We start from the raw sequence: 49,807 nt of genomic DNA on the forward strand, positions 1-49,807 counted from the left end.
AGATTTTTATCTGCAGGCGATGCAGGAGCTGGTCGACAGTGCGCTGGCATACCGCATTCCACGGATTATTTTTACCAGCTCGACGTCGGTGTATGGTGACGTACAGGGAGCCGTGAAGGAAGGCTCGCCGCGCAATCCGGTGACGGCAAGCGGTCGTGTGCTGAAAGAACTTGAGGACTGGTTGCATAACCTGCCGGGGACCTCGGTAGACATTGTGCGCCTCGCCGGGTTGGTTGGACCGGGCAGACACCCAGGGCGTTTTTTCGCCGGTAAAACGGCACCGGATGGACAGCATGGCGTCAATCTGGTGCATCTGGACGATGTGGTGTCGGCGATCGCTTTGCTGCTCCAGGCACCGAAAGGAGGACACATCTATAATATATGTGCGCCTATGCATCCGGCGCGTAATGTGTTCTATCCCCAGATGGCGCGTTTGCTGGGGCTGGAACCGCCGGAATTCCGGGACGGTGTGGATAACGGTAAAGGTAAAGTCATTGACGGCAACCGAATTTGCAATGAACTTGGGTTTGAGTACCAGTATCCCGACCCGCTGGTGATGCCGATGGAGTGACAGACCAGCAGCGTGCCGTCATATACCGCCAGGGGGTGAGTATGAAACCACTGCTGGACGTTCTGATCATCCTCGACGCGTTAGATAAAGAGGGAAGTTTCGCGGCGGCGTCGGCAAAATTGTTTAAGACGCCGTCCGCGCTGAGTTATACCGTCCATAAGCTGGAAAGCGATCTGAATATTCAATTGTTGGATCGCAGCGGGCATCGGGCGAAGTTTACCCGCACTGGGCAGATGCTGCTGGAAAAGGGGCGGGAGGTACTGCATACCGTCCGCGAACTCGAAAAACAGGCCATCAAACTGCACGAAGGTTGGGAGAACCAGCTGGTTATTGGCGTGGATGACACCTTTCCTTTTTCACTGCTGGCCCCGCTTATCGAATCCTTCTACCAGCACCACAGCGTCACGCGGCTTAAATTTATCAACGGTGTACTGGGCGGTTCCTGGGAGGCGCTCACCCAAGGGCGGGCCGATATTATCGTCGGGGCGATGCATGAACCGCCTTCCGCGAGTAATTTTGGTTTTGCGCGTTTAGGTGACCTCGAACAGGTGTTTGTGATCGCACCTCATCATCCGCTGGCGCAGGAAGACGAACCACTGCAACGGCGTACCATTAAACGTTTCCGTGCCATTGTGGTGGGGGACAGTCCTCATCTGGCGAGCTTGTCGGGTTCTCAACTGCTTGACGATCAGGATGCAATCACCGTTTTTGACTTTAAAACCAAGCTGGAACTGCAGATCAGTGGGCTGGGATGCGGGTATTTACCGCGCTATCTGGCACAACGTTTTTTGGACAGCGGTGCCCTGATAGAGAAGAAAGTGGTCGCACAAATTATGTTTGAACCGGTGTGGATTGGCTGGAATGAACAGACGTCAGGATTAGCCAGCGCCTGGTGGCGAGATCAGATTTTAGCAAATAGTGCTATCGCAGGCGTTTATGTAAAATCGAGTGTCGATAAATCAGGCGGTTAGATAAAAATATTTATTTTTGGCTATCTCATTCTCTTGTTATTTCTCTCCAATTTAGTGCAAAATACGCCGCTTGCAAAAAATGACATTAGCCGACGTTTTAATACGCGTCGGTTATTTTTTTGCATCAAACCAATCATTCATAAAAGAGGCCGGGCTTCGTACCGGATAGATACTTACTAAAAACCGACAGTTGTTGTCGCTGAGGAATTCGTAAAAATGGGGCAATTTTTTGCTTACGCGACGGTATTCACCGTAAAGGGGAATGACCATGTCGCATAACGTTACTCCAAACACCTCTCGCGTGGAATTACGTAAAACGCTTACGTTGGTTCCGGTTGTCATGATGGGCCTTGCCTATATGCAGCCGATGACGCTGTTCGATACATTTGGTATCGTTTCGGGCTTGACCGATGGTCATGTCGCGACGGCTTATGCTTTTGCGTTGGTTGCCATTCTCTTTACTGCGTTGAGCTACGGTAAACTGGTTCGCCGTTTCCCGTCTGCTGGCTCTGCGTACACCTATGCTCAGAAATCCATTAGCCCGACCGTAGGCTTTATGGTGGGCTGGTCATCACTGCTGGACTATCTGTTCATGCCGATGATCAACATCCTGTTGGCTAAAATCTACTTTGAAGCGCTGGTGCCGTCGGTACCGTCGTGGATCTTTGTTGTCGCGCTGGTGGGCTTTATGACCATCTCGAATCTGCGCAGCATCAAGGCCGTCGCGAACTTCAATACCCTGATTGTTATTTTGCAGATGGGTATTGTGGCAGTGATTGTTGGCCTGATCATTTACGGCATTATGCACGGCGAAGGCGCAGGCACGCTGACCAGCACCCGTCCATTCTGGTCTGAAGGCGCGCATGTGGTGCCGATGATTACCGGTGCAACTATCCTGTGCTTCTCGTTCCTTGGTTTTGACGGCATCTCTTCGCTGTCAGAAGAAACCAAAGACGCAGAGCGCGTTATTCCGAAGGCTATCTTCCTGACCGCGCTGATTGGTGGCCTGATCTTTATTGGTGCCTCCTACTTCCTGCAATTGTACTTCCCGGATATCTCTCGCTTTAAAGATCCGGACGCGTCACAGCCGGAAATCATGCTGTACGTTGCGGGTAAAACCTTCCAGTGGGGCGTGCTGGTGTTCTCCAGCGTCACCGTACTGGCATCCGGTATGGCGGCACATGCGGGCGTTTCTCGTCTGATGTACGTGATGGGGCGCGATGGCGTATTCCCGACCCGTTTCTTCGGTTATATTCACCCGAAATGGCGTACTCCTGCATGGAACGTGCTGCTGGTGGGTGCGATTGCGCTGCTGGCAATCAAATTTGACCTGGTGACGGCGACGGCGCTGATCAACTTCGGTGCGCTGGTGGCGTTTACCTTCGTGAACCTGTCTGTGATTTCACAGTTCTGGATCCGCGAAAAACGCAACAAGACGCTGAAAGACCACTTCAACTACCTGGTCATGCCGGTGTGTGGTGCTCTGACCGTCGGCGCACTGTGGGTTAACCTGGAAGAAAGCTCGATGGTTCTGGGTCTGATCTGGGCGGGTATTGGTCTGGTTTACCTGGCTTGCGTGACCAAAAGCTTCCGCAATCCGGTTCCACAGTACGAAGATATCGCGCAGTAATTGATGTTTGCCGGACTGGGGGCCTTGCGCCACCATCCGGCAAATTGCCTAACCGGAGACATGTTCTCCGGTTTTTTTATACCTGCGTGTCAGTTTCTCTTCTTACACAATCTCTTCGGCGTATTGCCAGAGTGATTTCAGCAGCACCAGCTTCTCTTTATTATCCGCATACTGTTGACTCAGCATCTGCAATTCATTGGCATATTGCTGTAAAAACTCTGCGGTAAACACCTGACGGCGATGTTCCAGCCAGCGCTGCTGTTCAGACTCATCCAGCGTGCCGGGGAAGTTACGCGCGCGGTAATTAAACAGCAGCTTTTCAATACGCTTATCAACAAAGGTAATATCCAGTGCCGGTAAATTGCGTGGGTCGGTTTCCAGCACGATTTTCATCGCAGCGCGGTCGGCATCGCTGAAAAAACCGTTATACAGTTGGGCATCCACGTTGTCTGACGGTGTGAAGGGTTCTGCCTCGGAAAAAATAGCCACCACTTTATCGCGAACCTGCGGGTTTTCACGCAGGATTTTGAGGTTATCCAGACAATGCTGACGGTTAATTCCCAGTCGGTCGGCATCTTCAGGGCGTAGTGTGTTGGCCTGTGCCAGAACCGGGCATTTGTTGATGTGCACCAGTTTCACGGGTACCGCTACGTTATCGCCCAGGTCGGCTTTGGCGGTGTAAAGGCGCTCACGCAGCGTGTCGCTGTCCAGCTCAAGCAGGGGAGAAATATCACCGGCTAAGTCAACCATGATGACCGCGTTGCGATTGTCCGGGTGCCAGGCGAGCGGCGCAACCCAACTGGTATTGCCGCGCCATGCGCCGAACATGCCAGAGACATGAACCAACGGTTTCATTTGTGGGACATCGATCAGGGCGGCCAGCTTGTGTTTGTTCCGGTGGCTATAGAGATAGTCGAACAGACGAGGCTGACGCGACTTAACCAACTGCGCCATCGCAATGGTGGCGTACACGTCGGCCATCGCATCGTGGGCGTTGGCGTGTTCAATGCCGTTGGCTTTGGTCAAATGCTCAAGGCGGAAACTGGGTAACCCGTCGTCGTTTTCTGGCCAGTTAATGCCTTCCGGACGCAGGGCATAACAGGCGCGCATGACATCCAGTAAATCCCAACGTGAATTATCGTGCTGCCAGCTCCAGGCGTAGGGGTCGTAGAAATTGCGGTACAGGATATTGCGCGTCACTTCGTCGTCGAAGCGCACATTGTTATAGCCCACAATACAGGTTTTAGGCACGGTAAACAGGGCGTGAATGCGGGCAGCAAACGTTGCTTCGTTCTCTCCTTTTTCACGCGCTTCCTGCGGGGTAATACCGGTGATAAGTACCGCTTCCGGGTGCGGCAGATAGTCGTCCGCAGGCTTGCAATAAAAAACCTCTAGATCGCCGATAATGTTGAAATCGTTATCCGTGCGGATGGCCGCAAATTGTGCGGGCCTGTCCAGCGCCGGATGGGTACCAAAGGTTTCGTAATCGTGGAAGAGAAACGTAGGGTGCTGCTTGCCGTCATTCATTGTTCAGTTATGTCCGGGATCAATTTAGCGCTTTTATAAGAGTACCAAAAAATAGCGAGGTAATCAGCAATGCGATTATCTGTTCGGGGAATCAGGTCGCAATAAAATTGAGATGAACGGTGCTTTTATATATTTCTTGAATTAATTAAACGATCGAAACTGTATTTGTTGGCATGATTATCATCAAGGATAATTTCATTTTAATAATTTGATTGATAACCATTATTGTTATTTTTACGGTTAATTGTTGAGTTTTGGAAGTTTTAAAAGTCTTTGTAAACAATAGGTTCTGATTCGTCAGGATGTTCTTGCTTCATTGTAAGGAAATGTGAGTGAGGTTAAAAATTAATAATATAAACTCCATATAATAATTGGATATATCTAATAACAGGAGGTTATATGAGCATTAGTCGGCGTAACTTTTTGCGCGGCGTGGGTATTGGCTGCTCCGCTTGCGCAATAGGAACTTTTCCACCGGGTGCACTGGCGCGTAATGCACCAGAGAGTATCAAGGGGAAAACCTCACTCACGCCAAGTCTGTGCGAAATGTGTTCATTTCGATGTCCCATTCAAGCTCAGGTCATTAATAATAAAACCGTTTTCATCCAGGGGAATCCTAATGCGCCGCAGCAGGGTACCCGGGTCTGTGCCCGAGGGGGCAGCGGCGTGAGCCTGGTTAACGATCCGCACCGTATTGTTAAACCGATGAAGCGCACTGGCCCGCGTGGCGCTGGAGAATGGCAGGTCATTAGCTGGCAGCAAGCCTATCAAGAAATTGCCGAAAAGATGAGTGCCATAAAAGCGCAATATGGTCCTCAGGGCGTTGTCTTCTCTTCTAAATCCGGCTCGCTTTCCGGTCATTTATTTCACCTGGCGACGGCCTTCGGTTCGCCGAACACCTTTACCCATGCCTCGACATGTCCCGCCGGGAAATCCATTGCCGCTAAAGTGATGATGGGCGGCGATCTGTCCATGGACATCGCCAACACCCGTTATATGGTCTCTTTTGGCCATAACCTCTATGAAGGTATTGAGGTTGCCGACACGCACGAACTGATGACCGCGCAGGAGAGAGGCGCGAAGATGGTCAGCTTCGACCCTCGCTTGTCCGTATTTTCCAGTAAAGCGGATGAATGGCATGCCATCAGGCCTGGCGGCGACTTGCCGGTACTGATGGCAATGTGCCACGTCATGATTAAAGAAAAACTGTATGACGCGCAGTTTGTGGAGCGTTATACCACGGGGTTTGCACAGCTGGCAGAGGCCGTACAAGAGACAACGCCTGAATGGGCGCAAAAGCTGGCTGATGTTCCTGCTGAAGTTATTACCCGCGTAACCCGAGAAATGGCGGCCAGCGCGCCTCGTGTCATCGTCAGCCCAGGCCACCGCGCGACGTTTTCTCAGGAAGAGATCGACATGCGGCGGATGATCTTCACCCTCAACGTGCTGCTGGGCAATATCGAACGTGAAGGTGGCATGTACCAGAAAAAGGCGGCGGCAACCTATAACAAGCTGGCAGGCGAAAAGGTCGCGCCGGTGCTGGCAAAACCGGATGTGAAATTACCGAAGCCAACCGCGCAGCGCATTGATCTGGTGGCACCGCAGTTTAAATACATCGCCGCGGGTGGCGGGGTCGTGCAAAGCATTATTGATGCCGTGTTAAAGCAGACTCCTTACCCGGTGAAGGGATGGATCATGTCCCGACATAATCCTTTCCAGACCGTGACCTGCCGGCCCGATCTGGTCAAAACCGTGGAACAACTGGATCTGGTGGTCAGCTGCGACGTCTATTTAAGTGAAAGCGCGGCCTATGCTGACTATCTGTTACCGGAATGCACCTACCTTGAGCGTGATGAAGAAGTCTCTGATATGTCAGGGCTGAATCCAGCTTATGCATTACGCCAACAGGTAGTTGAGCCCATTGGCGATGCTCGTCCGAGCTGGCAAATCTGGAAAGAACTGGGTGAACAGTTGGGTCTCGGGCAATTTTACCCGTGGCAGGATATGCAGACGCGCCAGCTGTACCAGCTCAATGGCGATCACGCCTTATCCGCAGAACTGCGTCAGAAGGGATACCGGGAGTGGGGCGTACCGCTGTTATTTCGTGAACCTGAGACCGTGCGCCAGTTTGTCGCGCGCTATCCTGGCGCAGTGCCCGCGGACAGCGATGGTACCTACGGGGAGCAACTGCGATTCAAATCCCCGTCAGGCAAAATCGAGCTTTATTCCGCAGAGCTGGAATCGTTACTTCCCGGCTACGGTATTCCACGCGCCCGCAATTTTGCCCTGAAGGGTGAAAATGAACTCTATTTCATCCAGGGCAAGGTAGCGGTTCACACCAACGGAGCGACGCAATATGTGCCTTTACTCAGTGAACTGATGTGGGACAACGCGGTGTGGATCCACCCGACGACCGCACGTGAAAAAGGGATTAAAAGCGGTGACGACATCTGGTTGGAAAACGCCACCGGCAAAGAAAAAGGTAAGGCGCTGGTCACGGCCGGTATTCGACCCGATACGCTGTTCGTTTATATGGGGTTTGGCGCCAAGGCCGGGGCTAAAACGGCGGCAACAACGCACGGTATTCACTGCGGTAATTTACTTCCGCACGTGACCAGTCCGGTTTCCGGAACGGTGGTGCACACCGCTGGCGTGACGCTGCGTCGGGCATGAACAAGGAGAACATCATGAATCAATCCACAAACCCCTATGTCATGCTGCATGACGAAAAACGCTGCATTGGCTGCCAGGCATGTACGGTTGCCTGCAAGGTTCTGAACGATGTGCCGGAGGGGTATAGCCGCCTGCAGGTGCAGATCCGCACCCCGGAAAAAGAGTCAGACGTCCTGTCTCATTTTCAGTTTGTGCGGGTTTCTTGCCAGCACTGTGAAGATGCGCCCTGCGTGAGCGTTTGCCCGACCGGTGCTTCATTTCGTGACGAAAACGGTATTGTGCAGGTGGACAAGTCGCGCTGTATTGGTTGCGACTATTGTGTTGCTGCCTGCCCGTTCCATGTGCGTTATCTGAATCCGCAAACGAGTATCGCTGACAAATGCAATTTTTGTGCAGATACCCGCCTCGATGCCGGGCAAGCGCCGGCCTGTGTTTCTGTTTGTCCAACCGATGCGCTGAAGTTTGGCCGCCGCGACGACCCGGAGATCCAGCACTGGATAAGTCAAAAAGAGGTATATCGCCAGCAGGATACGCGCAGTGGTGAGGTGAGTCTTTATCGGCGTAAAGAGTATCATCAGGAGGGGAAAGTATGAATACTATCTGGGGAGCAGAGCTTAACTATGCGCCGGACTACTGGCCGCTGTGGCTCATTTACGCAGGTGTGGTCATCCTGCTGATGATTGTGGGTCTGGTAGCGCACGCGCTGCTGCGACGGATGCTGGCACCTAAAACCGCAACCGGTGAAGAGCATCGTGACTACCTTTACTCGTTAGCGGTCCGCCGCTGGCACTGGGGAAATGCGCTGTTGTTCGTTCTGCTGCTGGTAAGCGGGTTGTTTGGTCACTTTTCGATAGGGCCGGTGGCGCTCATGGTGCAGGTACACACCTGGTGTGGCTTTGCATTACTGGCCTTCTGGGTGGGTTTCTTGCTGATAAATGCCACTACCGGCAACGGTTGCCACTATCGGGTGAAATGTAGCGGACTGATTTCGCGCTGCCTGCAGCAAACGCGCTTTTACCTGTATGGGATAATGAAGGGGGAAGCGCATCCGTTTGCCGCGACGGCAGAGAGTAAATTTAACCCGCTACAACAACTGGCCTATCTGGCCATCATGTATGCGCTGGTACCGTTGTTGATCATCACCGGTTTGCTGTGTCTTTACCCACAAGTTATCGGCGCAGGTCCGGTTATGCTGGTGTTGCATATGGCGTTGGCGATTATTGGCATTCTGTTTATTTGTGCGCATATCTACCTGTGCACACTGGGCGACACGCCGGGGCAAATCTTTCGCAGCATGATCGACGGCTATCACCGGCATCGCAGCCATCACGCAGATGTATCACCGCGTAAAGGGTAATGTAGTGCGAATTTATCACTACCCGTTTATCTGATACCTGCATTCCATTGCAAGAAAATGTGCCTTAAGTCACATTTTCTTGCAATTTATCCCTGTTTGTTCTTCAGAATTTCCGTAAAAAGAACGGCTATTTTTCCTTTTCCTGAGGACATGCTGTTGAAACGCCGTTTGTTTATTACCGCTTCCCTTTTCGCGATGAGTTTTTCCTCCGCTTTTGCGGCGGATGTCGCCAGTTTTGCTCCCCAACCTCCGGCTATCAATGCGGGTGCGTGGGTGCTGATGGATTACACCACAGGCCAAATTCTTACCGCAGGTAATGAGCACCAGCAGCGCAACCCCGCCAGTCTGACCAAGCTGATGACCGGCTATGTTGTTGACCGCGCCATCGACAGCCAGCGTATTAGCCCGTCAGATATTGTCACCGTTGGGCGTGACGCGTGGGCGAAAGACAATCCGGTATTTGTCGGTTCATCGTTAATGTTTTTAAAACAAGGTGACCGCGTTTCAGTACGTGATTTAAGTCGCGGCTTAATTGTCGATTCCGGCAACGATGCCTGCGTTGCGCTGGCGGATTATATCGCCGGTGGGCAGCCACAGTTTGTCGCGATGATGAACAGTTATGTGCAAAAGCTGAAGTTGCAGGACACCCATTTTGAAACGGTGCACGGACTGGATGCCCCAGGCCAGCACAGTTCGGCTTACGATCTGGCTGTGTTATCGAGGGCTATCATTCACGGCGAGCCTGATTTCTATCATATGTACAGCGAGAAAAGCCTCACCTGGAACGGCATCACCCAGCAGAACCGTAACGGTTTATTGTGGGATAAAACCCTGAACGTGGATGGGCTAAAGACGGGACATACCTCTGGTGCCGGGTTTAACCTGATTGCATCTGCGGTAGACGGACAGCGTCGATTAATCGCCGTTGTTATGGGGGCCGAGAGTGCGAAAGGGCGTGAAGATCAGGCGCGTAAGCTGCTGCAATGGGGACAGCATAACTTTGACACAGTGCAGGTTCTGCGTAGTGGTAAGCAGGTCGGCGTTGAGCGGATCTGGTATGGCGATAAAGAAAAAATCAGTCTCGGTACCGAGCAGGATTTTTGGATGGCGCTGCCTAAAGCCGAAGTGGCGAATATTAAAGCAAAGTATGTGCTTGATAAGAAAGAGCTGGTCGCCCCCATTGCCGCACATCAGCGCGTGGGCGAAATTGAACTCTACGACCGGGATCAGCTGGTGGCGCATTGGCCGCTGATGACGCTGGAGTCAGTCGGTGAGGGGGGCGTGTTTTCGCGCCTGAGCGATTATTTTCACCATAAGGTGTAGATTTCTGTTTGTGCACCAAACTGGCAAGACTGCGAATCTGCTCACATAATAATCACTATTTCCTTGAGGCCGTAATACGCAGAAATTATACTGTATTTTTATACAGTACCATGCGGGAGGTTATATGGAGTATGAGATAAAGCAGGTAGAAAGACGCAGGATTGCCGGGTTTCACATGGTTGGACCGTGGGAACACACGGTAAAGCAGGGGTTTGAACAGCTGGTTATGTGGGTCGACGGTAACCAGATTGTGCCGCTGGAATGGATAGCCGTCTATTATGACAACCCAGACGTGGTTCCGGCAGATAAACTGCGCTGCGATACCGTAGTTTCAGTGCCTGAAGGTTTTGAGATCCCCGAAAACAGCGAAGGGGTGATCCTGACTGAACTGGCGGGCGGCGACTATGCCGTGGCCGTTGCCCGTGTTGAAAACCATGACTTTGCCACACCCTGGTATCAGTTTTTTGACCGTCTGTTGCAGGATTCGTCCTGGCAGTTATCGGCCAAACCGTGTTTTGAAATTTACCGAAATAATGGTGTGGAGGACGGATACTGGGATATTGAAATGTACGTGCCGGTGCAGGTGAAGTAACGGTTTTGGGTGTGAATCAGGATAAAAGGCCTGTTGATAACGGTGATGTTTTCACTGAAAAAACAGGTACAATTCTGTTCTTTGCTATTCCCTGACGGAGTGCATGAGTGCGTGCAGATAAGTCACTGAGTCCTTTTGAAATTCGCTTGTATCGTCATTATCGTGTGGTGCATGGTATTCGCATCTCGCTGGCGTTTCTTCTCACTTTTCTGCTGGTTCGCCTGCTGGACATCCCTGAAGGTACCTGGCCTCTGATCACGCTGGTGGTGATCATGGGGCCGATTTCCTTTTGGGGCAATGTCGTCCCCCGAGCTTTTGAGCGTATTGGTGGCACGATTCTGGGTTCGGTCCTTGGGCTGGTGGCGCTCCGGCTGGAGCTCTTTTCATTGCCGCTGATGCTGATATGGTGTGCGGTGGCTATGTTCCTGTGCGGTTGGCTGGCATTGGGTAAAAAACCGTATCAGGCGCTGCTGATCGGCATCACGCTGGCCGTCGTGGTTGGCGCACCTGCGGGCGATATGAACACGGCACTCTGGCGCGGGGGGGATGTGATTCTCGGCTCGCTACTGGCAATGCTGTTTACCTGGATCTGGCCGCAACGCGCATTTATACACTGGCGTATCCAGCTGGCGCACTGCATTACCGGCTATAACCGTGTATATCAGGCCGCGCTATCACCCAACTTACTCGAACAACCCCGGCTGGATAAGCACTTACAGCAGTTGCTGAGTGACGTCGTTAAAATGCGCGGCTTAATCATTCCGGCCAGCAAAGAAACGCGCATTCAAAAATCAGTTTTTGAAGCCATTCAAACGATTAATCGAAATCTGGTGTGCATGCTTGAACTGCAAATCAACGCGCTGTGGGCAACGCGGTCCAGTCATTTTGTGATGTTGAATGCGCATACGCTGCGTGAAACTCAGCTCAGAATGCAACAGGCACTGCTGACGATAACGCACGCTCTCTATGAAGGTAATCCGCAACCGGTGCTTGCCAACACCGAAAAACTCAATGATACGGTGACGGAGATGCGTCAGCTGATTGATGAACATAAGGGCGACAACGTTGCAGAAACACCTATTCATGGTTATGTCTGGCTGAATATGGAGATGGCTCGACAGCTGGAACTCCTCTCACATTTAATCTGTCGTGCTTTGCGCAAATAAAGCGCAGATGAGGGGATTGGTTCTACTGCTGCTTCGATTCAGCAACGATTAAGGGTATGATACTGAAAAAGGCTAAAACCATTGGTAACTGCAATGGCTTTACCCTCGATAATTCAGGTTTCAACCGTGTATTGTCAATGCAGATGCAACTTGAAGTATGGCGGGCATGAAAGTAATGTTGACCCACTTTAGCCGTTGTTTAAACGAATCCGAATCTCACATTATCAGGGGTGTAAAAATGGAAACTACCAAGCCTTCTTTCCAGGACGTGCTGGAATTTGTTCGTCTGTTCCGTCGTAAGAACAAACTGCAACGTGAAATCCAGGACGTTGAGAAAAAGATCCGTGACAACCAGAAACGTGTCCTGCTGCTGGACAACCTGAGCGACTACATTAAGCCAGGTATGAGCGTTGAAGCGATCCAGGGCATTATTGCCAGCATGAAAAGCGACTATGAAGATCGCGTGGATGATTACATCATCAAAAATGCCGAGATCTCTAAAGAGCGTCGCGACATTTCTAAAAAGCTCAAAGCCATGGGCGAAGTGAAAAACGGCGAAGCGAAAGCAGAGTAATTGTTGCAAACGATAGGGGCGTAATGCGGCCCCTATCGTCCCTACTGTAATTCAACCCCGCCCGTTACCATCCGTAGCAAATGCTGTTCCGGCCAGTGTGTAGTCAGTTTTTTCTGCACTAGCATCCATTTGATGTAGTCAATGTCATGACGCGTTCTGTCCAGCATCAGGCCAACCACGCTGCCGCTGTGGGCAACGTTCACACCGTATAAATCACATTCTTCAACCAGCGATAATAACGAATCGAAATCCGGTTTTGGCAACAACATCTGGCTGGCAATGGCGCTTAGCGTGGCCGCTTCGCCCATCCGGTACGGGTTTTGACTTGAGCAAGCTTCCTGCACTTTTTCCCAAGCTCGTTTGAGGGCAGGTGCGCCTGCCTGTAACCCAGCCTGGCGCGGGATCCGGTGATAGTCTGCCGTGCGTAACGTTTCCGGGCTTTCGAGAACCAGCAGGTCGAGGTGGGGCTGCGCTTCGCAGGCGATCTGAGTGGATGCGTCGTTATGATCAAAAAGCGTTAACTGGCGAAAAACGGTGCTGTCGGTAGGTTCGAGCGAAACGCAAAGCTGCGCTAACGTGGCTTCATCTAACTGATGGCCCAGATGGTGGGCGGTAGCGATGGCGGTGGCGGCAATATCTGCCGTACTGCTGGCCATCCCTTTGGCGATGGGGATCGTGGAGTGGATATCAATACGAATATCCTGACTGACATGTGCCGGATATTGCCAGTGCTGCAACAAGCGGTCAACCATCGACCGTGAAAGAGGCCGCTCATCGGCAAGCGGCGATCCGGAGCTGACTTCAACGGTGCTGTACCATTCAACCGGGCAGGAGACCAATTTCTCGCTGCCTAGAATCCAGCCCTGGATAAGTTCTCCGCATGATGCGGGGCATTGCGCAACAGCCACGTCTTTTCACCTTTGTGATTAGCAATCTTCGGCGCATAGTGTCATGGCGATCGCGCTATTACCATGATGTGCCGCAATCTGCGGCACAGCAGTGTTAAGCGGGAATGCTCAGCGTCACAGTTTCTGCAATCGCTATACGCATTACGTCTTGCGCGATCATCAGCTCTTCGTTGGTATTGATGACGGCCACTTTGACCATCGCGTTTTCTGTTTGAATAAAGGTCGCATTACGTTGGTTTTTGTCTTCATCTACCGCCAGCCCTAAGAAATTGAGGTTGTGGCAAATTGCTGCCCGGGCACGAGCAGAGTTTTCGCCGATACCACCGGTAAACACCAGCGCATCCAGACCGCCCATTTGCATAATGTAGCTGCCAATGGTGGCACGAATTCGTTCGGCAAACAGCGTCAGCGCCAGCGCTGCCTGACGGTTTCCGCTATCAGCCGCCTGTTCCACGTCACGGTAGTCAGGAGATATGCCGGATACGCCAAGTAACCCCGACTCGTTGTTGAGTAGCTGATTTAGCTGCTGTGGTGTTTTACCTTCTCGTTGGGCAATCCACGGTAAAATGGACGGATCGATGTCGCCGCTACGGGTGCCCATCATCACACCAGACTGTGGGGTAAAGCCCATTGACGTATTAACGGATTGTCCGCCCTTGATGGCGCAGATGCTGCTGCCGTTGCCCAGATGGCAACACACAACTCGCAGAGCGCTGAGCGGCACACCCAGCTTTTCAGCCAGCGTATGGCTGACGTACTTGTGGCTGGTACCATGGAAGCCGTAGCGACGAATACCCAGCTCCGAATAATAACGCCAGGGCAGGGGATAAATAAAAGAAGGCTCGTCGAGCGTCTGATGGAAGGCCGTATCGAAAACTGCTACAGCAGGTGTCGCCGGTAACAGTTGGCGAAAAACAACAATACCCAGCGCATTAACCGGGTTATGCAACGGAGCCAGTTCTGCCAGACGTTCTATTTCTGCCAGCGATTCATCGGTGACTAAAACTGAATCTTTAAAGGATTCTCCGCCGTGTGCGACGCGATGCCCAACACCGTCGATGTCTTGTAAGCTATTAATGATGCTGTGACTGAGCAGTTTTTCCAGTAACAGCGTTACCGCTTCACGGTGATCGGCAATCGGCAGTGTTTCCTGCCATTTTTGCACCGGGGTTTTTATCGTGACCTTTGCATCAGGCATCCCGATGCGCTCGAGCAGCCCCTGACAGAGCATCTCGCCCTGCGGCATCGCCAGTAACTGAAACTTCAGAGAAGAGCTGCCTGCATTAATGGCCATTATTTTGTGAGACATGACGGTTCCTTTGCGTGCAGAAAATTGAACATCTCATCAACGCCGGTATTGTTCACCGCGCTGGTAATAAAAACGTTTTGCGCCCCGGCCTGCCTCAACCAACCCTCGACGAGGGCAATCTGCTGCGGGTTAGCTAAATCGGCTTTGGTCACCAGACCGATAACGGGCCGGTTCATGGGGCCGGTAAATCCAGGAGAAAAAGGTGACCAGGGCGCGTCAGCGTTGAGCACCAGCGCGATAACGTCGGCTTCACAGGCGCTGACCAGCAGCGCACTGTACAGGCAGCGGTTCTCCAGATATTCCCCAGGTGTGTCTATCGCCGTGGGAGACCAGACGATAGCCTGGGTTTTCTGATAATGAAGCGCTTCGCCACGCATACACTGGGTGAGCGATGTTTTCCCACTTTGGCTGGGTCCAATGAACATGATGCGTTTCATTACGTCATGTCCGCGTAATCGGGCAGGCGGTAAAACGCATCATTTCGCCCAGCGTGCGGGTAACTTGTTTCAGCGCGTACTCAACGGCCGAAACATCACCGGTTAATACGACTGCGCCGGTAAAGCGGTCCAGAAAACCAATCTCTACTGCACCCGATTTAGTGGCGATATCACAGGCGATAATGGAGGCTTCGCTGGGCGTAATAGTTAAAATGCCAATCGCCGAGACTGAATCCTGCAAGCCAAGTTTCTTGAACAAATCTTTACCAGGATTAGCAATAAGATGCGCCAGTGTGACCTGTTTTCCGGGCACATATTCCTGAATCATACGATCCGTCGTCGGCTGCATTTCCATCACCCCTCCACCATTTGGCGCCACATGCTTTCATGCGGACGTGGGATCACCGAGCGATAGACCAGCAGACCTTTTTCACCAGCACTTTCGCTGGCGACCGTCACGGCGTTATTCACATCGGAAACATCGCCCGCGACAACCATGTAGCACTTACCGCCAATACCAAACGCCATATGCACTCTTACCAGCGTGACATTGGAGGCTTTTACCGCGCGGTCGGCGGCACAAATACAAGCCGCAACGCTCCAGGTTTCAACAATCCCTACCGCCTGACGTTTATCTACACTATTGAGTCCACTGATCGCCGGCAGAACGCTGGCATGAATGTTAGGCAGGACCAGGCTGTCGACGAGCATATCTCCAGCAAGTGAGGTTCCTGTGGCAATGGCCTGCTGTATTGCGCCAACGTCACCACCCAGCATCAGCAAAAATTTTCCCGGGCAGATGGTTTTACTGACCAGCAAATTCACATTAGCGCTTTTCAGCATCGCATCGCCGGCTTCCATTCCTTTGGCAATGCTGGTGAGTTCTAAAATCCCTATAGCCTGAGACATGGTTAACCTCTTATTACCGTGATGGACTGATCTGTGATTTCGCTGACAATACCGTCAATACTGGCGTGAACCTGCGCACCTAATGCGCCCTCGGGGATCTCTGCAACACATTGGCCGCGCACAACGCGCTCCCCTTTTTGCACACAAGGAATGGCACTGGCACCAATATGCTGGCGTAACAACAACGTTGTTTTTTCAGTGGGATGATCTGTCTGGTCTAATGGCGCATCGTGATACCAGTCACTGAGACCCAGTTTGGTAATAAGCCGTTTCACCGGAACCAGACGGTACTTCGCCATTTCATCTTCAGGGTTTAACGGGCCTTCATAACGATGATTGAGCGCACGTAGCTCGCGTTTGAGCATGCGGTTAATGCGCATCGGAGAAATCCCCACCGGACAGGCCACGCTTTCACAGACGTTGCATTCTGAGCAAGTCAGGGCGGTGAGCAGTAATTGCGGTGTGGCGGCCTGCTGATAGTTGACCGCGCGAACCAGCAAATGTGGTGAGAGTTCATGACCAATCAAGTGTCGTGGACACAGATCCGTGCACAAGCGGCACTGCTCGCAGACGGTTTTGGCAACTGAGAGCACGGTCCGTTCATCCTGCATTCGTCGCTGGATCAGCGCATGGGATTTCGGTAGTACCAGCAGGCCACCGGTCGTTTTACTGACTGGCGTATCCAGAGAAGTAATCAGACCGCCCATCATCGGACCGCCGTTAATAAATCCGGGGTCATCGACGGTAGCGCCGCCAGCCAGTGCCAGCACTTCACGCAGCGACATACCGACAGGCACGGTCAGGGTAACCGGCCGGGCAACTGCGCCATTGACGGTTAATGTACGACGCGTAACGGGGAACTGCTGTTCAACGGCTCGTGCAATGTTAAGCACGGTCTGGACGTTATTGACCACCACGCCCACACTAACCGGGAGAGCAGCAGGAGGCACCCGCCGTCCGGTTGCCATCCAGATTGTCAGCACTTCATCGCCAGCCGGGTAGACATCAGGCAAAATGTGTAACCTGATATCGGCGGGCAGGAGAGGTGTTAACGCACTGATGGCTTTCTGATATTTTTCTTTAAGGGCGATAATGCCGGCGCTGGCGCCAGTGGTCTTCATGGCATACTGCACGCCGCGTATCAGTCGGGCCGCCTGCACGGCCATTAATTGCTGATCAACCTTCAGCATCGGCTCGCATTCTGCAGCATTGACCAGAAACGTATCGACCTGCGCCTGCAGTTTGACATGGGCAGGAAAGCCGGCACCACCGGCTCCCACTACACCTGCAGCGCGCACGCGATCGCGTATTGTCTGAGCATCATAACAAATGGGTTCAGCCGTCATGGCTGTATTCATAATAATTCCTCAAGCAGTTCCTGGATGGCAGCGGCATCAGCATCGCGGGGATTCGTTTGCAGCGTGGCATCCGCCAGAGCCGCCTGAACCATCGAGGGAATACGCTGTGACCAGGTTTGCTTTCCGTCTTTGAGCGCGTCTGTGAAAGAGGGTAACGCACACTGTTTTTTGAGTTGCTCAATATGATGAATTAGCGCATTGAGTGCCGCCGTATCGTTTGCGTTATCAGGGCATAAGTGGCAGGCCTTCGCGAAGCGGGCATACCGTTTTGTGGCCCTGGGATCGCGGGCATTAAAGTGAATCACAGAGGTCAGGAGTAGTGCGTTAGCAAGGCCGTGCGGCAGATGAAACTGACCGCCAAGCTGATGCGCTATGGCATGGTTAATTCCAAGACCAGCCTGGCTAAACGCCATCCCCGCGAGGGTTGAGGCGTTGTGCATTTTTCCTCGGGTAGCCAGGCAATCGCCTTTGCTGACGGCGATGGGCAGATACTGGAAGACAATTTGCGCTGCTTTTTCAGCCAGGGCGTCAGTGAAGTCGCTGGCCTTGGTGGAGACGTACGCTTCAAGCGCATGCGTCAGCACGTCCATTCCGGTATTGGCGGTGATGGCAGGCGGTACGCTGACCACCAGCATTGGGTCAAGGATCGCCATATCCGGGTAGAGGGCATTATTAAATAACGGATATTTAATGCCTTTCTCCGGATCGCCGATCACGCAGGCGCTGGTCACTTCAGAGCCTGTGCCGCTGGTGGTGGGGATGGCTACACAGGTTTCGATTTCGATGCCAAACTGACGGCTGAACCAGACAATCGCTTTCGCTGCATCAAGCGCCGACCCTCCACCAAAGCCAATCACCACATCCGGTCGCAGGGACTGCATTTGCGCAATCCCTTGTACTACCGTATTGATGGTGGGATCGGGTGTGATATCACTGAACACGCTAATGCGATTATCCGCAGGTAACGCATCGCGCAGCGTTGCAATCAGCGGCGAACGCGCAAGAAAACCATCGCAAATAATCCAGATATGCTTATTCGTGAAGCGTTTGAGCACGCTCAAACTGCCCTGGCCGCTGTACAATCGAGTTTGCAGTGAAAAGCTATTCATTACGGCCTCATTAGCGGATAGAAAAACCGTTGGTCAGCACGCAACGACGAGAACGTGCAAACGTTCGCGCAGACGTTGTCCCTTCACCGGTTGGAGTGGCGATGGTAAAGGTGGTGAAACCTTCGCCGCCGACGCCAATACCGGCGTAAGAGGGGCCATTTTTCACAAAAATAGACGTTTGCAACGTGCGAGCAGCAAGATTCAAACGCGACACATTTTGCGAGTGCATAATGGCAGTATGGTGCAGTCCCTCTTCAACCTTCAGCGCCAACGTTAGCGCACTGTCAAAATCGTTAACCGTCACGACAGGGAGCATGGGCATCAACTGTTCGCTGGTAACCCACGCATCGTCAGCCTTGACGACGCCTATCAACAGACGAGGCGCTTTTGTTGGAACGGGTATACCTGCCGCTTCCAGTAACGTTGCCGGGCTTTTTCCGACAAGTTTCTTATTCGCCATTCCCTCTGGCAGACAGGTGGCGCGTAGTTTGTCCACTTCTTCGCTGTTTAGCAGCAACGCCCCAAAAGACTGCATTTGTTGAATCAGTCGTTCGGCAACCGCTTCGACAACAATTAGGCTTTTCTCTGCAATGCAGGGCAGATTGTAATCAAACGATGCGCCGTTGATGATGTCTTCCGCGGCCTTAACCAGATCGGCGGTTTCATCAACGATGCAGGGGGGGTTCCCGGCACCGGCACCAATGACTTTTTTCCCGCTTTTCATACCCATAGCCACAATGCCCGGGCCACCGGTAATCGCCAGAACTGCGATTTTAGGGTGCGCCATCATCTGCTGGGTAGCTTCAAAAGTGGGTTCTGTGACTGTGACAACAAGATTTCGGATCCCGCAGCAGCGGAAGGCAATATCTTCAATCATGGCAATCAGCTTGAGTGAAACCACTTTAGCGCCCGGGTGCGGGCTGAAGTAAACGCTATTCCCCGCAGCTAACATACTGATGCTGTTGTTAATAATGGTTTCCGTTGGGTTGGTGCTAGGAGCAACGGAACCCATTACGCCAAAGGGGGAATATTCAAATAGCACCATGCCGCCATCACCGGTGAGGGCGGTTGTGGTTAGATCTTCAATACCGGGGGTGTTATCCAGCGCGGCTTTATTTTTGAGAAATTTATCTTCTTTGTTGCCCATTCCCGTTTCGGTTGCGCTTTCTGCCGCCAACGAGGCCAGATGAGGTGTCAGTTCTTCCCGCAGAGCGCTAATAATGGCACTACGGGTTTTCAGTGGGCATTGCTGATAACGTAAAAAGGCCTGATGCGCGGCATCGATTGCTTCACCGACGGATGGAAAAATACCGCCACCCTTTATCTCTGCTTTTGCCGGTTCGAGCTGTTCAGTCAAAATAGTGCGGATAAGGGTTTCAAGTTCTGACGTATTCATTGATGTGTTCTCACGTTAATCGCCGCAATGGCGGTTTCTGCAATGTCCATATCCTGCTCAACGCTTCCTCCGCTGATGCCAAGACCCCCAAGGAGTAAACCTTCTCGCCATAGTGCGTATCCGCCACCAAACGTGACGACTTTTCCCTGCATATGGCTTTCCAGACCGTAAAGTGCAGCGCCCGGTTGCACCGCTGAGCTCAGTTCATGGGTGGCGGTTTTCATCGCCACGGCGGTCCACGCTTTTTTCGGTGCCAGCTCGCTACTGACGAGCAGGGCATCGGGCATGCGCCAGGTCACTGTTTGTGTGCCGTTTGCATCCACAATGCTGATGACAACCGGAACTTTGAGTGCTTGTGCACGCGCTACCGCCGTACGCGTAAGCTGATGGAGTTCCTGAAATGACAATGACATAGCAGACTCCTGAACTGCCGATGTCTGGGTCGCTGCCACGTAACGCTCAGCCACCTTCTGAATGAGCGTGTTTTGGTGCGCGTCATAATCTTCAGACCTGGCGAGCGCATATAAGCAATCGGACAGGCGGTTGATATAGCGCATCAGTACCTGTCGGATGGAGGCATCTGTGGAGAGTTCGACAAGCCGTCTTTCAGCGCGACGGGCAAGCGTGCGGGCGAAGTGCAGACGGCTGGCGGCTTCACAGCGTCCGGGCAAAATAAAACTGTGCAGGGGAGGCACTCGCGCCATCGCGGTATCGATGGCAGCCTCAAGTGCTGCAATGTCCTCCGAGCTGATGTAGCGTTGGGAGGGCGTGGGCTGTTCGCTTTCACTGGCCAGTTCGGCACTGAACCAAAACAGCTGTAACTGAATTTCTTCAAGTAACACACGGTGTTGCAGGCTTTGTGCCGCGCAGACGCATAGGCTCAGCGCCGCGTTGAGTTCATCCAGCGTGCCGTAAGCCTCAACGCGCGGGTGTGTTTTACTGACGCGCTGTCCGCTAAAGAGCGCTGTCGTACCGGCATCGCCTGTTCGGGTATAAATCGCCATAGTTCCTCCTAGCGAGAAAGCGTGTCGACAATGCCAACGATGGCCAGATCGATAGCCTCATTGGGGCCGCTAAAAACGTGTCTGGCGCTGGAGCCGCTGCTGAGTAAAACCAGCTCACCGGTACCGGCACCTACTGAGTCAACTGCGACCTCGTCACCCGCTGTTGGCGATTGCGGTAGTTCGCCGTCGGCTGTTACCCGACGTACCAGTAACAGTTTTTTTCCAACCAGTGACGGTGATTTTTGCGTGGATACCACGACGCCTGTAACGCGTGCCAGATGCATGGTTCACTCCTGCTTAATTAATTGGATATTGCGCATACTGACGGTTTCTTTTGCCAGTGCGGTCACAACACATCGACGGCGTAACACCAGAAACCCACCTTGTAATCGGGCTACATCGGCATAACTTAAAAGCGTCTCGGGATGCAGAATGATGGTTTGCCCGCGTTCATCACTGAACTCCAGCGGCAGTCGCGCGAGTTTTCGTACGGGGATCGCCGGTAGCAATTGATGCTGCAGCGATATCTTCACGCGAACGCCACAGGCCAGGGCCTCGTGGAGAGTGATCGCTGAAACATCGGATGAATCGTGTTGCGCAATATGCGCCAGCAGCGGTAAATCAGCGTGCTCGATAATCAGAGCGGAGTACTGACAAACCAGCGCCCGGGGATCGGCTTCCCGTAACTGCGCGACGCTCAGAGAGAGCGAACTGTCCGCGCGTTTTTGTAATCGGGAGACGACCTCCCCGATGATGCGTTGCAGCAGTTCATTGTTCATCGTGAGCTCACCAGCGTGGCGAATGCCTGTGGGCTATCCGCCCCTGCAGCATTGGCTTCGTCAGTGTCGATATGCATTTCAAGACGCATATCCGGCGATACGCGAACGGCAACGTTATCGAAGATCAGTCTGCGTTCATCTCCATTGATGGCGACGGAGACTTTATCGCCATGTGACACGCGTAGGATCAGCGCATCAAGCGGTGACATATGAATGTGCCGCTGGGCGACAATCACTCCGCATGAGATATCCAGTTCAGCAAAAGGACTCACCAGGCGAATGCCCGGCGTTCCCTGAATATTGCCGGACATACGCAACGGCGCAGCGATACCCAGCGTGCGGGCGTCGGTGCGGGAGATTTCTACCTGGCTGGTGCTACGCAGCGGTCCCAGCAAACGCACATTTTTTAGCTGGCCTTTTGGACCCACCAGCGTAACGGTCTGATCTGCGGCATATTGTCCAGGCTGCAGCAGACCTTTTTTCTCGCTGATGGGCTGATTGGGAAACAAACGAGCGTAATCTTCAGCACAAAGATGGATATGACGATTAGAGATCCCCAGTGGAATAGGGCGCTCGCGCATTTCATCCAGTACTTTACTGACCGTAGTCTCCAGTTGCTGTTTATCCATTACGCTTCACCTCGTTTACCAGAATGCAGGCAGAGTGAGCGAGGCTCTCCCTTCTGGCGCGGACAGGCAGGGTCGAGACACAGATTGCAGCTAATCAGGTCTGTATCTTGTGGTGCTTCGGGTAATTCACTTTCCACAACCACCTGTACTTCCACCTCGACAGGTGTGGGTTCAGGGATGGGCTCAGGCGTCGAAACGACGCTGTGCAAAAGGATGCCTTCCCCGGGTCTGGAAATGACTTTGTGCGCAACCAGACCTTCCCGCTGGTCTGCAAAGCTCGCACCGGTGGAAATGGCCGCCTGCACGGAGGCCACATCCCCGATGATTTTGATCACCGTCCAGCCTGAGCCGTTGGTTTTTTCGAGGCCCACCAGCGTGATGGAGGCGGCTTTCGCCATGACATCCGCGCAACTGATGGCTAATGCCAGACCACTAACTTCAAGTAATCCCAGTGATTGCTTCACGCTGTGCTCCTTGTTGCAACGGTTTAAGCGGATTTAGGTAAAATGGCTTCGACGTCGCTGTGTGGACGCGGGATGACGTGGCAGGATTTCACCTCGCCAACGGCGCTGGCGGCAGCGCTGCCAGCGTCTACAGCAGCTTTAACCGCGCCGACATCCCCACGAACCATGACGGTGATAAGGCCCGAGCCAATTTTTTCGTAACCAACCAACTGCACGTTAGCGGATTTCACCATGGCATCAGCGGCTTCAATAGCGCCGACAAGCCCTTTTGTTTCAACCAGTCCCAGTGCGTTATTCATACTGCTTTTCTCCTGTGGATTATGAGTGGCATTCCCGGAAGGGGATGCCTTTAACCAGCCGCGCAGCGTTATTGCCGATGCGCCGACGAGCGTGGCTATCTTGTTGATACGTCAGCGTAAAAAGTGGCGCTGAGGTCGGTAAATTTTTGTAGTGCACAACCAGTTGTTCCCGGTTACATCCAATGCCGACGAGCAGCGGTGACTGACATGCCGCCAGCCATGCGCTGTGGATGATGTCGGCGGAATGGCTCTCCTGAACCACAAAGGGGATCCCTTCTTCTTCAATACCCAGCAGGACGTCATTCCAGAGTGACATGTCCTCTCCCAGGGTGAAGATCACGATAGCCGGTGCGCTGAGGTTACTTTCCATGAGCAAATGCCTTGTACCAGGAGAGGATAAGCCCAGTTGCGACAGCATTTCGTGGGCCTTCGGTACCGCGAATATTGCCGCGCCCCGCAACCAGGCGGTAGTGCGCCAGCGCATCCGTTACCAGCTGTGGAACTTCGAAGTCCAGAGAAGAGCCACCAACCAGAACCACAAACGGGATGTCGCGAATATTTCCTGTGGGGCTAACCTGACGAAGCGCTCTCAGCGCATTGGTGACAAAAACGCGTTCCTTGGCGCTGCGGCGAATGACGCGAACTTTCTCCAGAGCCAGGTCCCCAGGTAATGGCACCAGTTCATCGGGTTTCACCACACAGACCCGGGCGAATACCGTTGGCGGCAGGGGAGAAGGAAAGAACTGAACGCTGCCATCTTCGTGGCGAAGGTGGAACAGGCTTTCTACTTTCGCCAGCGGATATTTTTTGATCTCCTCGGCGAGGTAGCGATCTTCCAGTCCCAGTTCACGGGCAATAATCATCGTGACCATATCGCCCGCACCCGCCAGGTGTGTGGCAATAATTTCGCCTTTTGGATTAATGATAGAGGCGTCAGTGGAACCTGCGCCGAGATCCAGAATGGCCAGCGGACGCGTCGTGCCCGGCGTAGTGAGGGCACCCATGATGGCCGCTTCGGCTTCAGCGCCGCCTACCTGAACGTCGATGTTGAGCTTTTGCGTGATCTCCTGGGCTATCATCGCCATTTGCAGGCGATCTGATTTCACCATTGAGGCAATACCCACCGCCTGTTCCAGCGAGAACTCTCCGGCGAGTCCCCCCGTCACGCTGACGGGAACGGAGGTATCAACTGCCAATAAATCCTGGATGAAGATTTCATGGCTGGGCTTGTTGGTTAACTCCGCCATGGTCTGGCGTACATGTTCCAGCATGCCGCCAATATTGGTTCCTGCTTCGCCGATAACGTTATCAAGCCGTGGGCATTCGCCTACCGCCTTCATAATGGCTTCCGCGCCTGCGGCAACGTCGACGCGAACAGTACGTCCTTGCGACTGGAGTTCGAGGTTTCCGGCAGGAATGGCTCGCGCTTTTACATCGCCCGACGGTGTTTTCACGACGACCGCTGAGCGGTTACCAATCAGGGCACGTGCCATAGGGACAATATTTTTGGTCTCGTCCGCATTCAGGTTAAAAACAGTCGCAATCCCGTAAGGATTAGAGAGCGTTTCAATCACCTTTCCGGGGATGGCGACCTCAATGGCCGCCAGCATCCCTAACGGGATCCGATCGATATAGCGCACTTCGTCGACGATGGGCAGCGGCGTAGTAAGACGGTTGCTGACCAGCACGCCATCGTCCTGTTGCAAAATAACGCCGGTTAGCTGATATCCGGCGCGAACGGAGGCATTAATCATGGTGGCGACATCGGCAAAATCGAATGCCGATGACACCACCAGGATATAAGGCATATCCGCCGGACGGGTCAACAACTCTTCCGGCGTAATTGTGACGCCAACACCTAACCCGACCCCACCAGGCGTTTTAGGGTTGTGGCCGATCATGGTTGACTCGGTGATGATGGTTTCGGTGATCGTCTCCATCGCCACATCACCAATGACCGGCGTGGCTTCGTTAATACGGATGAGCGAAATATCGCTGACATTGATGCCTGCATTTTTTGCTGCAAGCGTAAGCGCCTCCTGAATACCAAACACATTACGTAACGTGCCCTTAATTCCAGTCGTTTCTGCCAGTGCGCTGGTTGTAATGCTCAGCGTGCCAGCGTCATCCAGAGTCGCGAGAGCGACTTCTGTTGATGAGTTGCCTATGTCAATGCCAGCTATATATCGCATCATTTTTCCCTAAAATTAATCGTCACCTTTGAGTTTCTTACGTTCGACGTACAGCACGGCTGCTTCACGCACGAAGGCTGCGCAAATCTTTGCCTGATAACGATTTTCGAGATCGTCGGCGATGGCCATCAGCTCGTCTTTGGTTGAGCGGTATGGGCGCAGGGCGTTGTAGATCTCAAGGATGCGATCGTCAGGCACCGCGGTCAGTTCTGCGGCACGTTCAAAGTTCATCGCCAGCCTGTCACGTCCGGCATCTTTGGCGATATCCGCCTGAATGCGCAGCGTTTCTGGTGTGATACGCATATCCTGTGCGGTGACCTTATTGCTCAGCACATTTTCGAGCGTGAAGTCATCCAGCGTTTTATTGGTGGCGGTTTTTACCCACTCAGGGTGTTTATTGGCGAGCGGGTAATCCGTCACTTTCGCGGTATGCGCTGATGAACCAGTCGCGGCTGGAGTGACGGTCTCTCCCTGCAGACTGTTCATTCGGCTCAACACATCCCGAACCATCGATTCAATTGCGTCGGTATTCATGGAGTTATCCTTTATCAAAGCGCCACGCGCAGTTCCTGCGGGTTTTTGCCCGTCACGACGTATTTGGTCTCTTTAATGTGCAGAATGGCTGATTTCGCCTGGTACTTCGGACGCGCCATCTGATCATTCAACGTCGGGACCGGTTGTGGAGATTCACGCTTGGCGTAACGCGCGGCGTTCTTACCAATCTGACGGTAGGTTTCCAGCGTCAGGAGTGGGGCCTGAGGGAACAGCTCCAGGTTAGAAAGCGGCGGTAACCCCTGCTGGTGGATAACCGTGGTGCCTTTGGACTGGATGCCGATTGAAATACCGGAACCACTCAGACGGTTACCTTCCACGGCGACAAACGCCACATCGGAGGATTTAAAGCAGCGGATGACGCGTGCTTTAATGCCTTCTTCTTCAATACCCGCGATCACTTCGCGCAAAATATTCTTGTGCGGAATACCGACGATATTGACGGTCTGCGAGAGCCCAAACGCCGGACCAACGGCAATAATCACTTCATCCTGCTGCTGGCCCTGTTTGGCTTCGCCAATTTCGGTCAGAAAACTGTCACCTGGCGCGGTTGCCATCTGCGGTGCGGTTGCCGCGGCAGACGAGCGGAAAGAAACAGGCTTATCGCTGGTCTGCATTTCAGACAGCACATCTTCAATTATCTGGCGCAGTAGCTTTTCATTGATTTCCATAGTTCACCCCTTAGCCAAGCTCGTTGGGATCAAGTGCGCCGGGGATGTTTTTAATTTCTTCCCAGCGTTCGCCTTGCAGGCGATAACCTGTTGCCGGACCGGCATAATCGTTGACGTCATTCACCGCGGAAAGCACCTGTCCGTCGCCGACGATAATGGCGGAGGTATGCAGATAGTCTCCGGTTAACTTGGCTTTCTGGATGTTGAGCATATCCTGAGCAACATCGGTAAATCCGCCCTGGGCCAGGGCTTTCACCACTTCCAGTCCGTTGCGGTTTTTGCTGATGATCTCTTGCGCAAACTTAATGTCTTCAACGATGTTGCGTTCTGGCATATCTTTCGAACCGTGGGCGTAAGTCGCGGCTTCAACTTCTTCATCGGTGATGGGTGGCAATCCCATGCCAGCAAACACTGCCTGCAGTGCGCGGGCCGCTTTGTTACGAATGGCGATGACGTCTTCTTCACGCACCGGACGCAAACCCCCGTCGACTTTCAGGTCACGCTGGAGAACGTTGTAGTCGTCAAAGTCTTCGGCATCTTCGTTAGAGCCTGCAAACATGTTGTCGTAGTTCGGCACGGCGGAATAGCCGGAAGAGATGAAGTCAGTTCCTGGCAGGAATTGCATCAGCAAACGCGCGGTACGGCGCATATCCGAGTGGGTAAAGGTTTGGTCGTTACTGGAGGCGCATTCGAGATCCAGTGACGAGCAGATCAGGTTTTCTGCCAGCACTGCGCGGATACCTGACGGTACGGCGGAAGGGACGCCGATGCAGCTAACGGATCCGTTCTGTAAACCCTGCACGCCAGCGGCTTTGGTGATGTAAATGCAGCGGGCTTCCAGATACAACATGGATTTGCCTTCTGCATAACCCATCTGCACTTCTGAGCCTGAGCCTGAGGTAAAGCGCATTTTCAGACCGCGTGAGGCATAAGAAGAGGCCAGGAAGCCTTTTGACCATGGGGTATCGTCACCATCGGTAAAGACCGGCTCAGTACCGTACACGGAAATCGTTTCTGCATAGCAGGTGTGGCCTAACATGCCGAGTTTGAGTTCGGTGGCTTCTTCCAGTGAGCACTGGGTTAATACGCCGGGACGCCCAACCTGTGAACCGACCAGCAGAGCAATAGCGTTAAACGGGGCATAGCGTGCCACGGCAACGGTTGTTTCCTGCTCGTCAAATCCACGCCATGCGCCTTCTGCTGCATCGGCCGCAATCTGCACCGGGTTGTCTTTAACGTTGGTGACGTGCGCTTGTTGAGAAGGGGTTCTGCGGGCGCGCATTTTCTGCATCGACATCATCATTTCGACGACGTTCATATGCGAAACCACTTCGACAATTTTTGCCGGTGTCATCGCGGTGGTCAGCGGAACGATGTCTTTGCGTTTCACATTAGGATCGCAGAGCATATTGGCGAGTTTGACCGAGTCCATCGCCATCACTTCTTCAGCGCGCGCCAGATTAATACCGTAGCGGGCAATGAAATGGTCTATCAAATCAAATTCACTGGCGGCTTTACCATCCAGTTCGGTGACCATACCGTTAACGATTTTTATGGACGGTTTTGGGTCGTTCGGGCTTTCCATCGCAATGAAGCCTTCTTCGATCCACTCCTTAACGAAGCCGTCCTGATTCACAGGGCGTTTCGCCAGTGCTTCAAATCTTTTCGATCTCATGAATCAGCCTCACGGGTATCAGATGTAGGACGGACGATCGTTTTTCGGTTCTGAGCCGAGGGTCGCAAGCACGGTTTTACCGATTTCGCGCGCGGAGATGACGGCCTGACGTACGGCGCCAGAGTCACCGGAAATAACCAGAATGGCTTCGTTACTGAAGCTGGTACCATGGGCAGGGGAGCTATAAGCCACCACTTCGACGTTGGCCGATTTCAGTGCGGTATCGGCCATCAGTACACCAACAGATGCCGGTGCGCCGACGATCACACCACAGGCACGACCAATGGGTGCGCCGAAGGCTTTTTCCAGCGCATAGCTGGCACGTGCGGTGTATTGCATTTCGATGTGACCGGCTTCATTGGCGTAGACATCACCAAATGTGCGATCCAGTTCTTTCAGCGCGACTTCAATTCCGCGTTTTACGTCGGAAACATCGTTGCCGCCGAGGATAATCAGTGAACCGTGGCCTGCTCCGCCTTTGGTATCTCGCGGAAGCTCAATGCTCACCACTTCAGTATTGGTGGCTTTTACCGCTTCATCCGCGGCCATGATATGGGGGCCTGCGCCGGTACGGGCGCCTAGAATGCCAATGGAGCGATAGCGTTTTTCAAGCTTCATCGCGTCCAGTAAGGCGCTGTCGACGTTGGCGATCACCAGACCGACGGTGTCGCCAATCGCGGTGCCGACAAATTCCGTTAAACTGCAGCTTTTCTCTGCCATAGCCGTCTCTCGTGTTGGAAGATTATTTTCAGGGATAGCCTTGTGTTCTGGCGTTGCCACTCGAGCAATCACCTGCGCCATGATCTGTTCAACCAGCTCATTGCTGCTCATCAGCTAATTCCCTTCGGTAAGATTTTTTCGACATCGGTATGAGGACGTGGGATCACGTGTACGGCTTTCACTTCACCCACATTACGTGCGGCAGCGGCGCCTGCATCTGTTGCCGCTTTTACCGCGCCAACATCACCGCGAACAATCACGGTGACCAGCCCTGAACCAATTTTTTCGTAGCCGACCAGCATCACATTGGCTGACTTCACCATTGCATCTGCGGCCTCTATGGCTGCAGTTAAGCCTTTGGTTTCTACCATTCCTAACGCTTCTTGTTGCATAAAGACCTCGCCTGGGTTGTTCCGATTTTCATGACTATAAAAAGAAGCGAGGAAAAAGAATGGCTGACTTGAAACGGAGAGTGAAAAAATAGTAAGCGATCGGTGATATAAAATTGCTTGATATTCTTTTATCTGATTGTTTTTAAATGTTTTTTATTATTTTGTGGATGTGAAAATTTGGTTATGTCAATACCAGATTTACATTTTTTCTAGTGACACGATAAATATCATTTGCTATGCGGGGGAAATGAAATTGTGATGTTTGTTTGAAAACAGAAATCTGCTGTTGGCAATATTTTATTATTTTTATAATGCGTTTTTAATAGGGCTAATGCCCGTTTTTGTTAGCTGTTTTAATAATGCTGACAGCAAGAATTTGTTATCACTACACGATTTTAAAAAGGTGGAAGTGCTCAGATTGCCAACAATTTGCCGACGGCACTTTTTATAGTAAGCCTTGAAGTACTCTACTGCCAGCAGGGAGTCCGCTGGTACAGACACGAACTCTGCTTAGAAGGTGTCACAATGAACGATTCACTAAAAGCGCAATGCATTGCCGAGTTTTTAGGTACCGGGCTGTTCCTGTTTTTTGGCATTGGATGCCTGAGTGCCCTTAAGGTGGCCGGTGCGAGTTTAGGGTTATGGGAAATATGCATCATTTGGGGTCTTGGGATTTCGCTGGCGGTCTACCTGACTGCCGGAATATCCGGGGCACACCTCAACCCTGCGATTACCATCGCTCTGTGGCTGTTTGCCTGTTTCCCTGGGCGTAAAGTTTTACCCTATACGGTCGCGCAAGTCGCGGGTGCCTTTGGCGGCGCGTTGCTGGCCTATTTGCTGTACGGCAGTTTATTCATTGAATATGAGACGGCGCACCATATGGTTCGTGGCAGTCTTGAAAGCCTGCAACTGGCCAGTATTTTTAGTACTTATCCGGCCTCTGCGCTTAGCGTATGGCAAGCGGCGCTGGTGGAAGTGGTCATCACGTCCATTCTGATGGGTATGATTATGGCGCTGACGGACGATGGCAATGGGGTGCCTAAAGGTCCTCTCGCGCCATTGCTGATTGGTATTCTGGTTGCCGTCATCGGTGCATCAACAGGTCCGCTCACAGGATTTGCCATGAATCCGGCGCGTGATTTTGGTCCTAAGTTGTTTGCCTGGTTTGCCGGATGGGGAGATGTTGCGATGACGGGGGGACGCGATATCCCATACTTTATCGTCCCGATTGTGGCACCGATCATCGGCGCGTGCGCCGGGGCAGCAATTTATCGTTACTTTATTGGCAAAAATTTACCGTGTAATACTTGTAAGCTGGAGGAAAATGAGAACTAGCTTCACGGAAATTGTTTATTTCTGAAATGCAAAAACTGATTTCGTGATCCGGTTTCCTGAACAGCTTAAAAAGTCTCCCCACAATGGGAGACTTTTGTTATGGTCCATTAACACCTTTTATCATTGCGTCTAATAGCGAGATGAAAAGTGAATGTAAATAATGTGTTTTTATTTATAACAATAAATTAACTGAGAGGTTTTATCATGATTTCTGCGAGCGCCCTGAACTCAGAACTCATTAATAAAATCGCACAGGATTTTGCACAGGCCACCAGTCTGGCCGTTGTGGTTGTCAATATTCACGGTGATGAAATTTCTGAACTCTTTAATTTTACCCCTTTCTGCCAGTTGATGCGCCAGCATCCGCAGCACAGCACGCGATGCCGTATGAGCGATCGTTGTGGGGGCCTTGAAGCATCAAAATCAGATCAGCCGTGTATTTATCGCTGTCATGCTGGCCTTACCGATTTTTCTATCCCTTTGGTGATTGCAGGCCACTTGGTTGGTTTTGTTTTATGCGGTCAGGTGCGCTTAAGCAATGACGTAGGCCTGGTTGATATTTTGAATGTCGATGATCGCTGGCAAGCCGATCCCGAACTGCTCAATGAATTTCGTAATGTTCCGGAAATGGACTATTCTCGCGTCATCGCCTCTGCAGATTTGCTGAAGTTGATTGTTGAAAATTGCCTTAAAAAACAATTGAATTTCGTTGTCATTAAAGACAGTCCACAGCAGTCAGAGTCGGTGCGTTCAACCCGTAGCCCGACTCCGCATGACAGCAAAATGAAAAAAGCGTTGCGCTATATCGACGCACATTTGTCGGATGAGCTTCGTCTCGAGGAGGTGGCTTCGCATGTTTATCTCAGCCCGTACTATTTCAGCAAGCTGTTCAAAAAATATCAGGGGATCGGTTTTAATGCCTGGGTAAACCAACAGCGAATGGCAAGTGCTAAAGAGTTGCTTTGTCATAGTGACTGGAGTATTGCCAGTATTGCGCGAAATTTAGGCTTTTCGCAAACCAGTTATTTTTGCAAAGTTTTCCGCCAGACATACCAGGTGACGCCGCAGGCTTTTCGCCAGCAAATTAGTGTTGTTTCGTCCGAAGAGTCAGCATAAATAGCAATATTTTGCTATTGCCGATTTTTGATATCGTATTGTATGTCCGTCATTATAAAATGAAAAATAAGGATAGAAGACAATAAATTGTCATAGCGCAACAAAGTAATAGTGTCTGAAGGATAAACTGCACCAGTTTTTATTTTTGTGATGAGATACAGTGTCTGTGTGAATGACTTTCTTTATTATTAATTGAAGCTTTCATACGGAATGCAAACTTAAGAATAAGCTGAATGACGCCATAACATTGGCTGAATGAGCGTAAAAGATATTTAAATGAATTTTTGTCATGAGGTGTGTTAATTCATCTCATGCCTGGAGCTTAATAGAATTTGCTCCTGAGCTGACAGGTTTACCACGTTTGTGGTAGGGAAGGGGGTGAGAATCCCCCGCAGCCCCCGCTGCTGTGATGCTGACGACCCCGTATAGACCACTGATCGCGAGATTGGGAAGGACGGGTGAGAATGACGCTAAGCCAGAAGACCTGCCTGTCAGTGACTACCAACAACTTCGGTGGGAAGTGGGTTGCTCAGATGCATACAGTCGAAAGACTGGGTATCTCTACACCCCTACCACCCTGAACAGGATCAGGGTATGGCGGCCAATTTTCGCGCGTTTGTTCTTGCAGGTACCGGAAGCGGCTGTGGTAAAACCACGGTAACGCTGGGCTTGTTGAGTCTGCTGAAAAAACGCGGTTTGCGCGTCCAGCCTTGCAAAGTCGGTCCTGATTATCTGGATACCGGCTGGCATACCGCCGTATCTGGCACAGCCTCCCGCAATCTTGATAGCTTCATGCTCCCCACTTCCACGCTGAACGCCTTATTTTGCGAACATATGCAGCATGCGGATATCGCCGTCATCGAAGGCGTTATGGGGTTGTATGACGGTTATGGTACGGACCCCAATTACTGCAGTTCCGCCGCGATGGCGAAGCAGATGGGCTGTCCGGTCATTTTGCTGGTGGACGGTAAAGCCGTCTCAACGTCAATTGCCGCCACGGTGATGGGATTCCAGCATTTTGATCCAACGCTGAACATTGCTGGCGTGATTGTTAACCGGGTAAACAGCGAAACGCATTACCAGCTACTTAAAGTCGCCATCGAACGCTACTGTTCGATACCGGTATTGGGCTATGTTCCCCGCGTCGATGGCGTGGCGCTCCCTGAGCGTCATCTGGGACTGGTGACCGCGCGGGAATCAATCGTCAATCAGTTGCCGTGGCAGGAATTTGCTACAACGCTTGAGCAAACGTTAGATATCGACGCGCTGCTGGCCTTAAGCCAGTTAGACACCCCACCGGTGGGCGAATGGCCCGCGCTTCCTGCCGCCGATGCCGGAGCTGGACTGACGCTTGCCATTGCTGATGACGAAGCATTCAACTTCTACTATCCGGATAACATTACGCTACTGGCGCGCACGGGCCTCAATATTGTCCGTTTCAGCCCGCTACACGACAGCCGTCTCCCTGATTGCCAGATGATCTGGCTAGGGGGCGGATACCCTGAGCTGCACGCAGCCGGGCTTGCCCGAAATTCCACCATGCTGGCGCAACTGCGTGCGGCTCATCAGCGCGGTGTGGCGATTTACGCGGAGTGCGGTGGTCTGATGTACCTGGGGAGTTCGCTGGAAGACAGCAACGGCGATATCTGGCCGATGGCGGATATTATTCCCGGTCACAGCAAAATGGGCAAACGTCTGACCCGATTTGGCTATTGTGAAGCGCAGGCCGAACAACAAACCTTACTCGCTGCGCCCGGTGACGTGCTGCGCGGACATGAATTTCACTATTCCGATTTTACCCCTCAAACCCAGGCCGTGATGAGCTGTCGCAAAGTTCGCGATGGCGAAACATTACAGGCGTGGTCTGGCGGTTGGCAGGTTGGCAATGCATTTGCCAGCTACCTGCATGTTCATTTTGCTCAGCGTCCTGAGATGCTTAATCACTGGCTGGACGCCGCGAGGAGCGTGAAATGACACTGCTCGCGTGGTGTGTCGCCTGGCTGCTTGATTTTATCATTGGCGATCCGCAGAGCTGGCCGCATCCGGTACGTTGGATTGGCAATCTCATTACCACTGTGCAGCGCCTGGTGCGCCGCTACTGCCATAGCGATGGCATGCTGCGTATCGGTGGCGCAGTGCTGTGGGTTGTGGTGGTCGGCGTGACCTGGGGCGTTTCATGGGGCGTACTGGCGCTGGCGCAATCGCTTCATCCGTGGCTAGGGTGGGGCGTCGAGGTGTGGATGATCTTTACCGTGTTGGCTGGCCGCTGCCTGGCGAATGCCGCACGAGATGTCGAACGTCCACTGCGTGCCAATAATCTCACAGAAAGTCGGGAAAAACTCTCCTGGATTGTGGGGCGTGACACCTCACAATTACAGCCGAAACAGATCAATCGCGCGGTGGTGGAAACCATCGCTGAAAACACCGTGGACGGCATCATTGCACCGCTGTTCTTCCTGTTTCTCGGCGGTGCCCCGTTGGCGATGGCCTACAAAGCGGTGAACACCCTGGACTCCATGGTTGGCTATAAAAATGAAAAGTACCGTGCTATCGGGATGGTCAGTGCGCGACTGGATGATGTCGCGAATTTGATTCCTGCCCGACTGGGGTGGCTGTTGCTCGGGTGCACTGCATTTTTATGCCGTAAAGACGGCTTCGGTGCATTACACATTGGTTGGCGCGATCGCTACAACCACAGCAGTCCAAACTGTGCCTGGTCCGAGGGGGCCGTTGCCGGGGCATTAGGCATTCGACTGGGTGGTCCTAACGACTACTTTGGCGAGCGCGTTGAGAAACCGTGGATCGGTGATGCACAACGAGACATTTCAGTAGACGACATTTCCCAAACGATACGATTGATGTGGGTAGCATCGACCCTGGCTCTGGCGTTATTTATTGCGCTGCGGTGGCTGTTGGTCGGTGTGGCCTGAGGACAAAACAATGCAATACATTCAGCAACCCCAGGCGATTGAAGCCAAAAGTTTCGACATCATTGGCGACATTATTCGTGAAACCCGCCCGGACTATCAGTTTGCCAGCCCATTACATGAGGCCATCATCAAGCGGGTGATCCACACCACCGCTGACTTCGACTGGCTGGACATTTTGTGGTTTTCCGATGATGTACTGGCGCAGTTTTGCGCCGCGTTAAACCGATCAAGCGTGATTTATACCGATACTACGATGGCCCTTTCCGGGATCAACAAAACGTTGCTGGCAAAATTCGGCGGAGAATGCCGCTGTTACATCAGCGACCCGCGTGTGGTGCGCGCCGCAAAAGAACAGGGTATCACTCGTTCGATGGCCGCCGTCGACATTGCGGTTCAGGAAGAGGGCGAAAAGCTGTTTGTCTTTGGCAATGCGCCGACGGCGCTGTTCCGCCTGATGGAACATGATGTTGCCGTGAGCGGCGTGGTCGGTGTGCCGGTAGGGTTTGTCGGCGCGGAGGAGTCAAAAGATGCGCTGACGAAAAGTCATCTGCCTGCCATAGCTGCCCTGGGCCGCAAAGGCGGAAGCAACGTCGCAGCCGCTATCGTCAACGCGATGCTCTACCACATGCAGGGGGCGCGATGAGCGACCAACCCTTTGACGCACCGGTATGGCACAACGGTAAAGCGCTGCGCAAAGGGTACACCACCGGATCGTGTGCGACGGCAGCAGCCAAAGTCGCTGCGTTGATGGTATTGCGTCAGCATTTGATCCATCAAGTATCCATAGTCACCCCGTCCGGGGTCACGCTATGCCTGAACGTTGAGTCGCCGCACATTGAAGGGCAGCAGGCGATTGCCGCTATTCGTAAAGACGGCGGCGATGATGTGGACGCCACCCACGGGATGCTGATTTTTGCTCGTGTGACGCTAGACGACAGCGGCGAAATAGCGCTGCAGGGCGGCGAAGGTGTCGGCACGGTCACCCGCAAAGGAATTGGCCTACCGGTAGGCAGTTCGGCAATCAATCGCACGCCGCGTCAGACTATTGAGTCAGCGGTTCGCGAGGCGATCGGCCCTAATCGTGGGGCACAGATTGAAATTTTTGCCCCGGAAGGTGAAGAGCGGGCGCAGAAAACCTACAACTCGCGTCTGGGTATTCTGGGCGGCATTTCCATTATCGGCACCACCGGCATTGTTACGCCCATGTCGGAAGAGAGCTGGAAGCGTTCATTGTCGCTGGAGTTGGAAATCAAACGTGCGGCGGGACTTGAACACGTGGTGCTGGTGCCGGGTAACCATGGCGAACGTTTTGTCCGAGAACAGATGGGGATTGACACGCAGGTGGTGGTCACCATGAGCAACTTTGTCGGCTACATGATTGAAGAGGCCGTCCGCCTTGGGTTCAAACAAATCGTTCTCGTCGGACATCCGGGCAAGCTCATCAAAATTGCAGCGGGTATTTTCCATACCCACAGCCATATTGCCGACGCGCGTATGGAAACTCTGGTCGCCCACCTGGCGCTGCTCGGTGCGCCGCTGGAATTACTGACGTTGGTCAGCGACTGCGATACCACCGAAGCCGCGATGGAGCACATCGATGCCTACGGTTTTCAGCATATTTACGATCATCTGGCTAAACGTATCTGCATGCGTGTCCTGCAGACTTTGCGTTTTACCAAAAATCCGCCGACCTGCGACGCCATCATGTTCTCTTTTGATAACCAGATCCTCGGCAGCAACCGCCCGGTCACAGAGATTGCGCAGGAGATGACATGCTTACCGTTGTAGGGATGGGACCCGCGGGGTTGCATTTGATGACGCCCGCAGCACGCGAGTCTGTCGCCACGGCGGATGTGCTGGTCGGTGGTAAACGGCATTTGCAGCAGTTCCCGGATTTTACCGGCGAGCGGTTTGCCCTTGGCGCCAATATCCCGGAGTTATTAACCTGGATTGGCGAGCATCAGGGGAAGCATGTAGTGGTACTGGCCTCTGGCGATCCGTTGTTCTACGGCATTGGCACCCGGATGGTGGCGCATTTTGGCATTGAACATGTGCGCATTATTCCTGGCATCAGTGCGGTGCAATATCTGTGCGCGCAGTCCGGTATTGATATGAACGACATGTGGCTGACCAGTAGCCACGGCCGTAGCGTCTGTTTCGATGAACTGGCACGACATAACAAGGTGGCGATGGTCACGGATGCCCTGTGCGGTCCGCGCGAAATTGCACATCAGCTTATTGCCCGTGGTAAGGGGCATCGCTGGATGGTGATTGGCGAAAACCTGGCAATGGAAAATGAACGCATCCACTGCCTGCCGCTCAGTGAAATTAATGCCGACTATGACATGAATGCAGTGGTGATCCTCGATGAAAGATGAGCTTTTTCTGCGTGGAGAGAAGGTGCCGATGACCAAAGAAGCGGTACGTGCACTTGCCCTCTCAAAACTTGAATTACACCGCGCCACGCACCTGATTGATATTGGCGCAGGAACCGGCAGCGTGTCGATAGAAGCGGCGTTGCAATATCCATCGCTACGCGTGACGGCGATTGAGCGTAACCCGGCGGCACTCAGGCTGCTGGACGAGAATCGCCAGCACTTTGCCTGCGCCAACGTTGATATTTATCCCGGTATCGCGCCGATGACCATCGCGGAAAAAGCTGATGCCATCTTTATGGGCGGCAGTGGTGGTCACTTGACCGACCTGATCGATTGGTCGATGCGTCAACTGCATCCCGCCGGACGGCTGGTAATGACCTTCATTCTTCAGGAAAACCTGAATACCGCGCTGGCGCATCTGGAGCACCTTGGCGTGCAGGGTGTGGACTGCCTGCAAATGCAGGTGTCATCACTGACCACGCTTGGCAGTGGCCACTATTTCAAACCGAATAATCCCGTTTTTGTTATCGCCTGTCAGAAGGAAGGAAACCATGTCTGAGATATTTGATCCCCGTAGTGTGTGGTTTGTTGGCGCTGGTCCTGGCGATCGCGAGCTGATTACCCTCAAAGGTTACCGGTTGCTGCAGCAGGCGCAGGTGGTTATCTATGCCGGATCGCTGATTAACACCGAACTGCTGGAATATTGCCCACCTGATGCTGAGTGTCACGACAGCGCCGAACTGCATCTGGAACAGATCCTCGACCTGATGGAAGCCGGTGTAAAAGCGGGTAAAACGGTTGTGCGTCTGCAAACCGGCGACGTCTCGCTGTACGGCTCGGTCCGCGAGCAGGGTGAAGAGCTGACCAAACGCGGGATTGAATGGCAGGTGGTGCCTGGCGTCAGCGCGTTCCTCGGGGCAGCGGCAGAACTCGGCGTCGAGTACACGGTACCTGAAGTGTCGCAGAGTCTGATCATTACCCGTCTTGAAGGTCGTACGCCGGTACCGGAGCGCGAACAACTGGAGGCGTTTGCCAGTCACCAGACGTCGATGGCGATTTATCTTTCCGTCCAGCGTATCCATCGGGTGGCTGAGCGTCTGATTGAAGGCGGTTATCCGGCGACCACGCCAGTGGCGGTCATCTATAAAGCCACCTGGCCTGAAAGCCAGACCGTACGTGGCACCCTTGAGGATATTGGCGACAAAGTGCGCGATGCGGGGATCCGGAAAACGGCGCTTATTCTGGTCGGCAACTTCCTGGGCACGGAGTATCACTACTCCAAACTCTATGCGGCGGACTTTAGCCATGAATACCGTAAAGCCTGAGTCTATCGCGTTGTTCTGCCTGACGCCCGGCGGTGTTTTGCTGGCGAAGCGTCTGGCGGCAATGCTACCGGTGACCTGTTTCACCAGTGAAAAATTGCTGGAGGAGGGATTTCTTCCCTTCGAAAACGGGTTTGCCAATGCGGCCCGCGATGCGTTTGCGAACTATTCGGCGCTGATTTTTATCGGCGCGACCGGTATTGCGGTACGTGTGCTGGCCCCGCTGGTTAACGACAAGTTTTGTGACCCGGCGGTGGTCGTGATCGATGAGCGTGCGCAGCATGTCATCAGCCTGCTGTCGGGCCATGCGGGGGGCGCTAACACGTTGGCGCGCTACTTGGCGGGCATGCTGGGTGCGGATCCGGTGATCACCACGGCGACGGATGTGAATGACATGGCGGCTCTTGATACGCTGGCGTTTCAACTGAATGCGCGAATGACCGACTTCCGTTCGGTGGTAAAAATCGTTAATCAGATGCTGGTCAGCAACAAGCGGGTTGGCCTGTGGTGGGACGACGAACTGGCGCAGGACGTCAGTCATTGCGATCGTCGTGGCTTCATCACGGTGACTGACCTGAACCAACTCCCTGAGCTCGATGCGCTGATTTGCATCACCTTGCGGACCGATCTCCCCGAGTTGCCCCTTCCGCACTGGAAGCTGGTGCCACAGCGTGTTGTCGCCGGGATTGGCTGTCGTCGCGATACGCCGTTCCCGCTGTTAGCTGAACTGCTTTCCCGCCAACTTGAAGCCCAACGGCTCGATCCGTTGGCACTAAAAGCCATCGGCAGCATCACGCTGAAAAAAGATGAACAGGGGCTTATCCAACTGGCTTCCTGCTGTCGCGTACCTTTCGAAACCTTTACTGCTGACGCGCTGCGTGAGCATGAACACCGTTTTCCTGCCTCATCGTTTGTGCGTAAAACGGTCGGGACGGGGAGCGTCTCCGGTCCTGCAGCCTGGCTGCTGAGCCATGGACAACTGTTAGGCGAGACCCTGCGTGAACAGGGCGTCACTATTACTTTGGGAGTTTCACACTGATGTTAACCGTAATTGGAATTGGTCCTGGCTCGCAGGCAATGATGACCATGGAAGCCGTTGAAGCACTGAAAGCGGCAGAAATTATCGTGGGTTACAAAACCTACACTCACCTGGTAAAAGCCTTCACCGGCGATAAGCAGGTGATCAAAACCGGGATGTGCAAAGAGATAGAACGCTGCCAGGCTGCGATTGAGCTGGCGCAGGCCGGTCATAATGTGGCGCTAATCAGCAGCGGCGATGCCGGAATTTACGGCATGGCCGGGCTGGTGCTTGAGCTGGTCAGCAAGCAGAAACTGGATGTTGAGGTCAAGCTAATTCCAGGGATGACTGCCAGCATTGCCGCGGCCTCTTTGCTCGGTGCTCCGCTGATGCACGACTTCTGCCATATCAGTTTAAGCGACCTGTTAACACCGTGGCCGGTGATTGAAAAACGCATTGTGGCCGCGGGCGAAGCTGACTTCGTGATTTGTTTCTATAACCCGCGCAGCCGTGGCCGCGAAGGGCATCTGGCACGTGCTTTTGAGCTGCTTTCTGCCAGCAAAAGTGCACAAACACCGGTGGGTATCGTGAAGTCAGCCGGACGTAAAAAACAGGAAAAATGGCTGACCACGCTCGGCGAAATGGACTTTGAACCGGTGGATATGACCAGCCTGGTGATTGTCGGCAACAAAACGACCTACGTTCAGGATGGTCTGATGATCACCCCACGCGGTTATGTACTGTGAATTACGGTGATGTGCTGGTCATGGGCGGTACCAGCGATGCGCGCATGCTGTGCCAGCAACTGGATGCAGCGAACGTGGCTTATACCCTGTCGGTAGCCACCCCAACGGGGAAACAGCTGGCGGGCGATATTAAAGGTCAGGTGCGCTGCGGACGTCTGGAGCGGGAACACATGGTTGCCTGGCTGCAGGAAAACCGTACGCGCTGGGTGATTGATGCCTCACATCCGTATGCCGAAGTGGTGAGTCGTAACATCATGAGCGCCTGTGAAGCGGCGGGCGTGCTGCTGAGCCGCTATCAGCGCCCTGAGCAGTTGAGTGGCTTAACGCATCCGCATCTTTATACCGTGCAGAGTATTCAGCAAGCCTGCGACGTGGCGCGTCGCTTTGGCGAACGCGTGCTGCTAACCACCGGCAGCAAAGATCTGGCTATCTGGCGCGCGGGGCTGCCGGAAAAAACACTGCTGGCCCGCGTACTGCCGGTGCCTGACGTTATCCAGCAATGCGCCGATTTAGGATTTGGCGTTGGCGAAATATTCGCCCTGTGCGGGCCGTTTAGTGCTGAGTTTAATGCCGCTTTTTACCGTCAGTGTCTGGCTGACGTGGTCATCACCAAAGCATCGGGTGCGGAAGGTGGTTATCAGGAAAAAGTACAACCCTGTCTGGATGCCGGGATCCCCTGCATCGTGATTACACGTCCGGCACCGTTGGTGACGGGAGAAGAATTACTGGATAGTCAGGCCGCATTTGCGGCGCGTTTAGCGCGCTGGCTGGCTGTGGCTTAAGGAGTTAGAGATGAAAAAGGCGCTTCTGGTGGTCAGTTTTGGCACCAGCTATCACGACACCTGTGAGAAAAATATTGTGGCCTGTGAACGCGATCTTGCGGCCAGTTGCCCTGACCGTGACCTGTTTCGGGCATTTACCTCCGGGATGATCATCCGCAAGCTCAAACAGCGCGACGGCATTGACATCGACACGCCGTTGCAGGCCCTGCAAAAGCTGGCGGAGCAGGGGTATCAGGATGTGGCTATTCAGTCGCTGCACATCATTAACGGTGACGAGTACGAAAAAATAGTTCGTGAAGTACAAAGTATGCGCCCGCTGTTTGCGCGCCTGACGCTGGGGGTTCCCCTGCTGAGCAGCCATGATGATTACGCGCAACTGATGCTGGCGCTGCAGCAGCAGATGCCGTCGCTTGGTGAGCGAGAAAAAGTGGTGTTTATGGGGCACGGGGCCAGCCATCACGCCTTTGCCGCTTATGCCTGCCTCGATCACATGATGACCGCGCAGGGTTTCCCGGCGCGAGTTGGTGCAGTAGAGAGCTACCCGGAAGTGGATATTCTTATCGACAGCTTAGGTCGCGAAGGGATAACAGCGGTGCATCTTATGCCATTAATGCTGGTTGCGGGTGACCACGCTATCAACGATATGGCCTCCGACGAAGACGACTCGTGGAAAACATTATTTAATGCGGCAGGCATTCCGGCCACGCCGTGGCTGAGTGGTCTGGGTGAGAACCCGGCGGTACGCGCCATGTTCGTGGCACATTTACAGCAGGCGCTGAGCGTGGCGCTGGAGGAAGCAGCATGAGTGGCAAATTGTATGCATTGAGCACTGGGCCAGGTGCCTCCGATCTGGTAACCGTGCGCGCGGCGCGCACGCTCGGCTCGCTGGATATTCTCTATGCGCCCGCCGGGCGTAAAGGTGGCGACAGCCTGGCGCTGTCTATCGTTCGGGAATATGTCGGTGAGCAGACTGAAATTCGCTGCTGCCATTTCCCGATGAGCGCCGACAGTACCGAAAAAGAAGCCGTCTGGGATGAGGTTGCCGCTGCACTGGTTGCGGAAGTGGAGGCCGGCAAGCAGGTCGGTTTCATCACCCTCGGCGATGCCATGCTGTTCAGTACCTGGGTCTTTTTACTCCAGCGTATTGGTAATCCTGATTGGTTAGAAATCGTCCCCGGCGTGACCTCATTTGCTGCGATTGCCGCGCGCTCAAAAACGCCGCTCGCCATGGAACAGCAGTCGCTGGCGGTCGTCTCGTGCACTGCGCCGGAGGCAGAAATCCGGCAGGCGTTAAAGCAGCATGACAGCCTGGTGCTGATGAAGGTCTACGGTCGGTTTGCACGTATCAAGGCGTTGCTAGAAGAAGAAGGCATTCTGGACTGCGCGTTAATGATGTCCGAAGCCACGCTACCGGGTGAGCAGTGTTGGCGCCAACTCAGTGAAGTGAGTGACGATCAGCCGCTGCCGTATTTCTCGACCATTCTGGTCAATAAACAGTGGGAGTATGAAAGATGAAGCTTGAACACCAGCTAAAACAGCTGTCTTTCAGCGGGTTGGCTGCGGCGCTGTTACTGATGATTGTGCCTGAGCAGGCGTTTGCTATGCACATTATGGAAGGCTTTTTACCGCCGATGTGGGCGCTGGCCTGGTGGCTGCTGTTTTTACCCTGCCTGTGGTATGGGCTGGTGCGCCTGCGCCAAATTGTGCAGGAAGATAACCACCAGAAAGTGTTACTGGCCCTGTGTGGCGCGTTTATTTTCGTGCTGTCAGCGCTGAAAATTCCATCTGTTACCGGGAGTTGTTCGCATCCGACCGGGGTCGGTCTGGCGGTGATTCTGTTCGGGCCAGGCGTGGTGGCCATTCTCGGGGCCATCGTTTTGTTATTCCAGGCATTATTGCTGGCACATGGCGGTTTGACCACGCTGGGTGCTAATGGTATGTCGATGGCGGTTATTGGTCCGGTCGTCGGCTATATGGTGTGGAAAATGGCTTGCCGTGCGGGGTTCCGTCGTGATGTCTGCGTCTTCCTCTGCGCCATGCTGGCCGATCTGGTGACCTATTTTGTGACGTCGGTGCAACTGGGTGTTGCTTTCCCGGACCCGTCCGTAGGTGCTACGGGCTCCATCATCAAGTTCATGGGGATTTTCTGCCTGACGCAGATCCCAATCGCTATCGCAGAAGGCTTGCTCACGGTGATGATTTATGACCAGCTCACCAAACGGCAGCTCATCACCGCACAAGGACATTAACCATGAAAAAGACGCTGATTCTGTTAGCAATGGTGATTGGGCTGGTTGTCCTGCCATTTTTCATCAACCACGGAGGAGAATACGGAGGATCAGATGGCGAAGCGGAAAGCCAGATTCAGGCCATCGCTCCGCATTATGAGCCGTGGTTCCAGCCGCTGTATGAGCCAGCCAGTGGTGAAATTGAAAGTCTGCTGTTTACGCTTCAGGGATCGCTCGGTGCAGCGGTAATTTTCTACATTCTGGGTTACACCAAGGGCAGACAACGCCGTGATGACCGGTCTTGACAGGCTGAGCTACCAGAGCCGCTGGTTTCATGTCACACCGCAGCGCAAATTTCTGCTGTGGTTAGTGATGATGATTCTGGCGTTTACCCTGCCTCCGTTGGGGCAGGGTATCGAGCTGTTACTCATTGCCGCACTGAGCTGCTGGCTGCTGCGCATCTCTTTCTGGCGTTGGTGTCGCTGGATGGCATTGCCGTTTGGTTTTTTGCTGGTCGGGGTAGTGACGATCCTATTCAGTGTGAGTCGCGATCCGCATAGCTTACTGGTTAGTCTGCCGGTGGGTAGCTACTGGTTAGGCGTCACCGAAGCGGGTGTACTCACTGCCAATGCAACATTCTGGCGAAGCCTGGCGGCGCTGGCATCCACCTTTTGGTTGGTACTTAATCTGCCGTTCCCGCAATTAATTCTTTTACTGAAATGGGCGCGCGTTCCGCGCCTGCTGACTGAGCAGATCCTACTGACCTGGCGATTTATTTTTATTCTTTTAGACGAAGCGCTCGCTATTCACCGCGCGCAAACGCTGCGTTTTGGTTATCGTAGCGTGCCGCTGAGCTATCGCTCGTTGGCAATGCTGGTGGGGCTGTTGTTTACGCGTGTGTTAATCCGCTATCAGCAAATGACCACCACACTGGATATCAAACTGTATCAGGGTGATTTTCACCTGTAAGGATAAGTATGCTTGCCACCTCAGCGCTTTGGTTTCGCTATCAGGATGACCCGGTCCTCAAAGGGCTCACGCTGGATTTTTCCGCGCAGGCCGTCACTGGACTGGTGGGGGCCAATGGGTGCGGAAAATCCACGCTGTTTATGAACCTGAGTGGCTTGCTGCGTCCACAGCAGGGGGCGGTGATGTGGCAAGGAAAACCGCTGGATTACAGCAAGCGAGGCCTGCTGGCACTGCGTCAGCAGGTGGCGACCGTATTTCAGGACCCCGATCAGCAAATCTTTTATACCGATATCGACAGCGACATCGCCTTTAGCCTGCGCAATATTGGCGTGGATGAAAAAGAAATTGCTCGCCGGGTGGAAGATGCCCTGACGCTGGTGGATGCACAACATTTCCGTCATCAGCCTATTCAATGCCTAAGCCACGGACAAAAAAAACGCGTGGCGATCGCTGGCGCGCTGGTACTGCAGGCGCAGTATTTGCTGCTGGATGAACCGACTGCGGGCCTTGATCCCTCGGGCCGTACGCAAATGATTGAGATTATTAAACGGATCGTGGCGCAGGGAAATCATGTGGTTATTTCCAGCCATGATATCGATCTTATCTATGAAGTGAGTGACGCGGTTTACGTTTTGCGCCGGGGAGAAGTGCTGATGCACGGCACCCCCGGTGAGGTATTCGCGCGCACGGACCTTATTGAACAAGCAGGATTAACTCAGCCCTGGCTGGTGAAGTTGCACACAGAGCTAGGCTTTCCATTGTGTAAAACAGAGGCTGAATTTTATCGTTGTATGCGAGAGAACGCACTGAAGGAGGCGTCATGACGCAGGCAATAATGTTGCAGGGAACGGCATCTGATGTAGGCAAAAGCGTATTAGTCGCCGGGCTGTGTCGTATTTTTTATCAGGATGGACGACGTACTGCGCCGTTCAAATCGCAGAACATGGCGCTGAACTCGGGTATTACGCCTGAGGGGAAAGAGATGGGGCGTGCGCAAATTTTCCAGGCTGAAGCGGCAGGGATCACCCCAGATGTACGTATGAATCCGGTGCTATTGAAACCGACCAGCGACCGCAAAGCGCAGGTGGTATTGATGGGCAAAGTGGCGACCGATATGGATGCGGTAAGTTACCACGAGTACAAACCGCGTCTGCGCGAGCAGATCATTTCGGTTTATAACAGCCTGGCGCAGGAATTTGACGTTATTGTGCTGGAAGGGGCGGGAAGTCCGGCTGAAATTAACCTGCGCGATCGCGATATCGTCAATATGGGGATGGCGGAGATGGCGCAGTGCCCGGTTGTGCTGGTGGCGGATATCGATCGCGGCGGCGTGTTTGCCTCGATTTATGGCACGCTGGCGCTGCTGCATGATCATGAACGCGCGCGCGTAAAAGGCGTGATTATCAATAAATTTCGTGGCGATGTGGCGCTGCTCTATTCCGGTATTGAACAAATTGAAGTGCTGACCGGCGTTCCCGTACTCGGCGTGATGCCGTGGCTGGATGTTGATCTCGAAGATGAAGATGGCGTCGCGCTGCAAAAAGGGAAGTATTTACGCACCGACAAACGCGATATCGAGATTGCTGTGGTGCAACTGCCGCATATTTCCAACTTTACGGATTTTAATGCGCTGGCCGCCCAGCCGGACGTTCGGGTGCGCTATGTTCGGCACCCGGAAGAGCTGGCAGGCGTCGATCTGGTGATTTTGCCGGGCAGTAAAAATACGCTCGGCGATTTAGTCTGGCTTCGCGAAAGCGGTCTTGCGCACAGCGTGTTGCAGCTACATCGTCAGAATGTGCCGGTGGTGGGGATTTGCGGTGGCTATCAAATGCTCGGCGAGACTATTATCGATGACGTGGAGTCGGGCCTGGGAACGCTGCCGGGCCTTGGCTTGCTCGATACCGTTACCCATTTTGCGCAGCACAAAACCACGACCCTGGTTGAAGGGCAAATGTCGGCCACATTGCCGGACTGGCTGGCAGACGCCTCAGGGTTAGCTGTTCGCGGCTATGAAATTCATATGGGTGAAACGGTGTTATCCGGGGAGTGTCGGTCGGTGATGACGCTGCAAAAAGAGGGTGGTAACGTTGCTGATGGCGCGGTGACTCACGACGGTCTGGCGTTCGGCACCTATCTCCACGGCTTGTTTGACAGCGATGAATTCACGCGCGCGCTGGTGAATGGCCTGCGGGTGCGCAAAGGGTTAGCACCACTGGATTCAACCTTCCATTACGCGCAATATAAATCACAGCAGTTTGATCTGCTGGCGGATGCGATGCGGCAACACATCGATATTGAGAAAATTTATACCATCATGCAGCAACACCAGGAGCCAGTATGATGATTCTGGTTACCGGTGGTGCCCGTAGCGGCAAGAGCCGTCACGCAGAGGCACTGATCGCGGACTCCCCAAACGTGCTGTACATCGCGACGTCGCAGATTTTCGACGAGGAGATGGCGGCGCGAATTCAGCACCATCGTGATGGACGCCCTGCGCACTGGCGTACAGCCGAGCGCTGGCAACATCTGGATGCGCTGATTACGGCCGAGAACGATCCGCACGAGGCGATTTTACTGGAATGCATTACCACGATGGTGACGAACCAGCTGTTTGCGTTAGGCGGCGACAGTTCACCGGATGGCTGGGACTACGCCGCGATGGAACGGTCCATTGAGGATGAGATCCGTGTGCTGATTGACGCTTGTCAGCGTTGCCCGGCAAAAGTCGTGCTGGTGACTAATGAAGTGGGGATGGGGATTGTTCCGGAAAATCGTCTGGCGCGGCATTTTCGCGATATTGCTGGGCGGGTAAACCAGCGTCTGGCGGCAGCGTCAGATGAGGTCTGGCTGGTGGTATCTGGAATTGGAGTCAAAATTAAATGAGTAAGTTGTTTTGGGCAATGCTCTCTTTTATCAGTCGCTTGCCCGTTCCTGCACGCTGGTCGCAAGGACTGGAGTTCGAACAATACTCGCGCGGCATCGTCATGTTCCCGCTGATTGGCGTGGTGCTGGGAGGGTTGACGGGACTGGTCTTCATGGCGCTGCAAACCTGGTGCGGTATCCCGCTGGCAGCGCTGTTTAGCGTGCTGACGTTGGCGCTGCTGACCGGCGGTTTTCATCTTGACGGTCTGGCGGATACCTGTGATGGCGTGTTTTCTGCTCGTCGGCGCGAGCGGATGCTGGAAATAATGCGCGACAGCCGCCTGGGGACCCACGGCGGACTGGCGCTGATCTTTGTTCTGCTGGCTAAAGTGCTGGTGGTGAGCGAACTGGCTTTACGCGGAACGCCAGTGCTGGCTGCACTGACTGCAGCCTGTGTGGCAGGGCGTGGAACCGCAGTTTTGCTGATGTACCGGCATCGTTATGCCCGCGAAGAAGGGCTGGGAAATGTCTTTATAGGCAAAGTAACCGGACGACAAACCTGCGTTACGTTGGGGCTTGCGGCGATCCTTGCTGCTGTACTGCTTCCCGGCATGCGTGGAGTGGCGGCGCTGGTCGTCACGATGGTGGCAATTTTCATTCTTGGGCAATTATTAAAACGCACGTTAGGTGGGCAGACCGGCGATACGCTTGGCGCGGCTATCGAACTTGGCGAGTTGATCTTCTTACTGGCTCTGCTTTGAGCCAGTCAACACATTGAGAACCCTTATGCAGACTTTATCCGCTTTACTCCACGCGATCCCTTCTCCCGACAGTGCTGCAATGTTACGCGCACAGCAGCATATTGATGGCTTACTTAAACCACCGGGCAGCCTGGGACGTCTTGAGTCCCTGGCCGTGCAACTCGCCGGTATGCCAGGCCTGAAGGGCGTGCCGCGCGTGGGGGGGAAAGCGATGCTGGTGATGTGCGCCGATCACGGCGTCTGGGATGAAGGTGTGGCCGTTTCGCCGAAAGTGGTTACGGCGATTCAGGCAGCAAATATGACGCGTGGCACGACCGGCGTTTGCGTACTGGCGACCCAGGTTGGCGCAAAGGTTCATGTGATTGATGTGGGGATTGACGCTGACCCTATTCCTGGCGTGGTGAATATGCGCGTTGCGCGTGGCTGCGGCAATATTGCTGAAGGCCCGGCAATGCACCGTTCTCAGGCCGAGGAACTGTTGCTGGAAGTGATGCGCTATACCCGTGAACTGGCGAAAGAGGGCGTCACGCTGTTTGGCGTCGGCGAGTTAGGCATGGCCAATACCACGCCTGCGGCGGCGATTGTTAGCGTACTGACCGGCAGTGATGCTGAGGCGGTGGTGGGGATTGGCGCTAACCTGCCACTCTCGCGGGTGGGCAATAAGGTGGATGTGGTGCGTAGGGCGATCGCCATTAATCAGCCCGATCCCACAGATGGTATTGATGTGCTGGCCAAAGTCGGTGGCTTTGATCTTGTGGGGATGACGGGTGTGATGCTGGGGGCTGCCTCCTGCGGTCTGCCGGTGTTGCTGGACGGGTTCCTTTCTTATTCCGCTGCGCTGGCAGCCTGTCAGATTGCGCCAGAGATTAAGCCGTACCTGATCCCTTCACATTTTTCCGCCGAAAAAGGTGCCCGTACCGCCCTGGCGCATCTGGAACTGGACCCGTATCTCAATATGGGCATGCGTTTAGGTGAAGGCAGCGGTGCCGCGCTGGCGATGCCGATCGTTGAGGCCGCCTGCGCCATGTACAACAATATGGGGCATTTAGCCGCCAGCAATATTGTGCTTCCGGACGGTAAGGAAGCGTAGTCAAGCTGCACCCCGCTTAACGGCGGGGTTCTTGTTGGTAGGGTCCGTCGTAACCCCGTTAACCCGATAAAAAAGCTATAATTAACGGATATCTGCTGCGGCGAAGGAAAGGACAATGATGCGTCGTGTAAAACTGTTGTGTTCACTTATCATACTGCTTGCCGGCCAGGGAGCTCAGGCGGTGAGCTATCCGTTGCCGCCAGAGGGCAGCCGCCTGGTCGGCAGTCCGCTGACTATTACGGTGCCGCCAGCCAATACGCAACCGCTGGAAGCATTTGCGGCGCAGTACGGGCAGGGGCTGAGCAATATGCTGGAAGCCAATCCGGGGGTGGATGTCTATTTGCCGAAGTCGGGCTCTACGCTGGTGGTGCCACAGCAGGTTATTTTGCCGGACACCGTGCGTGAGGGGATTGTTATAAACGTCGCTGAAATGCGTCTTTACTATTACCCCAAAGACAGCAATACAGTTGAAATCTTACCCATCGGTATCGGTCAGGCGGGGAGAGAAACGCCGCGCAACTGGGTGACGACGGTACAGCGCAAGCAGGAAGCACCGAGCTGGACGCCAACAGCAAATACCCGCCGGGAATACGCCGCGCGTGGCGAAAGCTTACCGGCGTTTGTTCCGGCCGGGCCGGAAAATCCGATGGGGTTGTACGCCATTTATATTGGCAAGCTGTACGCTATTCACGGCACCAATGCTAATTTCGGAATTGGGCTGCGGGTCAGCCAGGGCTGTATTCGCCTGCGCAATGACGATATTAAATACCTGTTTGATACCGTGCCGGTGGGAACGCGGGTTCAACTTATCGACCGGCCTGTTAAATACAGCACTGAGCCAGACGGTAGCCGCTGGGTTGAAGTTCATGAACCGTTGTCACGCAACCGCAGCGAATATGAGTCGGATAAAAAGATCCCACTGCCGGTGACTCCGGCATTACGCAGTTTTGTGGGCGGAGAGGGAGTGGACGTCAGTCGTGCTAATGCAACGCTGGAACGCCGCTCCGGGATGCCAGTGAATATCAGCCAGGTGCAGAGATTCTAATCACTACCCCGCGCGGCCTGTATGTTACCGTCAGGCCG

Annotated in this window: 55 protein-coding genes, 1 pseudogene and 1 riboswitch; of the genes and pseudogenes, 34 read left to right on the plus strand and 22 right to left on the minus strand. The window is 53.6% G+C overall.

Annotation, left to right across the window (positions count from 1 at the left end):
- From FDW95_RS06095 to FDW95_RS06110, 4 genes and pseudogenes are all read left to right on the plus strand, one after another.
- On the plus strand, positions 1 to 571 hold a 571-nt coding region (locus FDW95_RS06095; protein ID WP_249358932.1), incomplete at its 5' end, for an NAD-dependent epimerase/dehydratase family protein.
- Between the two features lie 41 nt (positions 572 to 612).
- Positions 613 to 1,546 (plus strand): annotated as a pseudogene (locus FDW95_RS06100) (LysR family transcriptional regulator).
- A 212-nt stretch (positions 1,547 to 1,758) separates the two neighbouring features.
- Entirely contained in the window at positions 1,759 to 1,821 is a 63-nt protein-coding gene (gene yoeI, locus FDW95_RS06105) for a membrane protein YoeI (RefSeq protein WP_101706264.1), read from the plus strand.
- The gene (locus FDW95_RS06110) at positions 1,811 to 3,172 is read left to right on the plus strand and encodes an APC family permease (protein WP_162604171.1); all 1,362 of its coding nucleotides are present in this window, start codon (positions 1,811 to 1,813) and stop codon (positions 3,170 to 3,172) included. The genes yoeI and FDW95_RS06110 overlap by 11 nt, the downstream gene beginning before the upstream one ends.
- A gap of 102 nt (positions 3,173 to 3,274) precedes the next feature.
- On the opposite strand, the gene sbcB is transcribed toward FDW95_RS06110, so the two are convergent.
- Complete coding sequence (gene sbcB, locus FDW95_RS06115; protein ID WP_115258138.1) at positions 3,275 to 4,699, minus strand: exodeoxyribonuclease I; 1,425 nt, start codon at positions 4,697 to 4,699, stop codon at positions 3,275 to 3,277.
- 399 nt (positions 4,700 to 5,098) lie between these two features.
- Between sbcB and phsA the strand changes: the two genes are divergently transcribed.
- The 7 genes from phsA to FDW95_RS06150 all read left to right on the plus strand — a co-directional run bounded on the left by phsA (position 5,099) and on the right by FDW95_RS06150 (position 12,384).
- Complete coding sequence (gene phsA / locus FDW95_RS06120; RefSeq protein ID WP_115258139.1) at positions 5,099 to 7,372, plus strand: thiosulfate reductase PhsA; 2,274 nt, start codon at positions 5,099 to 5,101, stop codon at positions 7,370 to 7,372.
- 14 nt (positions 7,373 to 7,386) lie between these two features.
- Complete coding sequence (phsB, locus tag FDW95_RS06125) at positions 7,387 to 7,965, plus strand: thiosulfate reductase electron transport protein PhsB (protein WP_115258140.1); 579 nt, start codon at positions 7,387 to 7,389, stop codon at positions 7,963 to 7,965.
- A complete protein-coding gene (gene phsC, locus FDW95_RS06130) occupies positions 7,962 to 8,729 on the plus strand; it encodes a thiosulfate reductase cytochrome B subunit (RefSeq protein ID WP_115258141.1) in 768 nt (255 codons plus the stop codon). The genes phsB and phsC overlap by 4 nt, the downstream gene beginning before the upstream one ends.
- Positions 8,730 to 8,879: 150 nt before the next feature.
- The gene (gene dacD / locus FDW95_RS06135; protein ID WP_115258142.1) at positions 8,880 to 10,052 is read left to right on the plus strand and encodes a serine-type D-Ala-D-Ala carboxypeptidase DacD; all 1,173 of its coding nucleotides are present in this window, start codon (positions 8,880 to 8,882) and stop codon (positions 10,050 to 10,052) included.
- A 124-nt stretch (positions 10,053 to 10,176) separates the two neighbouring features.
- Positions 10,177 to 10,644, plus strand: a complete 468-nt coding sequence (gene sbmC / locus FDW95_RS06140; RefSeq protein WP_115258143.1) for a DNA gyrase inhibitor SbmC — start codon at positions 10,177 to 10,179, stop codon at positions 10,642 to 10,644.
- A 107-nt stretch (positions 10,645 to 10,751) separates the two neighbouring features.
- Positions 10,752 to 11,810 carry an FUSC family protein gene (locus FDW95_RS06145; protein ID WP_115258144.1) on the plus strand — a complete coding sequence of 353 codons (1,059 nt, stop codon included), beginning with the start codon at positions 10,752 to 10,754 and terminating at the stop codon, positions 11,808 to 11,810.
- Between the two features lie 238 nt (positions 11,811 to 12,048).
- Positions 12,049 to 12,384, plus strand: coding sequence for a DUF496 family protein (locus FDW95_RS06150; RefSeq protein WP_003834176.1), 336 nt, complete (start codon positions 12,049 to 12,051; stop codon positions 12,382 to 12,384).
- Between the two features lie 41 nt (positions 12,385 to 12,425).
- On the opposite strand, the gene FDW95_RS06155 is transcribed toward FDW95_RS06150, so the two are convergent.
- The 21 genes from FDW95_RS06155 to pduA all read right to left on the minus strand — a co-directional run bounded on the left by FDW95_RS06155 (position 12,426) and on the right by pduA (position 29,187).
- The gene (locus tag FDW95_RS06155) at positions 12,426 to 13,292 is read right to left on the minus strand and encodes an L-threonine kinase (protein ID WP_115258145.1); all 867 of its coding nucleotides are present in this window, start codon (positions 13,290 to 13,292) and stop codon (positions 12,426 to 12,428) included.
- A 94-nt stretch (positions 13,293 to 13,386) separates the two neighbouring features.
- The gene (locus FDW95_RS06160) at positions 13,387 to 14,601 is read right to left on the minus strand and encodes an acetate/propionate family kinase (RefSeq protein ID WP_115258146.1); all 1,215 of its coding nucleotides are present in this window, start codon (positions 14,599 to 14,601) and stop codon (positions 13,387 to 13,389) included.
- On the minus strand, positions 14,586 to 15,038 hold the full coding sequence (pduV, locus tag FDW95_RS06165) for a propanediol utilization protein PduV (RefSeq protein WP_115258147.1): 453 nt from the start codon (positions 15,036 to 15,038) through the stop codon (positions 14,586 to 14,588). The genes FDW95_RS06160 and pduV overlap by 16 nt, the downstream gene beginning before the upstream one ends.
- A gap of 4 nt (positions 15,039 to 15,042) precedes the next feature.
- A complete protein-coding gene (pduU, locus tag FDW95_RS06170; protein WP_096756638.1) occupies positions 15,043 to 15,393 on the minus strand; it encodes a propanediol utilization microcompartment protein PduU in 351 nt (116 codons plus the stop codon).
- Positions 15,393 to 15,947, minus strand: a complete 555-nt coding sequence (pduT, locus tag FDW95_RS06175; protein WP_046275683.1) for a propanediol utilization microcompartment protein PduT — start codon at positions 15,945 to 15,947, stop codon at positions 15,393 to 15,395. The genes pduU and pduT overlap by 1 nt, the downstream gene beginning before the upstream one ends.
- Before the next feature lie 2 nt (positions 15,948 to 15,949).
- Complete coding sequence (gene pduS / locus FDW95_RS06180; RefSeq protein ID WP_115258148.1) at positions 15,950 to 17,305, minus strand: cobalamin reductase PduS; 1,356 nt, start codon at positions 17,303 to 17,305, stop codon at positions 15,950 to 15,952.
- Entirely contained in the window at positions 17,302 to 18,414 is a 1,113-nt protein-coding gene (locus FDW95_RS06185) for a 1-propanol dehydrogenase PduQ (RefSeq protein WP_115258149.1), read from the minus strand. Before FDW95_RS06185 ends, pduS begins: the two co-directional genes overlap by 4 nt.
- A gap of 10 nt (positions 18,415 to 18,424) precedes the next feature.
- On the minus strand, positions 18,425 to 19,810 hold the full coding sequence (gene pduP, locus FDW95_RS06190) for a CoA-acylating propionaldehyde dehydrogenase PduP (RefSeq protein WP_137363440.1): 1,386 nt from the start codon (positions 19,808 to 19,810) through the stop codon (positions 18,425 to 18,427).
- Positions 19,807 to 20,814, minus strand: coding sequence for a two-domain cob(I)yrinic acid a,c-diamide adenosyltransferase PduO (gene pduO / locus FDW95_RS06195; protein ID WP_115258151.1), 1,008 nt, complete (start codon positions 20,812 to 20,814; stop codon positions 19,807 to 19,809). Before pduO ends, pduP begins: the two co-directional genes overlap by 4 nt.
- An 8-nt stretch (positions 20,815 to 20,822) precedes the next feature.
- The gene (locus FDW95_RS06200) at positions 20,823 to 21,098 is read right to left on the minus strand and encodes a EutN/CcmL family microcompartment protein (protein ID WP_096756643.1); all 276 of its coding nucleotides are present in this window, start codon (positions 21,096 to 21,098) and stop codon (positions 20,823 to 20,825) included.
- Positions 21,099 to 21,101: 3 nt separating this feature from the next.
- Positions 21,102 to 21,593 carry a microcompartment protein PduM gene (pduM, locus tag FDW95_RS06205; RefSeq protein ID WP_115258152.1) on the minus strand — a complete coding sequence of 164 codons (492 nt, stop codon included), beginning with the start codon at positions 21,591 to 21,593 and terminating at the stop codon, positions 21,102 to 21,104.
- Complete coding sequence (locus tag FDW95_RS06210; protein WP_115258153.1) at positions 21,590 to 22,222, minus strand: phosphate propanoyltransferase; 633 nt, start codon at positions 22,220 to 22,222, stop codon at positions 21,590 to 21,592. Before FDW95_RS06210 ends, pduM begins: the two co-directional genes overlap by 4 nt.
- The gene (locus tag FDW95_RS06215; RefSeq protein WP_115258154.1) at positions 22,222 to 22,686 is read right to left on the minus strand and encodes a BMC domain-containing protein; all 465 of its coding nucleotides are present in this window, start codon (positions 22,684 to 22,686) and stop codon (positions 22,222 to 22,224) included. The genes FDW95_RS06210 and FDW95_RS06215 overlap by 1 nt, the downstream gene beginning before the upstream one ends.
- 23 nt (positions 22,687 to 22,709) lie before the next feature.
- Positions 22,710 to 22,985, minus strand: coding sequence for a propanediol utilization microcompartment protein PduJ (gene pduJ, locus FDW95_RS06220; RefSeq protein ID WP_001057752.1), 276 nt, complete (start codon positions 22,983 to 22,985; stop codon positions 22,710 to 22,712).
- Positions 22,986 to 23,004: 19 nt separating this feature from the next.
- Positions 23,005 to 23,355 (minus strand): glycerol dehydratase reactivase beta/small subunit family protein, encoded by a 351-nt coding sequence (locus FDW95_RS06225; RefSeq protein WP_096756647.1) that lies wholly within the window; start codon positions 23,353 to 23,355, stop codon positions 23,005 to 23,007.
- Entirely contained in the window at positions 23,345 to 25,177 is a 1,833-nt protein-coding gene (locus FDW95_RS06230; protein WP_115259924.1) for a diol dehydratase reactivase subunit alpha, read from the minus strand. The genes FDW95_RS06225 and FDW95_RS06230 overlap by 11 nt, the downstream gene beginning before the upstream one ends.
- Positions 25,178 to 25,192: 15 nt before the next feature.
- Positions 25,193 to 25,711 (minus strand): propanediol dehydratase small subunit PduE, encoded by a 519-nt coding sequence (gene pduE / locus FDW95_RS06235; protein WP_115258155.1) that lies wholly within the window; start codon positions 25,709 to 25,711, stop codon positions 25,193 to 25,195.
- A gap of 14 nt (positions 25,712 to 25,725) precedes the next feature.
- Positions 25,726 to 26,400 (minus strand): propanediol dehydratase medium subunit PduD, encoded by a 675-nt coding sequence (gene pduD, locus FDW95_RS06240; protein ID WP_096756649.1) that lies wholly within the window; start codon positions 26,398 to 26,400, stop codon positions 25,726 to 25,728.
- Positions 26,401 to 26,410: 10 nt separating this feature from the next.
- Positions 26,411 to 28,075 (minus strand): propanediol dehydratase large subunit PduC, encoded by a 1,665-nt coding sequence (gene pduC, locus FDW95_RS06245; protein ID WP_096756650.1) that lies wholly within the window; start codon positions 28,073 to 28,075, stop codon positions 26,411 to 26,413.
- 18 nt (positions 28,076 to 28,093) lie between these two features.
- The gene (gene pduB / locus FDW95_RS06250; RefSeq protein WP_096756651.1) at positions 28,094 to 28,906 is read right to left on the minus strand and encodes a propanediol utilization microcompartment protein PduB; all 813 of its coding nucleotides are present in this window, start codon (positions 28,904 to 28,906) and stop codon (positions 28,094 to 28,096) included.
- Positions 28,906 to 29,187: a propanediol utilization microcompartment protein PduA gene (gene pduA / locus FDW95_RS06255; protein WP_003030255.1), complete on the minus strand. Its 282-nt coding sequence runs from the start codon at positions 29,185 to 29,187 to the stop codon at positions 28,906 to 28,908. Before pduA ends, pduB begins: the two co-directional genes overlap by 1 nt.
- A 525-nt stretch (positions 29,188 to 29,712) precedes the next feature.
- On the opposite strand from pduA, the gene pduF reads away from it, so the two are divergent.
- The 23 genes from pduF (at position 29,713) to ldtA (ending at position 49,769) form a co-directional block, all read left to right on the plus strand.
- A complete protein-coding gene (gene pduF / locus FDW95_RS06260) occupies positions 29,713 to 30,522 on the plus strand; it encodes a propanediol diffusion facilitator PduF (RefSeq protein ID WP_096756652.1) in 810 nt (269 codons plus the stop codon).
- A 204-nt stretch (positions 30,523 to 30,726) separates the two neighbouring features.
- Complete coding sequence (gene pocR, locus FDW95_RS06265; RefSeq protein WP_115258156.1) at positions 30,727 to 31,638, plus strand: regulatory protein PocR; 912 nt, start codon at positions 30,727 to 30,729, stop codon at positions 31,636 to 31,638.
- A 331-nt stretch (positions 31,639 to 31,969) separates the two neighbouring features.
- Positions 31,970 to 32,145, plus strand: a riboswitch (cobalamin riboswitch).
- A gap of 87 nt (positions 32,146 to 32,232) precedes the next feature.
- On the plus strand, positions 32,233 to 33,612 hold the full coding sequence (locus tag FDW95_RS06270; protein WP_115258157.1) for a cobyrinate a,c-diamide synthase: 1,380 nt from the start codon (positions 32,233 to 32,235) through the stop codon (positions 33,610 to 33,612).
- Positions 33,609 to 34,568: an adenosylcobinamide-phosphate synthase CbiB gene (gene cbiB, locus FDW95_RS06275; RefSeq protein ID WP_115258158.1), complete on the plus strand. Its 960-nt coding sequence runs from the start codon at positions 33,609 to 33,611 to the stop codon at positions 34,566 to 34,568. Before FDW95_RS06270 ends, cbiB begins: the two co-directional genes overlap by 4 nt.
- 10 nt (positions 34,569 to 34,578) lie before the next feature.
- Positions 34,579 to 35,211, plus strand: a complete 633-nt coding sequence (locus tag FDW95_RS06280) for a cobalt-precorrin-8 methylmutase (protein ID WP_096756656.1) — start codon at positions 34,579 to 34,581, stop codon at positions 35,209 to 35,211.
- A complete protein-coding gene (gene cbiD, locus FDW95_RS06285; RefSeq protein WP_115258159.1) occupies positions 35,208 to 36,356 on the plus strand; it encodes a cobalt-precorrin-5B (C(1))-methyltransferase CbiD in 1,149 nt (382 codons plus the stop codon). Before FDW95_RS06280 ends, cbiD begins: the two co-directional genes overlap by 4 nt.
- Positions 36,341 to 36,946, plus strand: a complete 606-nt coding sequence (locus tag FDW95_RS06290) for a cobalt-precorrin-7 (C(5))-methyltransferase (protein WP_115258160.1) — start codon at positions 36,341 to 36,343, stop codon at positions 36,944 to 36,946. The genes cbiD and FDW95_RS06290 overlap by 16 nt, the downstream gene beginning before the upstream one ends.
- Positions 36,936 to 37,505 carry a decarboxylating cobalt-precorrin-6B (C(15))-methyltransferase gene (locus FDW95_RS06295; RefSeq protein ID WP_115258161.1) on the plus strand — a complete coding sequence of 190 codons (570 nt, stop codon included), beginning with the start codon at positions 36,936 to 36,938 and terminating at the stop codon, positions 37,503 to 37,505. The genes FDW95_RS06290 and FDW95_RS06295 overlap by 11 nt, the downstream gene beginning before the upstream one ends.
- On the plus strand, positions 37,498 to 38,271 hold the full coding sequence (locus tag FDW95_RS06300) for a cobalt-precorrin-4 methyltransferase (protein ID WP_096756660.1): 774 nt from the start codon (positions 37,498 to 37,500) through the stop codon (positions 38,269 to 38,271). Before FDW95_RS06295 ends, FDW95_RS06300 begins: the two co-directional genes overlap by 8 nt.
- Positions 38,252 to 39,307: a cobalt-precorrin 5A hydrolase gene (gene cbiG / locus FDW95_RS06305; RefSeq protein WP_115258162.1), complete on the plus strand. Its 1,056-nt coding sequence runs from the start codon at positions 38,252 to 38,254 to the stop codon at positions 39,305 to 39,307. Before FDW95_RS06300 ends, cbiG begins: the two co-directional genes overlap by 20 nt.
- Positions 39,307 to 40,032, plus strand: a complete 726-nt coding sequence (locus tag FDW95_RS06310; RefSeq protein ID WP_096756662.1) for a precorrin-3B C(17)-methyltransferase — start codon at positions 39,307 to 39,309, stop codon at positions 40,030 to 40,032. Before cbiG ends, FDW95_RS06310 begins: the two co-directional genes overlap by 1 nt.
- On the plus strand, positions 40,029 to 40,814 hold the full coding sequence (locus FDW95_RS06315) for a cobalt-precorrin-6A reductase (RefSeq protein WP_115258163.1): 786 nt from the start codon (positions 40,029 to 40,031) through the stop codon (positions 40,812 to 40,814). Before FDW95_RS06310 ends, FDW95_RS06315 begins: the two co-directional genes overlap by 4 nt.
- A 10-nt stretch (positions 40,815 to 40,824) precedes the next feature.
- A complete protein-coding gene (locus FDW95_RS06320) occupies positions 40,825 to 41,619 on the plus strand; it encodes a sirohydrochlorin cobaltochelatase (RefSeq protein WP_115258164.1) in 795 nt (264 codons plus the stop codon).
- Positions 41,616 to 42,329 carry a cobalt-factor II C(20)-methyltransferase gene (locus FDW95_RS06325; protein ID WP_115258165.1) on the plus strand — a complete coding sequence of 238 codons (714 nt, stop codon included), beginning with the start codon at positions 41,616 to 41,618 and terminating at the stop codon, positions 42,327 to 42,329. Before FDW95_RS06320 ends, FDW95_RS06325 begins: the two co-directional genes overlap by 4 nt.
- On the plus strand, positions 42,326 to 43,063 hold the full coding sequence (gene cbiM, locus FDW95_RS06330) for a cobalt ECF transporter S component CbiM (protein WP_096756666.1): 738 nt from the start codon (positions 42,326 to 42,328) through the stop codon (positions 43,061 to 43,063). The genes FDW95_RS06325 and cbiM overlap by 4 nt, the downstream gene beginning before the upstream one ends.
- 2 nt (positions 43,064 to 43,065) lie before the next feature.
- Positions 43,066 to 43,347, plus strand: coding sequence for an energy-coupling factor ABC transporter substrate-binding protein (locus FDW95_RS06335; RefSeq protein WP_096756667.1), 282 nt, complete (start codon positions 43,066 to 43,068; stop codon positions 43,345 to 43,347).
- The gene (locus FDW95_RS06340; RefSeq protein ID WP_096756668.1) at positions 43,334 to 44,011 is read left to right on the plus strand and encodes an energy-coupling factor ABC transporter transmembrane protein; all 678 of its coding nucleotides are present in this window, start codon (positions 43,334 to 43,336) and stop codon (positions 44,009 to 44,011) included. The genes FDW95_RS06335 and FDW95_RS06340 overlap by 14 nt, the downstream gene beginning before the upstream one ends.
- Before the next feature lie 8 nt (positions 44,012 to 44,019).
- Complete coding sequence (locus tag FDW95_RS06345; RefSeq protein WP_115258166.1) at positions 44,020 to 44,835, plus strand: energy-coupling factor ABC transporter ATP-binding protein; 816 nt, start codon at positions 44,020 to 44,022, stop codon at positions 44,833 to 44,835.
- Positions 44,832 to 46,352 carry a cobyric acid synthase gene (locus FDW95_RS06350; protein ID WP_115258167.1) on the plus strand — a complete coding sequence of 507 codons (1,521 nt, stop codon included), beginning with the start codon at positions 44,832 to 44,834 and terminating at the stop codon, positions 46,350 to 46,352. The genes FDW95_RS06345 and FDW95_RS06350 overlap by 4 nt, the downstream gene beginning before the upstream one ends.
- Positions 46,349 to 46,894, plus strand: coding sequence for a bifunctional adenosylcobinamide kinase/adenosylcobinamide-phosphate guanylyltransferase (gene cobU / locus FDW95_RS06355; protein ID WP_096756671.1), 546 nt, complete (start codon positions 46,349 to 46,351; stop codon positions 46,892 to 46,894). Before FDW95_RS06350 ends, cobU begins: the two co-directional genes overlap by 4 nt.
- A complete protein-coding gene (cobS, locus tag FDW95_RS06360; RefSeq protein WP_115258168.1) occupies positions 46,891 to 47,634 on the plus strand; it encodes an adenosylcobinamide-GDP ribazoletransferase in 744 nt (247 codons plus the stop codon). Before cobU ends, cobS begins: the two co-directional genes overlap by 4 nt.
- Before the next feature lie 25 nt (positions 47,635 to 47,659).
- Positions 47,660 to 48,724, plus strand: a complete 1,065-nt coding sequence (gene cobT, locus FDW95_RS06365) for a nicotinate-nucleotide--dimethylbenzimidazole phosphoribosyltransferase (protein WP_115258169.1) — start codon at positions 47,660 to 47,662, stop codon at positions 48,722 to 48,724.
- 118 nt (positions 48,725 to 48,842) lie between these two features.
- A complete protein-coding gene (ldtA, locus tag FDW95_RS06370) occupies positions 48,843 to 49,769 on the plus strand; it encodes a L,D-transpeptidase (RefSeq protein ID WP_115259925.1) in 927 nt (308 codons plus the stop codon).
- Positions 49,770 to 49,807: the final 38 nt, after the last annotated feature.

The organism is Citrobacter sp. wls718, assembly GCF_005280945.1.
Lineage (GTDB): Bacteria > Pseudomonadota > Gammaproteobacteria > Enterobacterales > Enterobacteriaceae > Citrobacter > Citrobacter gillenii.

Excerpts from the sequence above, each read along its gene's own strand:
- FDW95_RS06110 (WP_162604171.1), top strand. The coding sequence starts at position 1,811 with ATGTCGCATAACGTTACTCCAAACACCTCTCGCGTGGAATTACGTAAA.
- sbcB (WP_115258138.1), bottom strand. The coding sequence starts at position 4,699 with ATGAATGACGGCAAGCAGCACCCTACGTTTCTCTTCCACGATTACGAA.
- phsA (WP_115258139.1), top strand. The coding sequence starts at position 5,099 with ATGAGCATTAGTCGGCGTAACTTTTTGCGCGGCGTGGGTATTGGCTGC.
- phsB (WP_115258140.1), top strand. The coding sequence starts at position 7,387 with ATGAATCAATCCACAAACCCCTATGTCATGCTGCATGACGAAAAACGC.
- phsC (WP_115258141.1), top strand. The coding sequence starts at position 7,962 with ATGAATACTATCTGGGGAGCAGAGCTTAACTATGCGCCGGACTACTGG.
- dacD (WP_115258142.1), top strand. The coding sequence starts at position 8,880 with ATGCTGTTGAAACGCCGTTTGTTTATTACCGCTTCCCTTTTCGCGATG.
- sbmC (WP_115258143.1), top strand. The coding sequence starts at position 10,177 with ATGGAGTATGAGATAAAGCAGGTAGAAAGACGCAGGATTGCCGGGTTT.
- FDW95_RS06150 (WP_003834176.1), top strand. The coding sequence starts at position 12,049 with ATGGAAACTACCAAGCCTTCTTTCCAGGACGTGCTGGAATTTGTTCGT.
- FDW95_RS06160 (WP_115258146.1), bottom strand. The coding sequence starts at position 14,601 with ATGTCTCACAAAATAATGGCCATTAATGCAGGCAGCTCTTCTCTGAAG.
- pduV (WP_115258147.1), bottom strand. The coding sequence starts at position 15,038 with ATGAAACGCATCATGTTCATTGGACCCAGCCAAAGTGGGAAAACATCG.
- pduU (WP_096756638.1), bottom strand. The coding sequence starts at position 15,393 with ATGGAAATGCAGCCGACGACGGATCGTATGATTCAGGAATATGTGCCC.
- pduT (WP_046275683.1), bottom strand. The coding sequence starts at position 15,947 with ATGTCTCAGGCTATAGGGATTTTAGAACTCACCAGCATTGCCAAAGGA.
- pduS (WP_115258148.1), bottom strand. The coding sequence starts at position 17,305 with ATGAATACAGCCATGACGGCTGAACCCATTTGTTATGATGCTCAGACA.
- FDW95_RS06185 (WP_115258149.1), bottom strand. The coding sequence starts at position 18,414 with ATGAATAGCTTTTCACTGCAAACTCGATTGTACAGCGGCCAGGGCAGT.
- pduP (WP_137363440.1), bottom strand. The coding sequence starts at position 19,810 with ATGAATACGTCAGAACTTGAAACCCTTATCCGCACTATTTTGACTGAA.
- pduO (WP_115258151.1), bottom strand. The coding sequence starts at position 20,814 with ATGGCGATTTATACCCGAACAGGCGATGCCGGTACGACAGCGCTCTTT.
- FDW95_RS06200 (WP_096756643.1), bottom strand. The coding sequence starts at position 21,098 with ATGCATCTGGCACGCGTTACAGGCGTCGTGGTATCCACGCAAAAATCA.
- pduM (WP_115258152.1), bottom strand. The coding sequence starts at position 21,593 with ATGAACAATGAACTGCTGCAACGCATCATCGGGGAGGTCGTCTCCCGA.
- FDW95_RS06210 (WP_115258153.1), bottom strand. The coding sequence starts at position 22,222 with ATGGATAAACAGCAACTGGAGACTACGGTCAGTAAAGTACTGGATGAA.
- pduJ (WP_001057752.1), bottom strand. The coding sequence starts at position 22,985 with ATGAATAACGCACTGGGACTGGTTGAAACAAAAGGGCTTGTCGGCGCT.
- FDW95_RS06225 (WP_096756647.1), bottom strand. The coding sequence starts at position 23,355 with ATGGAAAGTAACCTCAGCGCACCGGCTATCGTGATCTTCACCCTGGGA.
- FDW95_RS06230 (WP_115259924.1), bottom strand. The coding sequence starts at position 25,177 with ATGCGATATATAGCTGGCATTGACATAGGCAACTCATCAACAGAAGTC.
- pduE (WP_115258155.1), bottom strand. The coding sequence starts at position 25,711 with ATGAATACCGACGCAATTGAATCGATGGTTCGGGATGTGTTGAGCCGA.
- pduD (WP_096756649.1), bottom strand. The coding sequence starts at position 26,400 with ATGGAAATCAATGAAAAGCTACTGCGCCAGATAATTGAAGATGTGCTG.
- pduC (WP_096756650.1), bottom strand. The coding sequence starts at position 28,075 with ATGAGATCGAAAAGATTTGAAGCACTGGCGAAACGCCCTGTGAATCAG.
- pduB (WP_096756651.1), bottom strand. The coding sequence starts at position 28,906 with ATGAGCAGCAATGAGCTGGTTGAACAGATCATGGCGCAGGTGATTGCT.
- pduA (WP_003030255.1), bottom strand. The coding sequence starts at position 29,187 with ATGCAACAAGAAGCGTTAGGAATGGTAGAAACCAAAGGCTTAACTGCA.
- pduF (WP_096756652.1), top strand. The coding sequence starts at position 29,713 with ATGAACGATTCACTAAAAGCGCAATGCATTGCCGAGTTTTTAGGTACC.
- pocR (WP_115258156.1), top strand. The coding sequence starts at position 30,727 with ATGATTTCTGCGAGCGCCCTGAACTCAGAACTCATTAATAAAATCGCA.
- FDW95_RS06270 (WP_115258157.1), top strand. The coding sequence starts at position 32,233 with ATGGCGGCCAATTTTCGCGCGTTTGTTCTTGCAGGTACCGGAAGCGGC.
- cbiB (WP_115258158.1), top strand. The coding sequence starts at position 33,609 with ATGACACTGCTCGCGTGGTGTGTCGCCTGGCTGCTTGATTTTATCATT.
- FDW95_RS06280 (WP_096756656.1), top strand. The coding sequence starts at position 34,579 with ATGCAATACATTCAGCAACCCCAGGCGATTGAAGCCAAAAGTTTCGAC.
- cbiD (WP_115258159.1), top strand. The coding sequence starts at position 35,208 with ATGAGCGACCAACCCTTTGACGCACCGGTATGGCACAACGGTAAAGCG.
- FDW95_RS06290 (WP_115258160.1), top strand. The coding sequence starts at position 36,341 with ATGCTTACCGTTGTAGGGATGGGACCCGCGGGGTTGCATTTGATGACG.
- FDW95_RS06295 (WP_115258161.1), top strand. The coding sequence starts at position 36,936 with ATGAAAGATGAGCTTTTTCTGCGTGGAGAGAAGGTGCCGATGACCAAA.
- FDW95_RS06300 (WP_096756660.1), top strand. The coding sequence starts at position 37,498 with ATGTCTGAGATATTTGATCCCCGTAGTGTGTGGTTTGTTGGCGCTGGT.
- cbiG (WP_115258162.1), top strand. The coding sequence starts at position 38,252 with ATGAATACCGTAAAGCCTGAGTCTATCGCGTTGTTCTGCCTGACGCCC.
- FDW95_RS06310 (WP_096756662.1), top strand. The coding sequence starts at position 39,307 with ATGTTAACCGTAATTGGAATTGGTCCTGGCTCGCAGGCAATGATGACC.
- FDW95_RS06320 (WP_115258164.1), top strand. The coding sequence starts at position 40,825 with ATGAAAAAGGCGCTTCTGGTGGTCAGTTTTGGCACCAGCTATCACGAC.
- FDW95_RS06325 (WP_115258165.1), top strand. The coding sequence starts at position 41,616 with ATGAGTGGCAAATTGTATGCATTGAGCACTGGGCCAGGTGCCTCCGAT.
- cbiM (WP_096756666.1), top strand. The coding sequence starts at position 42,326 with ATGAAGCTTGAACACCAGCTAAAACAGCTGTCTTTCAGCGGGTTGGCT.
- FDW95_RS06335 (WP_096756667.1), top strand. The coding sequence starts at position 43,066 with ATGAAAAAGACGCTGATTCTGTTAGCAATGGTGATTGGGCTGGTTGTC.
- FDW95_RS06340 (WP_096756668.1), top strand. The coding sequence starts at position 43,334 with ATGACCGGTCTTGACAGGCTGAGCTACCAGAGCCGCTGGTTTCATGTC.
- FDW95_RS06345 (WP_115258166.1), top strand. The coding sequence starts at position 44,020 with ATGCTTGCCACCTCAGCGCTTTGGTTTCGCTATCAGGATGACCCGGTC.
- FDW95_RS06350 (WP_115258167.1), top strand. The coding sequence starts at position 44,832 with ATGACGCAGGCAATAATGTTGCAGGGAACGGCATCTGATGTAGGCAAA.
- cobU (WP_096756671.1), top strand. The coding sequence starts at position 46,349 with ATGATGATTCTGGTTACCGGTGGTGCCCGTAGCGGCAAGAGCCGTCAC.
- cobS (WP_115258168.1), top strand. The coding sequence starts at position 46,891 with ATGAGTAAGTTGTTTTGGGCAATGCTCTCTTTTATCAGTCGCTTGCCC.
- cobT (WP_115258169.1), top strand. The coding sequence starts at position 47,660 with ATGCAGACTTTATCCGCTTTACTCCACGCGATCCCTTCTCCCGACAGT.
- ldtA (WP_115259925.1), top strand. The coding sequence starts at position 48,843 with ATGCGTCGTGTAAAACTGTTGTGTTCACTTATCATACTGCTTGCCGGC.